Annotated in this window: 63 protein-coding genes (1 of these 63 cut by a window edge); 51 read left to right on the top strand and 12 right to left on the bottom strand. The window is 34.5% G+C overall.

Annotation, left to right across the window (positions count from 1 at the left end; translation table 11 throughout):
* Window positions 1-375 carry the final stretch of a S46 family peptidase gene (locus I5M07_RS14125; protein WP_200107094.1) on the top strand. The gene continues 1770 nt to the left of window position 1, outside the view, so 375 of the gene's 2145 nt are visible here — the last part of the coding sequence; its start codon lies off the left edge, out of view; it ends in the stop codon at window positions 373-375.
* A 54-nt stretch (window positions 376-429) separates the two neighbouring features.
* Here I5M07_RS14125 and I5M07_RS14120 read toward each other — a convergent pair whose 3' ends face one another.
* On the bottom strand, window positions 430-6933 hold the full coding sequence (locus tag I5M07_RS14120) for an alpha-2-macroglobulin family protein (RefSeq protein ID WP_200107093.1): 6504 nt from the start codon (window positions 6931-6933) through the stop codon (window positions 430-432).
* Window positions 6934-7098: 165 nt separating this feature from the next.
* Between I5M07_RS14120 and I5M07_RS14115 the strand changes: the two genes are divergently transcribed.
* The 4 genes from I5M07_RS14115 to I5M07_RS14100 all read left to right on the top strand — a co-directional run bounded on the left by I5M07_RS14115 (window position 7099) and on the right by I5M07_RS14100 (window position 10751).
* Window positions 7099-8454 carry a UDP-N-acetylmuramate--L-alanine ligase gene (locus tag I5M07_RS14115; protein ID WP_200107092.1) on the top strand — a complete coding sequence of 452 codons (1356 nt, stop codon included), beginning with the start codon at window positions 7099-7101 and terminating at the stop codon, window positions 8452-8454.
* Window positions 8455-8576: 122 nt separating this feature from the next.
* Complete coding sequence (gene radC, locus I5M07_RS14110) at window positions 8577-9269, top strand: RadC family protein (RefSeq protein WP_200107091.1); 693 nt, start codon at window positions 8577-8579, stop codon at window positions 9267-9269.
* Between the two features lies 1 nt (window position 9270).
* Window positions 9271-9957 (top strand): YjjG family noncanonical pyrimidine nucleotidase, encoded by a 687-nt coding sequence (locus tag I5M07_RS14105; protein ID WP_200107090.1) that lies wholly within the window; start codon window positions 9271-9273, stop codon window positions 9955-9957.
* 2 nt (window positions 9958-9959) lie between these two features.
* A complete protein-coding gene (locus tag I5M07_RS14100) occupies window positions 9960-10751 on the top strand; it encodes a hypothetical protein (RefSeq protein WP_200107089.1) in 792 nt (263 codons plus the stop codon).
* A 9-nt stretch (window positions 10752-10760) separates the two neighbouring features.
* On the opposite strand, the gene I5M07_RS14095 is transcribed toward I5M07_RS14100, so the two are convergent.
* Complete coding sequence (locus tag I5M07_RS14095; protein ID WP_200107088.1) at window positions 10761-12038, bottom strand: replication-associated recombination protein A; 1278 nt, start codon at window positions 12036-12038, stop codon at window positions 10761-10763.
* A 156-nt stretch (window positions 12039-12194) separates the two neighbouring features.
* On the opposite strand from I5M07_RS14095, the gene I5M07_RS14090 reads away from it, so the two are divergent.
* Entirely contained in the window at window positions 12195-12959 is a 765-nt protein-coding gene (locus I5M07_RS14090; protein ID WP_200107087.1) for a rhomboid family intramembrane serine protease, read from the top strand.
* 34 nt (window positions 12960-12993) lie between these two features.
* Entirely contained in the window at window positions 12994-13536 is a 543-nt protein-coding gene (locus tag I5M07_RS14085; protein WP_200107086.1) for a hypothetical protein, read from the top strand.
* Here the strand turns inward: I5M07_RS14085 and I5M07_RS14080 are convergent, their stop codons facing one another.
* From I5M07_RS14080 to I5M07_RS14050, 7 genes are all read right to left on the bottom strand, one after another.
* Window positions 13537-14331, bottom strand: coding sequence for a DUF2490 domain-containing protein (locus I5M07_RS14080; RefSeq protein WP_200107085.1), 795 nt, complete (start codon window positions 14329-14331; stop codon window positions 13537-13539). It lies immediately after the preceding gene.
* A gap of 47 nt (window positions 14332-14378) precedes the next feature.
* Window positions 14379-15113, bottom strand: a complete 735-nt coding sequence (rlmB, locus tag I5M07_RS14075) for a 23S rRNA (guanosine(2251)-2'-O)-methyltransferase RlmB (protein WP_200107084.1) — start codon at window positions 15111-15113, stop codon at window positions 14379-14381.
* A gap of 65 nt (window positions 15114-15178) precedes the next feature.
* Window positions 15179-15670, bottom strand: a complete 492-nt coding sequence (locus I5M07_RS14070; RefSeq protein WP_200107083.1) for a lipid-binding protein — start codon at window positions 15668-15670, stop codon at window positions 15179-15181.
* An 11-nt stretch (window positions 15671-15681) separates the two neighbouring features.
* Entirely contained in the window at window positions 15682-16404 is a 723-nt protein-coding gene (locus I5M07_RS14065; protein WP_200107082.1) for a BT_2262 family domain-containing protein, read from the bottom strand.
* A gap of 12 nt (window positions 16405-16416) precedes the next feature.
* Window positions 16417-17853, bottom strand: a complete 1437-nt coding sequence (locus I5M07_RS14060) for a SusD/RagB family nutrient-binding outer membrane lipoprotein (protein ID WP_200107081.1) — start codon at window positions 17851-17853, stop codon at window positions 16417-16419.
* 11 nt (window positions 17854-17864) lie between these two features.
* Window positions 17865-21047 (bottom strand): SusC/RagA family TonB-linked outer membrane protein, encoded by a 3183-nt coding sequence (locus I5M07_RS14055; protein WP_200107080.1) that lies wholly within the window; start codon window positions 21045-21047, stop codon window positions 17865-17867.
* 84 nt (window positions 21048-21131) lie between these two features.
* Window positions 21132-22835 carry a BamA/TamA family outer membrane protein gene (locus I5M07_RS14050; RefSeq protein ID WP_200107079.1) on the bottom strand — a complete coding sequence of 568 codons (1704 nt, stop codon included), beginning with the start codon at window positions 22833-22835 and terminating at the stop codon, window positions 21132-21134.
* Window positions 22836-23016: 181 nt separating this feature from the next.
* On the opposite strand from I5M07_RS14050, the gene rpsL reads away from it, so the two are divergent.
* The 37 genes from rpsL (at window position 23017) to ctlX (ending at window position 46257) form a co-directional block, all read left to right on the top strand.
* Complete coding sequence (gene rpsL / locus I5M07_RS14045; RefSeq protein WP_007136570.1) at window positions 23017-23400, top strand: 30S ribosomal protein S12; 384 nt, start codon at window positions 23017-23019, stop codon at window positions 23398-23400.
* Between the two features lie 24 nt (window positions 23401-23424).
* Window positions 23425-23901, top strand: coding sequence for a 30S ribosomal protein S7 (gene rpsG, locus I5M07_RS14040; RefSeq protein WP_200107078.1), 477 nt, complete (start codon window positions 23425-23427; stop codon window positions 23899-23901).
* A gap of 10 nt (window positions 23902-23911) precedes the next feature.
* Window positions 23912-26068: an elongation factor G gene (fusA, locus tag I5M07_RS14035; protein ID WP_200107077.1), complete on the top strand. Its 2157-nt coding sequence runs from the start codon at window positions 23912-23914 to the stop codon at window positions 26066-26068.
* A 10-nt stretch (window positions 26069-26078) separates the two neighbouring features.
* Window positions 26079-26384, top strand: coding sequence for a 30S ribosomal protein S10 (gene rpsJ, locus I5M07_RS14030; RefSeq protein ID WP_007803605.1), 306 nt, complete (start codon window positions 26079-26081; stop codon window positions 26382-26384).
* 162 nt (window positions 26385-26546) lie between these two features.
* Window positions 26547-27164, top strand: a complete 618-nt coding sequence (rplC, locus tag I5M07_RS14025; protein WP_200107076.1) for a 50S ribosomal protein L3 — start codon at window positions 26547-26549, stop codon at window positions 27162-27164.
* Window positions 27164-27793, top strand: coding sequence for a 50S ribosomal protein L4 (gene rplD, locus I5M07_RS14020; RefSeq protein ID WP_200107075.1), 630 nt, complete (start codon window positions 27164-27166; stop codon window positions 27791-27793). Before rplC ends, rplD begins: the two co-directional genes overlap by 1 nt.
* A 7-nt stretch (window positions 27794-27800) precedes the next feature.
* Window positions 27801-28091 carry a 50S ribosomal protein L23 gene (gene rplW, locus I5M07_RS14015; RefSeq protein WP_200107074.1) on the top strand — a complete coding sequence of 97 codons (291 nt, stop codon included), beginning with the start codon at window positions 27801-27803 and terminating at the stop codon, window positions 28089-28091.
* 9 nt (window positions 28092-28100) lie between these two features.
* Complete coding sequence (gene rplB, locus I5M07_RS14010) at window positions 28101-28925, top strand: 50S ribosomal protein L2 (protein ID WP_200107073.1); 825 nt, start codon at window positions 28101-28103, stop codon at window positions 28923-28925.
* A gap of 6 nt (window positions 28926-28931) precedes the next feature.
* Window positions 28932-29210, top strand: coding sequence for a 30S ribosomal protein S19 (gene rpsS / locus I5M07_RS14005; RefSeq protein ID WP_007136562.1), 279 nt, complete (start codon window positions 28932-28934; stop codon window positions 29208-29210).
* Window positions 29211-29216: 6 nt separating this feature from the next.
* Entirely contained in the window at window positions 29217-29630 is a 414-nt protein-coding gene (rplV, locus tag I5M07_RS14000; RefSeq protein ID WP_200107072.1) for a 50S ribosomal protein L22, read from the top strand.
* 5 nt (window positions 29631-29635) lie between these two features.
* Window positions 29636-30388, top strand: a complete 753-nt coding sequence (gene rpsC, locus I5M07_RS13995) for a 30S ribosomal protein S3 (protein ID WP_200107071.1) — start codon at window positions 29636-29638, stop codon at window positions 30386-30388.
* Window positions 30389-30406: 18 nt separating this feature from the next.
* A complete protein-coding gene (gene rplP / locus I5M07_RS13990; RefSeq protein WP_200107070.1) occupies window positions 30407-30832 on the top strand; it encodes a 50S ribosomal protein L16 in 426 nt (141 codons plus the stop codon).
* A 13-nt stretch (window positions 30833-30845) separates the two neighbouring features.
* Window positions 30846-31037, top strand: a complete 192-nt coding sequence (rpmC, locus tag I5M07_RS13985; protein WP_200107069.1) for a 50S ribosomal protein L29 — start codon at window positions 30846-30848, stop codon at window positions 31035-31037.
* Window positions 31038-31054: 17 nt separating this feature from the next.
* The gene (rpsQ, locus tag I5M07_RS13980; RefSeq protein ID WP_200107068.1) at window positions 31055-31312 is read left to right on the top strand and encodes a 30S ribosomal protein S17; all 258 of its coding nucleotides are present in this window, start codon (window positions 31055-31057) and stop codon (window positions 31310-31312) included.
* Between the two features lie 2 nt (window positions 31313-31314).
* A complete protein-coding gene (gene rplN / locus I5M07_RS13975) occupies window positions 31315-31683 on the top strand; it encodes a 50S ribosomal protein L14 (RefSeq protein WP_007803649.1) in 369 nt (122 codons plus the stop codon).
* Between the two features lie 11 nt (window positions 31684-31694).
* Complete coding sequence (gene rplX, locus I5M07_RS13970) at window positions 31695-32009, top strand: 50S ribosomal protein L24 (protein WP_200107067.1); 315 nt, start codon at window positions 31695-31697, stop codon at window positions 32007-32009.
* A gap of 2 nt (window positions 32010-32011) precedes the next feature.
* The gene (rplE, locus tag I5M07_RS13965) at window positions 32012-32563 is read left to right on the top strand and encodes a 50S ribosomal protein L5 (RefSeq protein ID WP_200107066.1); all 552 of its coding nucleotides are present in this window, start codon (window positions 32012-32014) and stop codon (window positions 32561-32563) included.
* A gap of 3 nt (window positions 32564-32566) precedes the next feature.
* Complete coding sequence (gene rpsN / locus I5M07_RS13960; protein ID WP_031456037.1) at window positions 32567-32836, top strand: 30S ribosomal protein S14; 270 nt, start codon at window positions 32567-32569, stop codon at window positions 32834-32836.
* 74 nt (window positions 32837-32910) lie between these two features.
* A complete protein-coding gene (gene rpsH / locus I5M07_RS13955) occupies window positions 32911-33309 on the top strand; it encodes a 30S ribosomal protein S8 (RefSeq protein ID WP_200107065.1) in 399 nt (132 codons plus the stop codon).
* 18 nt (window positions 33310-33327) lie between these two features.
* A complete protein-coding gene (gene rplF / locus I5M07_RS13950; protein WP_200107064.1) occupies window positions 33328-33870 on the top strand; it encodes a 50S ribosomal protein L6 in 543 nt (180 codons plus the stop codon).
* Between the two features lie 11 nt (window positions 33871-33881).
* On the top strand, window positions 33882-34232 hold the full coding sequence (gene rplR / locus I5M07_RS13945; RefSeq protein WP_200107063.1) for a 50S ribosomal protein L18: 351 nt from the start codon (window positions 33882-33884) through the stop codon (window positions 34230-34232).
* Between the two features lie 3 nt (window positions 34233-34235).
* Window positions 34236-34760, top strand: coding sequence for a 30S ribosomal protein S5 (gene rpsE, locus I5M07_RS13940; RefSeq protein ID WP_200107157.1), 525 nt, complete (start codon window positions 34236-34238; stop codon window positions 34758-34760).
* A gap of 12 nt (window positions 34761-34772) precedes the next feature.
* A complete protein-coding gene (rpmD, locus tag I5M07_RS13935) occupies window positions 34773-34955 on the top strand; it encodes a 50S ribosomal protein L30 (RefSeq protein ID WP_008464315.1) in 183 nt (60 codons plus the stop codon).
* A 12-nt stretch (window positions 34956-34967) separates the two neighbouring features.
* Window positions 34968-35420, top strand: a complete 453-nt coding sequence (gene rplO, locus I5M07_RS13930; RefSeq protein ID WP_200107062.1) for a 50S ribosomal protein L15 — start codon at window positions 34968-34970, stop codon at window positions 35418-35420.
* 13 nt (window positions 35421-35433) lie between these two features.
* Window positions 35434-36780, top strand: a complete 1347-nt coding sequence (gene secY, locus I5M07_RS13925) for a preprotein translocase subunit SecY (RefSeq protein WP_200107061.1) — start codon at window positions 35434-35436, stop codon at window positions 36778-36780.
* A gap of 4 nt (window positions 36781-36784) precedes the next feature.
* Complete coding sequence (gene infA, locus I5M07_RS13920) at window positions 36785-37000, top strand: translation initiation factor IF-1 (protein ID WP_026714631.1); 216 nt, start codon at window positions 36785-36787, stop codon at window positions 36998-37000.
* Between the two features lie 12 nt (window positions 37001-37012).
* Window positions 37013-37129 (top strand): type B 50S ribosomal protein L36, encoded by a 117-nt coding sequence (gene ykgO / locus I5M07_RS13915; RefSeq protein ID WP_108736932.1) that lies wholly within the window; start codon window positions 37013-37015, stop codon window positions 37127-37129.
* 2 nt (window positions 37130-37131) lie between these two features.
* On the top strand, window positions 37132-37506 hold the full coding sequence (rpsM, locus tag I5M07_RS13910) for a 30S ribosomal protein S13 (RefSeq protein ID WP_200107060.1): 375 nt from the start codon (window positions 37132-37134) through the stop codon (window positions 37504-37506).
* Window positions 37507-37514: 8 nt separating this feature from the next.
* Complete coding sequence (gene rpsK, locus I5M07_RS13905) at window positions 37515-37898, top strand: 30S ribosomal protein S11 (protein WP_007803677.1); 384 nt, start codon at window positions 37515-37517, stop codon at window positions 37896-37898.
* Between the two features lie 91 nt (window positions 37899-37989).
* On the top strand, window positions 37990-38595 hold the full coding sequence (rpsD, locus tag I5M07_RS13900; protein ID WP_200107059.1) for a 30S ribosomal protein S4: 606 nt from the start codon (window positions 37990-37992) through the stop codon (window positions 38593-38595).
* Window positions 38596-38616: 21 nt separating this feature from the next.
* Window positions 38617-39609 (top strand): DNA-directed RNA polymerase subunit alpha, encoded by a 993-nt coding sequence (locus I5M07_RS13895; protein WP_200107058.1) that lies wholly within the window; start codon window positions 38617-38619, stop codon window positions 39607-39609.
* A 62-nt stretch (window positions 39610-39671) separates the two neighbouring features.
* A complete protein-coding gene (gene rplQ, locus I5M07_RS13890; protein ID WP_200107057.1) occupies window positions 39672-40166 on the top strand; it encodes a 50S ribosomal protein L17 in 495 nt (164 codons plus the stop codon).
* Between the two features lie 217 nt (window positions 40167-40383).
* A complete protein-coding gene (carA, locus tag I5M07_RS13885) occupies window positions 40384-41484 on the top strand; it encodes a glutamine-hydrolyzing carbamoyl-phosphate synthase small subunit (RefSeq protein WP_200107056.1) in 1101 nt (366 codons plus the stop codon).
* Between the two features lie 122 nt (window positions 41485-41606).
* The gene (gene eno, locus I5M07_RS13880; protein WP_200107055.1) at window positions 41607-42899 is read left to right on the top strand and encodes a phosphopyruvate hydratase; all 1293 of its coding nucleotides are present in this window, start codon (window positions 41607-41609) and stop codon (window positions 42897-42899) included.
* Between the two features lie 155 nt (window positions 42900-43054).
* On the top strand, window positions 43055-44332 hold the full coding sequence (locus I5M07_RS13875) for a citrate synthase (protein ID WP_200107054.1): 1278 nt from the start codon (window positions 43055-43057) through the stop codon (window positions 44330-44332).
* 69 nt (window positions 44333-44401) lie between these two features.
* Window positions 44402-45316: a dimethylarginine dimethylaminohydrolase family protein gene (locus I5M07_RS13870; protein WP_200107053.1), complete on the top strand. Its 915-nt coding sequence runs from the start codon at window positions 44402-44404 to the stop codon at window positions 45314-45316.
* A gap of 5 nt (window positions 45317-45321) precedes the next feature.
* Window positions 45322-46257 (top strand): citrulline utilization hydrolase CtlX, encoded by a 936-nt coding sequence (ctlX, locus tag I5M07_RS13865; protein ID WP_200107052.1) that lies wholly within the window; start codon window positions 45322-45324, stop codon window positions 46255-46257.
* A gap of 65 nt (window positions 46258-46322) precedes the next feature.
* On the opposite strand, the gene I5M07_RS13860 is transcribed toward ctlX, so the two are convergent.
* The gene (locus tag I5M07_RS13860) at window positions 46323-46952 is read right to left on the bottom strand and encodes a MarC family NAAT transporter (RefSeq protein ID WP_200107051.1); all 630 of its coding nucleotides are present in this window, start codon (window positions 46950-46952) and stop codon (window positions 46323-46325) included.
* Window positions 46953-47107: 155 nt separating this feature from the next.
* On the opposite strand from I5M07_RS13860, the gene I5M07_RS13855 reads away from it, so the two are divergent.
* The 7 genes from I5M07_RS13855 (at window position 47108) to I5M07_RS13825 (ending at window position 54818) form a co-directional block, all read left to right on the top strand.
* The gene (locus I5M07_RS13855; RefSeq protein ID WP_200107050.1) at window positions 47108-47473 is read left to right on the top strand and encodes a CoA-binding protein; all 366 of its coding nucleotides are present in this window, start codon (window positions 47108-47110) and stop codon (window positions 47471-47473) included.
* Between the two features lie 21 nt (window positions 47474-47494).
* Window positions 47495-48115 (top strand): recombination mediator RecR, encoded by a 621-nt coding sequence (gene recR, locus I5M07_RS13850; protein ID WP_200107049.1) that lies wholly within the window; start codon window positions 47495-47497, stop codon window positions 48113-48115.
* Window positions 48116-48188: 73 nt separating this feature from the next.
* A complete protein-coding gene (locus tag I5M07_RS13845) occupies window positions 48189-48989 on the top strand; it encodes a polysaccharide biosynthesis/export family protein (protein WP_200107048.1) in 801 nt (266 codons plus the stop codon).
* Between the two features lie 12 nt (window positions 48990-49001).
* Window positions 49002-51455 (top strand): polysaccharide biosynthesis tyrosine autokinase, encoded by a 2454-nt coding sequence (locus I5M07_RS13840; RefSeq protein ID WP_200107047.1) that lies wholly within the window; start codon window positions 49002-49004, stop codon window positions 51453-51455.
* A gap of 3 nt (window positions 51456-51458) precedes the next feature.
* Window positions 51459-52448 (top strand): SDR family oxidoreductase, encoded by a 990-nt coding sequence (locus I5M07_RS13835; protein ID WP_200107046.1) that lies wholly within the window; start codon window positions 51459-51461, stop codon window positions 52446-52448.
* Window positions 52449-52746: 298 nt separating this feature from the next.
* The gene (locus I5M07_RS13830; protein WP_200107045.1) at window positions 52747-54150 is read left to right on the top strand and encodes a UDP-glucose 6-dehydrogenase; all 1404 of its coding nucleotides are present in this window, start codon (window positions 52747-52749) and stop codon (window positions 54148-54150) included.
* A 206-nt stretch (window positions 54151-54356) separates the two neighbouring features.
* Window positions 54357-54818, top strand: coding sequence for a UpxY family transcription antiterminator (locus tag I5M07_RS13825; protein WP_200107044.1), 462 nt, complete (start codon window positions 54357-54359; stop codon window positions 54816-54818).
* A 757-nt stretch (window positions 54819-55575) separates the two neighbouring features.
* Here the strand turns inward: I5M07_RS13825 and I5M07_RS13820 are convergent.
* Both I5M07_RS13820 and I5M07_RS13815 read right to left on the bottom strand, forming a co-directional pair.
* Window positions 55576-56313 (bottom strand): zeta toxin family protein, encoded by a 738-nt coding sequence (locus tag I5M07_RS13820; protein ID WP_200107043.1) that lies wholly within the window; start codon window positions 56311-56313, stop codon window positions 55576-55578.
* Complete coding sequence (locus tag I5M07_RS13815; RefSeq protein ID WP_200107042.1) at window positions 56303-56548, bottom strand: hypothetical protein; 246 nt, start codon at window positions 56546-56548, stop codon at window positions 56303-56305. Before I5M07_RS13815 ends, I5M07_RS13820 begins: the two co-directional genes overlap by 11 nt.
* Window positions 56549-56962 lie beyond the last annotated feature (414 nt).

The following is a 56962-nucleotide window of genomic DNA, read 5'->3' as shown; positions in this document are numbered from 1 at the left end:
AACTATACCGACATGTCGAGTTTGGTCAAGAAATACAAAAAAGGCGATGCTGAATTTGATTTGCCAAGTCGTTTGTTAGATCTAAACAAAGCAAAAGATTTCGGGCAATATGCAGATAAAAACGGTTACATGCCAATTAACTTTTTAACAGATAATGATATTACCGGAGGAAACTCAGGTTCGCCCGTAATGAACGGAAAAGGAGAATTAATCGGAGTTGCTTTTGACGGGAACATTGAAGCAATGGCTGGAGATGTTATTTTTGATTCTAATTTACAACGTACCATCAATGTTGATATTCGTTATGTACTTTGGATTATCGATAAATATGCCGGTGCCAAAAATATTATTAACGAAATGACGATTGTGAAATAATTCTTTTTTACTATTTAATCTAAAACCCGATAAGCAGATTGTTTATCGGGTTTTTTATATAAGGTTAATTATTGCTTTTACCCTAATTCCTTTGGAGTGACTGCTATATTCAGGAGCATACATACTTTGAATTGTGGTAATTCCGTTAGAGAAATTACCAGTGCTGTTTACTCTTATGTCATATTCCAGAACATAAGTTCCTTTGTTGATGTTTTCAAAAAAGAAATGAGTAGCGACATCTTTGGTACTTTTATAAAAACCTAAACCGCCTTTGTATTCGTATCCAGAAAGTACATCTACGGGTTCAAAACAAGAAGCTCTCATGTCTTTTAGGTGTACAAATTCTATATTTTCTTTGGCTGAGATAACCAAACGAACGGTAACCAAATCACCAACTTTCAAACTATTTTTGGATGTTATTTTTTGCAGTTCGTTACCTTTTAAAGTGGTGTTTTTAATATACAGGTCTTTAGAAACGGATAAATTGGTGTTAGAGTTATTTTTGATTTTATCCAAATCTTCAAAATATTGCCAATACACACCTCCAAAAGCAGGAACTTTAGATTTATTTTCAACGGTTATTGAAGCCATTTCTTTGTTGATTTCATCGGCTTTCCAGTTGAGTTTTACATATCCCGTTTCGGCTTCTTTTTCGTTTTCGGATAGTTTTTTGGTCAGGATTTTTTCATCTCCAATTTTAATAACCGTATTGTCTTTTACCGAAAGCCAATCGGTTCCTTGCATCAATAATGCATAAACAGCTTCGGTGGTTGATTTGGTTGTTGGCCAGTTTTTGGTCTGTTTGTTTTTGAGCAACCAAACTTTCATGGCATCGACGGATTTGGTATCGTTATTCACTTCGGCGAAAGCCTCAATCAATAATGCTTGCGTTTCTATCGGAGCTTGATACCAAAACCAACCCGATTTATTGGCAATCCAGTACATGCCCCAATCTTCGTTGTTCGAAGCGGTTTCTTTCAGGCTTTCAATTATTTTTTTGGCAGCTTCTTTTTCGCCAAAACGATTTAGGGTCAATGAGGCTAATCCTTTTTCATACAAAGAATAATTCAGCCAATCTTTTTTGGCCGTTTCAAGATATAATTTAGTTGCCTTTTTCAAAGTGTCCGAAAGCGGATAATCTTTCAGATAAAAACTTCTGGTGTACAAATAATGCAAATCAGAATACGGATTTGGCCAGATTAATTTTTCGCTTGCTTTTAGCTTCTCAGTTCTTTGTTTATAATATTCCAAAAACTTTTGGTCCAAAAACGGAATTCCTTTTTCTGTTATTTCGTCAATTTTTTCAATGGTTTCATCATTTGGATTTAGTTTGGAAAGATGTCCCAAACCAGCCAAAATATGTCTGGTAATGTATTCGCTTTCGTCGCTTCCGTCAAACCAAGCAAATCCACCAGACGGTTTTTGTTTTTGTTTCAATTTTTGAAAAGTGGTTTCTTGAGAGGTTTTCATTTTTTCTAAATCGAATAAAAGAGCCAAGTTTTTCTTTTTTTCATCTTCGCTTTGAGCGTCATTTAGCCAAGGTGTTTCGGCTAAAATAATTGATTTCAACTCTTCGTTTTCTTCCAGTTTTGAATTGAGTTTTCCGTTTTTCCTCCAATCTTCAAAAACAGTAGCGATTTTTGGATTACTCGAAATAATCTCAGTAGCCAAAGCATTAGCATAAAAGCGCGCAAAAGTCTGCTCCGCACATTCGTGTTCGTATTCCATCAAATAAGGCAAAGACTGAATTGCGAGCCAAGTTGGATTCGAAGTGTATTCTAAGGTGAATTGGTGGTTTTTTAAAGTAGCCGAATTGTTATTTTTTAGATTATTAAAAGTGTATTCTTTCTTTGAATTTTCGCGAACCCAAATCGGAATACTCTCGGTCACAAGCATATTATTGGTTAGAACTGGAAGTATGTTTTCTTCTCCATCTGAGTAATTTCCAGCTTTGGCTACAATTTTGTATTGAACGCCTTGCAATCCTTCCGGGATGGTAATGGTCCAAGTTGCAGTAGTGTTTCCTAAAGCTTTTGCGGTGAAGTTTTTAATGTTTTTAGCATTGAGCATTTTGGCATCTATGGGTTGCATAGTAGTAGCATCAAAAAATTGTAATGACGCAATTCCAGTTTTGGTTTCATTGGTTAGATTCGAAATTTTTGCACTAATCACAATGGTATCTTTTTCTCTGAAAAAACGAGGAAAATTAGGAACAATCATCAGTTCTTTTTGCGTTAGGACTGTTTTTTCCAAATAGCCCGTAACCGCTTCTTTATTGTGTGCCAATAATCGAAGTTTCCAAGCCGTTAAAGCTTCGGGAGAGGTGAAATTAAAACTCACTTTTCCTTTAGCATCTGTTTTTAGATTTGGGAAAAAGAAAGCGGTTTCTGAGAGATTTTTTCTTGCTTTGACTTGGGTTAATGCTTCCAATGCTTTTTTGGTTGTGATGATGATAACACCGTTTACACCTCTGCTTCCGTAAGTAGCTTGTACATCTTTATTTTTTAGAACTGCTATGTCAACAATGTCTGATGGATTTAATCTTTTAAAGGCTTCTTCAGATGCAATCTCTCCATCAATAATATACAAAGGTGTAGCTCCGTTTATAGACGAACTTCCTCTGATTTTCATGTCTTTCGCTTCATCTACTCTCGGAGGAGGAGGAAGTGTAATAGCTGCAACCGCTCCAGTAAGATCTGATTTTTTTTGAGAACCATAGCCAACAACAACAACTTCATTTAAAGTATTTTCGTCTTCTTTTAAAATAACATCTAAATTTTTATCGTCTTCAACAATTTGTGTTTGACTTTCAAATCCAAGATAAGAGAAGACTAATTCTTCATTTTTAGCGACATCAATTTCGTAATAACCATCAAAATCGGTTTGAGTATTTCTTGTGGTGCCTTTTACTGTTATTTGAACTCCGGGTAATGGATATGATTTAGAATCTAAAACATAACCATACACAGTTTTTGCATTTTGTGGTTTTTTTGCTTTTCTGTTAAGTTGATTTTTATATTCTAATGCAATTAATCTTGGATTTGCTTCGTTAAAATCAAAACCAAACCACATCAGCTTGGTATCTTCGTTGTTTAAATGTATTCGAGTTTTTTTTGAGTTTAAACTACGAATGTAAGTATGGGTTTTATCAAATCCTAAACTTGTTCTGTAATTCACACCATTATAATTGTAGTCATAAAAATCAAGTGAACTCCATTCTTTTTGGGTAAATTGGTCTAAAGAACTGTCATACATCGAAACCAGAATTTCAGCTTCTGATTTGGTGTTGGAAGCATTTAATTTGAAAGACCAATTTTCATTGCTTCCAGGTTGGATTTTATTTCTGAAACTTTCTACCGAAAAATCCATTTTAGGCTCTTCAAATTTTAATGCTACTTCTAACTGATTATTGAAAGGTTGGTTTTCAAAAATACTTTCAAAACCAAATTTCAGCAACTTCTCAAAGTCTTTTTGAATTGGAATCGTAAGTCTCGCCTGATGGTTTTCTAAAACTATATTTTTTTCATAGAAAGTACTGTTTTTGTAATTTCCTGTAGTATGAATGTGTAAAGTGTCAATCACTGAATGGATTTGAATCGTAATAAAACCATCTTTCTTCGGGTCTTTATTGATTTGTTCGACAGTGAATAACGTATTCGGGTTGAATTTGTTTTTGCTTTGAATAATACTAAAATTGGAAACATTCTCAATAGGATTGTCAAAACTGTCTTTTGCAGAGAATATAATTTTATAATTCCCAGATTGATAATTTGAAATAAAATCGAGTGCTATTTTTTTATCTTTTTCGGTGTCAATAGTTTTAGAGAAAACTAACTTTTCTGTTTTTTTTTCTAGCTTTTCGGAGCTGTTAATTTCATAAGGAAATAATTTTTCGAATTCGGTATCAGAAATGGTTTTGATTTCAGGTTGAGGAAAAACTCTGGATTTGAATTTATTTGGAAAAGAGCTTACGAAATACATTTTGATTTCGCCTTTTGTTGCTTTAAACTCTCCGTTCAAATTGGTGCTATTCAGCGTAATTTCATTTTTATTTTTGGTTTCAATTCTGTTTGGAATAGTAGTTGTAAGCATCAAATCGTGATAGCCGACTTTAATAGTTGTCACAGCCGAATGGGTTTCTCCATTGATGTCAGTAACGGTTGCATCAACTCGGTAATTGAAAACAGGTAGTTGGTTTTTATCTGCATTGGCAGAAGGTTTGGCAATAAAATCGATGACAAATTTTCCAGTCGCATCTGTTTTGGTTTCACTTGTAGCTATAATTTCGCTTTGCTCATTGCCATAATAATTTCTGTAAAAATTAGTAAATCGGGTAATGGTATAACTTACTTTGGCATCCGAAATAGAGCTTCCAGCAAAAGCTTTGGCAATTCCTTTTACAGAAACGGATTGATTCACCTGAAAGCTTTCTTTTTTAGGTTCAAAAGTCACTTCAAACTTTGGGCGTTTGTATTCTTCGACTTTAAAATAAGCATTGGTGTTTTCAAAATGTACATTATCCCAAAACGGATGTTCGTCTTTTTCTTTGTTATACGAATTGTCTTTTTTATAATCATCAGGTTCTTCTGCTTCAATTCTAAAATCTCCAGTTAAACCAGTTTTAGGTAAAACAAATTCACCAGAGAATGAGCCGATCTCATTAGTAGTTACTTCAAATTCTTTAAAATTGGTATAATTAGGATCTTGAATGGTTATTTTGAAAGTAGTATTCGGAACAACGCTTGATTGGTTTTTCTTTTTTTGAATAGCAATTCCTTTGTAATAAACGGTTTGTCCTGGGCGATAAATCGCTCGGTCTAAGTAGAATTCTACTTTGCCTTTGATGTTTTCATCTTCCTCTTTTTCTGAATAATCTGAAGCATAAGCAAGGTAGTTTTTATTGATTATAATGGTGTCGTTTGCAGTGGTTAACTGTATCGGGAAATTATTGTAATAATGATTTTTGTTTTCTTGGGCTTTATAGCTTGCTAAACCTTCGGCATTTGTTTTTATTTCAAATTCTTTTGATTTTAAAGAAACATTCTCCATTGGTTTTCCTGTTTTTCTATCAAGAACAGTGTAGTATTCTGTGTCATCTTTTCTATTTGCCAAAACCGAAATATTAGAAACTGTGATGGTTTCATAACCAAAACCTTTTTTGTCTTTGGAGTCGATTTCGCTTTCAAAATAGACTAAGTAATTTCCTTTTTCTAATTGAGGTAAAAGCACTTCTGTAGTATATTCGAAATAGTCTTTTTTATCAACTAGCTGATAGTTTTTTGAAGTGATTGGTTTTTTTTCTTTTACAATTTGAGCAACTAAACTATCCTTTTTTTTGTTGTTATTTTGGAATTCCGTTTGAATTGCATTGTTGATTTTGTAAAATGAAATTGTCAAATTATTCGTGTTTTTATATCGAATAAAAGCTCGGCTATTTTCTTTGTTGTAAATGTATTTTTGAAGTTCAACCTGAATGTTTTTACTTAAAATTTCTTCTTTTTTCTGAATTGCGATTTTGTAAGCGTTTGAATTATTATTGGTTGCTAAAACTCTTTCTAATTCAGAAATTGCTTTGCTATTGTAATCAGGATGTGTTTCTTTGGAAGCCAATTTAGCATAAACAGTTGCTTTCTCTAATTGAATATTTTGCAGTTGAGTTGCTTCTTTTGCCTCTTTTTCTAACACATTCAAGGTATTCAATAACTCATCATCTGATTTTATTAGGTATTGAGAACAGAACAAAATACGTTCCAATTGGTTTTCAAAAGTTGGTGAATCAATTTCTAATTTTTGATAAAGAGAAAGGACTTTTTTTAGATTTTCATCTTTCACAAAATCAAGGTTTAATTTTGTAAAGGCATCAGAATTATTTAAAAAAGTATCTTTGTGAGGTTCAAATTCTTGAGAATTGATATTCCAACTATATATTTTTTGCTTAAAAAAAGCAATATTTTCCTTTAATAAATAATCGTATAAATTTTCTTTTTTAAATTTTTCTAAAGTAAAAAAATCAAAAATGGCTTCGTAATTGGTTAAAGATGTAGCTTTTAAAGCAGCTTCGTTTTCTAGTGTTTTATCGAATATTTTGACAATTTCTTCTCCTTTATTAAAAGTAGCCACTTCAACGGAATCAACTGCAGATTCGACGCCATTTTCCTCTGCAGCTACACTGACAAATGCAATAGCAGTGTCAACAATAGCAAAAACTTCTGAATAATCTTCGTTGTAATCATGCAGACCTTTAGCATAAACCAAGTTCAATATTGCTTTGGATGGAATTGAAACCTGATTAATTTGAGTTTTTAAATCAATTAAAATTAATTTTTTGGCATTTTCGTCTAAAACTTGTTTGTATTTCGATCTGTAAAAAAAAGTTTTAATAATTTGCGGTTCATTCTTTTTATTGTAGGCCTTTTTATAAATTTTTTCAACTTCTTGGTTAGCCGATTTTATTTTGCCAAGATTTTCGTAATCAATCACTTTTTGCCAATTTTTATCAAAGTTTTGTCCAAATATTACGGAAGTGATTAATAAAAAAAAGCAAAGTAGTTTTTTCATTGTTTGTATGTTTTATAAAAATTAATTTAAAAAGATTTTTTTTACATTTTACTAAAGTAGAAATAATTTCAGATGCAGCCTTTTTTTTTGTTTATTTTTGAAAAACAAAGCACTTCTATTTTGTTAATTATAGGGTGTTGAAAATCAAAAAAATACAATCAAAGTATGAAAACACATTTTATTGCCATTGGTGGAAGTGCCATGCACAATTTGGCTTTGGCTTTGCATAATAAAGGATATCAAGTTACCGGTAGCGATGATGCTATTTTTGAACCTTCCAAAACACGTTTAGAAAAAAAAGGACTTTTGCCTGCTGAAATGGGTTGGTTTCCCGAAAAAATAACAACAGATATTGACGCCGTTATTTTAGGAATGCATGCCAAAGCGGATAATCCGGAGTTGTTAAAGGCTCAGGAGCTTGGATTGAAAATTTATTCGTATCCTGAATATTTATACGAACAATCTAAAAATAAAACTCGCGTAGTAATTGGAGGTTCGCACGGAAAGACAACCATTACCTCGATGATTTTGCACGTCATGCATTACCACAATATCGAAGTAGATTATATGGTTGGTGCACAATTGGAAGGTTTTGATACCATGGTGCATCTTACCGAAGAAAATGATTTTATGGTTTTAGAAGGCGATGAATATTTGTCATCTCCAATTGATCGTAGACCAAAATTTCATTTGTACCAACCCAATATTGCGTTGATTTCTGGAATTGCTTGGGATCATATCAATGTTTTTCCAACGTATGAAAACTATGTAAATCAGTTTGAAATTTTTATCGAAAAAATAACAAACGGAGGCATCTTGGTTTATAATGAAAACGATCCTGAAGTAAAACGAGTTTCAGAAGCGGCTACCAATCCAATTCGTAAATTGGCGTATTCAACTCCAAATTATAAAGTTGAAGAGGGTAAAACTTTGCTAGAAACTCCAGAAGGGGATATGCCAATTGAAGTTTTTGGTGCTCATAATTTAAATAATTTAGCCGGGGCCAAATGGATTTGTCAAAATATGGGCGTTGATGAAGCCGATTTTTACGAAGCCATTGCTAGTTTTAAAGGTGCCTCTAAACGTTTGGAAAAAATTGCAGAAGGCAAAGGTAAAGTGGCCTATAAAGATTTTGCACATTCGCCCAGTAAAGTAGCAGCTACTACCAAAGCTGTAAAAGAGCAATATCCAGACCGTACTTTGGTTGCTTGTTTAGAATTGCATACCTACAGTAGTTTGAATGCCGAATTTTTAAAAGAATATGAAGGCGCTCTAGATTCGGCCGATGTTGCTGTTGTTTTTTATTCGCCCGATGCCGTAAAAATCAAACAATTGGAAGAAGTAACGTATGACCAAATTGCAAAAGCTTTCAATAGAAAAGATTTAATTATTTATACCAATCCAGCTGAATTTAAAGAGTTTTTATTTAGTCGTAATTTAGAAAATTCCGCATTGTTGTTGATGAGTTCTGGTAATTACGGTGGTTTGAATTTTGACGATCTAAAACAACTATTTCAATAAATAGTAAAATATAAGACAATAAATTTTAAAGCCAATTCTGATGAGTTGGCTTTTTTTGTTTGAATGAAAATTCTTTCTTTTTTAATAAATGTTTCTATATTAGTACGTTTAAAAATACTTTTATGGAATTTTCAAATTTTCCCATTACACATTGGTCCGAAGACGATAGACCTCGTGAAAAATTAATGCTAAAAGGAAAAGCAGCCTTAAGCGATGCCGAATTAATAGCCATTTTAATTGGTTCTGGAAATCGAAACGAATCGGCTGTGGATCTTAGTAAGCGCATTTTGAGCAGTGTAAATAATAATTTGAATGCACTGGGTAAATTAAACATTCAGCAATTAATGAATTTTAAAGGAATCGGCGAAGCCAAAGCTATTTCCATCATTGCAGCAACAGAATTAGGGAGACGACGAAGGGCAGAGGATTCAGAAGAATTAACCAAAATCACCTCGAGTAAAGCGGTTTTTGAAATAATGCAACCCATAATTGGCGAATTGCCTCACGAGGAATTTTGGATTTTATTTCTGAACAATTCCAATAAAGTTTTAAGCAAATCGCAACAAAGTAAAGGTGGCATTACCGGTACAATGGTGGATGTGAGGTTGGTTTTTAAACAAGCTTTAGAAATTGGCGCAACAGCCATCATTTTATGCCACAATCATCCATCGGGGACTTTGATTGCGAGCGATGCAGATAGACAAATTACCAAAAAAATTAAAACCGCCGGAGAAAGTTTAGATGTTAAAGTTTTGGATCATTTGATCATTACTGAAACAAAATATTTTAGTTTTGTAGATGAAGGTATATTTTAGCATGAAAAACTACATAACGGATATTTTTTTTGATTTGGATCATACGCTCTGGGATTTTGATAAAAATTCAGAAATGGCGTTTGACACACTTTTTAAAAGAGATTTTCCTGAAATTCAAACCGCGCATTTTATCGAAAAGTACATTCCGATTAATCAATCTTGCTGGCAGTTGTATCAAAATGATCAAATTACGCATCACGAATTGCGCTACAATAGGTTGAAGTTTTCCTTTGATGCTTTGTCGTATTCTATTAACGATACGCAAATTGACAAGTTAGCGCAAGATTATATTGATTTTTTGCCTTTGCACAATCATCTTTTTGATGGTACAATCGAAATTTTAAACTACCTTCAAACCAAATACAAATTGCACATTATTACCAATGGTTTTGCTGAGGTGCAACATAAAAAAATGACCAATTCAGCACTAAGCAATTATTTTGTTACCGTTACCAATTCAGAAATGGCGGGGGTTAAAAAGCCCAATCCAATTATTTTTGATTATGCTCTGTCCGAAGCAAAAGCCCAAAAAGAAACCTCTATAATGATTGGAGATTCTTTAGAAGCCGATGTTTTAGGTGCTCTAAATGCCGGTATCGATGCTATTTTTTTTAATGAAAAGAAAGTAAAAGTCGATTCCAATATCAAACAAATTACTCATTTATTAGAACTTAAAAATTATTTATAAATATGAAAACGAAGTTCCTTTTAGTCCTTTTGTTAATCTCTAGTTTTTCATTTGCGCAATCCATTAATGATTATAAAGCAGTGATTGTACCTTTAAAATTCGATTTTTTAAAATCGGAAAATCAATACCGCTTGGCTACTTTAACCAAATATTATTTGCAACAAGCAGGTTTTACAGTTTATTATTCGAATGAAGAATTGCCTCAAGAATATTACGGACATCGTTGTTCATTGTTAAATGCAGATGTGGTAAAAGACAATGCTTTTTTAACAACCAAATTATTTGTGGTTTTTAAAGATTGTTACGGGAAAACGGTTTATACATCTGAAACTGGGAAAAGTAAAATTAAAGAATACGAACCAGCCTACAAAGAAGCTTTAGAAGGTGCTTTTGTTTCGATAAAAGAATTGAATTACCAATACAACGGAAAAGTTACTAAAGATGAAGTGGTGGCCAACGGAATGCCTCCAAAAGCAGCAGCCAATGGAAATCAATCTGTCGTAACTACAGCTCCTGTAGCTGCTCCTGCAGTAGCAGTAGCCAGAGTTCCTATGATTTCTTCAAATAGTAATTCGGCAAATATGCTCTATGCACAACCTACCGAAACAGGGTATCAATTGATTGATAAAACGCCTAAAGTTGTTATGAAATTAATGAAAACCTCACAACCCAATTCATTTATTGCCGTTAAAGATGGCGTGCAAGGTTCGTTGAATTTAAAAGATAATAAATGGATTTTTGAATATTACAAAGACGATAAATTAATTTCTGAAACAATAGACGTGAAATTCTAATTTTCGGAATTAATAATTGTATTTATCTTTCCAACGGTTTTTTAGAAATTCGCGGGTGCTATTCTCTCTAGAATTGTTCCCCGGATTATAAAAAACCGTTTGTTTTATAGCATCTGGTAAGAATTCTTGTTCTGCAAAATTGTTCGGATAATCATGTGAATATTTATATTCATCACCATAACCCAATTCTTTCATTAATTTAGTTGGCGCATTACGCAAATGAAGCGGAACAGGTAAATCGCCTGTTTGTTTCACCATTTGTTGGGCAGCACCAATTGCCATATAGGAGGCATTGCTTTTAGGAGATGTTGCCAAATAAACGGCACATTGACTCAAGATAATGCGGCTCTCGGGATATCCAATTGTCGTTACTGCCTGGAAAGTATTATTGGCCATAATCAAAGCAGTTGGATTAGCGTTTCCAATATCTTCACTGGCTAAAATTAACATTCTGCGGGCTATAAATTTTACGTCTTCACCGCCTTCAATCATTCGGGCCAACCAATAAACGGCTCCGTTAGGATCGCTTCCTCTAATGGACTTAATAAAAGCCGAAATAATATCATAATGTTGCTCACCCGTTTTATCATAAAGTACGGTGTTTTGCTGTACCAGTTCAAGTACCCGTTGGTTCGTGATTACAATGTTTTCTTCGGATGATGCATTAACTACGAGTTCAAAAATATTTAATAATTTTCGTCCATCTCCTCCCGACAGCCGCAATAAAGCTTCGGTTTCTTGTAGCTGAATATTTTTAGTATTTAATTTAGTATCCATTTTCATGGCTCTTTGTAAAAGTGCTTCTAAATCGGCTTTCGAAAAAGCATTCAAAACATATACTTGGCAGCGAGACAAAAGTGCAGGAATGACCTCAAAACTTGGGTTTTCGGTTGTGGCTCCAATTAAGGTAATCCAACCTTTTTCGACAGCAGCTAATAACGAATCTTGCTGCGATTTGCTAAAACGATGAATCTCATCAATAAACAAAATTGGGTTTTTGGCTGTAAATAAGCCGCCAGACTGTTTGGCTTTGTCAATGACCTCGCGAATGTCTTTTACACCCGAATTAATGGCGCTCAATTCATAAAAAGGACGTTTTGACTCTTGGGCAATGATTTGTGCCAAAGTAGTCTTTCCGGTTCCAGGAGGCCCCCAAAATAGGAGTGAAGGTACGATGCCTTTTACAATTTGTTGCGTTAAGGAGCCGTTTGGGCCAACCAAATGCAACTGACTGATGTAATCTTCTAATTTTTGTGGGCGTATACGTTCGGCTAAAGGAGCATCCATGGTACAAATTCTAAAATTTTGAGAAAGTAAAATTAAGCAATCTATTTGTATTTTAAATTGGTGGTTTTTTTAATGTTTTAGTTGAACAAAAACTGCCAAATCGTCTTAAATATTTTTTGGAGTTGTTTTTGTTATTTTTAAAATAAATTAAAATGCATGAATGATTCTCAGTTTAGATATTCCAATTCAGTTTTAGGGTTTCCTTTTCTGTTTGTATTACTACTATGGATTATTTATTGGGTTCAAATTCGTTTTGACTATAATTTTTATGACAACGGAATTTTTCCACGTACTTTTTCGGGTTTACAAGGTATTTTTTTAAGTGCTTTTATTCATGCCGATTTAAGTCATTTGTATCATAACACTATTCCGCTATTTGTTTTATTGGCTGCGCTACGGTATTTTTACCCCAAACAAACAGCTGGAGTGCTATTTTTTGGGATTGTTTTTTCGGGAATTTTTACTTGGGTTATTGCGCGTGCGAATTACCACATTGGGGCAAGTGGTTTAATTTACGTGCTTTTTAGTTTCATTTTTTTCAAAGGTTTGCAATCGCATTATTATAGGTTGGTAGCGCTTTCTTTGGCTACTATAGTGGTATATGGTGGAATGGTTTGGTTTATGTTTCCAGAGGGGGATCAGACAATTTCTTGGGAAGGACATTTGTCTGGATTTATTACAGGTTTATTTTTATCTGTTTTTTATAAATTGCCCGAATATAAAAAAGTCTATCATTACGATTGGCAAAGACCCGATTTTAAACCAGAAAATGATGCTTTCTTGCGGCAATTTGACGCTAATGGTAATTTTATAAATCCACCTTTATTAGAGGATGCAGAAGAGGAGGATATGTCCGATAATCCCTATTTCACTTCTAATTTTGATGTGAAGTATATACTAAAGCGAGAATCAAATAATTAAATTTTAGCATTAAAATTTTGTATATTTACATATTATGAAAAGATTTTTTTTCAAAATAGTAGTATCCGTTTTTATTTTTGGTTGTGTTTTACCCATGAAGGCGCAATGCGAAATAAAAAATAAAGTGTTAGCTGATGGATCAATGATGTATTTTTTTGATCCCAGTGCTTTTTATACCACAAAGTCAAAATCATTGAAAATCAATATTATGACCGATGATGAAAACTTTTTCATTGCCTTACGTCCAAAACCGTTTCCTAAGAAAGAAGATGGAATAAAACTAAAAAACGATTTAAAAATTAAATTAGGAAACAAATCCTGGTATAATCTTAAGCATTATGATACCCAATATGTAAAACACGATTCTGTTTTGCAAGTCATGTATTTGATTAAGAAATCGGATTTGGAAGATTTTAAATTATACGAGGCAGAAATAGCTTCAATTAATATGGAAGGAACCGAATTTGTTCGTAATTATGCTTTTAAGTTGCATAAAAAAGCCATTATGCAACAGTTAAATTGCTATGAAGAATCTAAAAAGAAAACCATGAAAGTAAAGAATGAAGACCAAAAATAATTAATCGTCTGTTTGTTCGTTACTATTTGCTGTTTCTTCGGAATTTATTTTGGAAATTATTTTTTTAATTAAATTGTTGTAAATAATCCGTATTGAAAAAATATTGGTATTTAAATTCTCATCATCTAAAGGTTGGTATTCATTGATATATGATAATTCTACATGTAAATCATCAGTAAATAGATAACCTGCACCTATCTTAAATCGATTTCTATTTAAAAATTTTAATTTACTTTGATTAGAAGATTGAAAAAATAATTCTTCTGAAGCAAATCCGTAAAATACACCTTTACGTAAAAATTTACTGTTAAATGGTTTTAGTAATTTAAATTGTTGCCGATATCGAACGGTATGATTGTTATCGCCAGAATCTTTATAAATATTTCTAAATTCAAAACGCATTCTTGTGCTGAAGGTATATCCAATTTTGTGAAAAAAGTAAGTCCCCTGTGGTGTAAAGCGCCATTCGTGCGTGTTTGGAAAGCTAAATTCTTCAATATGTTCGTTTTCGAAATACCCAGCGCCAAATGAAGCCTTCCATCTTGGAGAGGCGTAATAATGAACCCATCCCATGTAGGAATTTTGCAAAGTTTCTTTAAACGGATTGGTTAGATTGCTATTGTCACCCGATTTTAAACGATAATCAAATTCAGTAGCCCATCTTTCGTTTAAAGTACCATTAAAACGAGCTTCCGTCCAAAATTCATTTGAAGAAGTTGTTTGTGAATACAAAAAGTGTGTGGCAAGAATAAGCCAGATCCAAACAAAAATATTTTTATTTATTACAAACGACATACTGTATAAAATTACAATTTTTTATACGTATTTTCTCATTTAGAGAATTATTTTCTTTGTCGAACAGCTTCGTATAAAAATGCACCGCAAGCTACAGAAACATTCAATGATCCAATGCTGCCAAACATGGGTAACTTGGCTTTTTCATCAACAATTTTAAGAACTGATGGATTGATACCTCTTTCCTCCGAACCCATAATAATCGCAATGGGTTCATTTAAATCCAAATCATAAAGTGTATCGTCAGTTTTTTCTGTTGCGGCAATAGTTTTAATACCGGAACTCTGTAGGTAAAAAATAGCGTCCTTAATATGCTCTACTTTACAAATAGGAACGTTAAAAACAGCACCCGCAGATGTTTTAACTGTGTCGCCGTTTACTGGAGCCGAACCCGATTTTTGAATAATGATGCCATTAACACCAGTACATTCTGCCGTACGAATTATAGCCCCAAAATTTCGGGCATCAGAAATTTGATCTAATAATAAAAATAAAGGTTTAGAACTGGAATCCATTGTTGACTCTACCAAATGTTCTAAATCAATAAATCCAATAGGCGAAATGGTAGCTACCGCACCTTGATGGTTATTTGGAGTTAATCGATTCAACTTTTCTACAGGAACATACGAAAAATTAATGCCCGAGCGTTTCATGACTTTCTGAAGTTCTTTCATTAATTCACCCGTAAGCTCTTTTTGAATAAACACTTTGTCTACTTCCTGACCTGCTTGTATTGCTTCTATAATGGCACGTATGCCAAATATTAATTGTTCTTTTTCCATGGCGCAAAGATATAAAAAAACCACCAGCTTGCGCTGATGGTTTTTCTATACTAAACGATTTAGTTTTAGTATTCATCTTCGTAGAAACCAGTTCTTCTATGTCCTTCGTAATAGTAAATTACACCTGGCTCATCACTAAATTCTGCATTAAAAGAAATTTTATCTACAGTATGTCCACCTTTTGATGTTGCTGCATTTTGCTCAACTTTACCTTCAGTAATAGTAACTGTTCTAGCGTTATATTCATTAATAGCAGAATTTGCTGAAAAAGTTCCGTCCTTTTCAGTTGTGGCTTTAATTTTAAATTTACCAAGATAATTATGATCATCTAACCACATTGTACCATCGTTTGCAGCCGTGTTGTATGTATCAAATAAATCATGTTCAGAAATTGCTGCACCAGTTGGATCATAAAGGCTTATGTACCATTCTCCAGCAAATTTTTCTACTGAAGTTCCTCCTGGATCTGTACTTCCTGTTTCATCGCATGAGCTAAAAACGGTTAATACAAAAAGAACCATTATTGCTTTTGTAATATTTTGTTTTAAATTTTTCATTTCGTGATATTTTAAATTTGAACTTTTTTGAGTAATACATCAAAAGTATAACCAGAGTCCCATACTGTTGTGAATTTTACTGTTTGCGAAGCTGGATCAGCAACTAGACCACTCATGTCACATTTTCCACCAAAAGTACCTACCGTAAATTGGTAATAGGTATAATTGTTAGATGAGATGCTGTTTGCTTTAACTTTTGCAGGTGCATAATAAGCAGGACCATAAGCTCTACCAACAGCATAATACAAACCAATACCATCGGAAATTTGATACGTTCCATCAGCATTTTTGTAAATCATAACATATTTCATGTCTTGATATACAGGAGTAATAGTTCCATTTCTTGTACATGAAGAAGTGTATAGACCTGAAATGTTATCAACTAAATTTCCATTGTCAACAACATATACTTTTCTAGTAGTAGTTCCTTTAAAGCCATCTTTGTTAACTGCTGTGTAAGTTACAGTGTAGATATCAGGAACATTGGTGTCAAGAGTTTTTCCACCTCTTAAATCACCCGAAACACTTGTGGTGTATTCTATAACAGCTCCATCTTCAGTTGCAACTACTCCAGGATCATCAAAACTTTCACCTACATTTAAATAAACTTCGGAGTCACCATTCATTTCAAAATTTGGGTAAAATGTTACCTTAGAAACATTTGATGAATCTGAATCGCATGATGTGAACAAAATCGTGCACATTGCTATAATTGGTAATAATAATTTTTTCATCGTATTTTTTTTTTAGTTTACATCCCACCAAACTGGCGCAGTAATCGCTTGAAGTGCTGGCGCGTTTGAGTTTCTGGATTTAACATTATTTGGTAAAATAATTCTTCTAGGTAGTTTTCCTCCAGTAGTGTTTTCAATTGAAATACTTAACTGACCCGGTACGTAAGCATCATCATCTTGAGCAACTGCAGATTGTTTTGGGTAACCAGTTCTGTTTTGTTCTAAGAAAGATTCATATCCGTTTCCAGGGAAACTTGCAATCCATTTTTGAGTTATAATTGCTTCAATTTTAGAAGCTAAAGTTCCAGTTGTTGGGTAAGCATAAACACCACCAGTAGCAATAAAAGTAGCGGCGCTTAAACTGTATTTGCTCATAGCTTGTTGTACTCCTAAATCGTATTTAGCTTTTGCTCCATTACCACCAAAATATCTTTCAAGTGCTTCAGCTTGTAAAAACGAACTTTCTTCTGCACTGATAAAGTAAACAGCTGTTGTCGGATTTAAAGTTACTAAAGATGGATTTGCAACACTTGTGTTTTCAAAATCTCCTTGTATTAGTCCAACTCCTGCTCCGTAGTATTTACCTAAACGAGGATCAGCATTGGTTGATAGATAAGAATGCAAAGTAAGACTGGCTCTCAAATTTAACGTAGTGTTTAATTGTCTTCTGTCAGACTCATATAAAGGATTACTTCTGTCTGGAGCATCTTCAAATTGAGTCATTGCTGCATCTACATCTAAAAATTGTACACCTGAGTTGATTAAAGTTTTTATACCTGATTCTGCTAATGCAGGATTAACTTCTGTCAATCTCATGTGTAATTTAAGCAATAGGGTATTGGCATATTTCGTCCAATTGCTCATGTTTCCACCAAATATAAAATCGTCATTTGCTGGTGCTTCTCCCACTGAAGCATTCAAGTCTTTTGATAGTGCAGTTTGTAAATCGGCTATCATTAAATTGTATACTTCTTCTTGAGTATTAAACTTAGGCTGTAAAATGTTAGTATTGTTGGCCTCAGTATAAGGAATATCTCCGTATAAGTCAGTCATAATTTGTGACGCTTGTACTTCAAGTGTAGTTGCAATTAAATAATAATTCCAGTTGCCTTCAGCAAGTGCATTAGCTTTTACTTTTCTAATATCATTTAAAGCATCATACATGGCGGTCCAGGCACCCATATAATCATTGGTACTTATTGAGTAAGCATCGATTGTTTTGTATTGGCTTGAAGTTGGATTTTGTGTCCAAAATTGTGACCAAAAACCACCTATTATAGCATAATATGACCCTTGTGCCCCTGCTAGTCCTGCAATACCTGCAGGAAGAATTACGTTGTTCGTTGCTTGTTCTGGTGATAACGAATCCGGATCTCTATTGATATCAAATGAATCTTCACATGATGTCAATAAAAGAAACGCTGTTAATATTGATATGATTTTTTTCATTTTCTTAGTTTTTAGAATGATAATTTTAATACACCTCCGTAGGCTCTTTGTGAAGGGTTGGTACCAAATTCACCAAAGTCTGAGCTAACGCCAGTTCCGTATGTAGTCGTTTCTGGATCAGTATATGGGTTTTCACCTGGAGTCCACATAAATAGATTTCTACCATACACACCAAAAGTGATTTTAGTAAGACCTAAATTTTCGGTTAATTTTGATGGGAAATCATAGTATAAACTCAATTCTCTCAAACGCACAAACGTTTTATCTATAATTTGTGTTTTTTCAATCGCTGGATTGTTTGAAGTATTATAGAATGTGTAAATATCTTCAAATCCTACTGGAGTTGTATTTTCTGTATAACTTACTGCACCAGTTGTTGCATCTACTACTTCATTAACCGAGTTAGGTACGATAAATGGATTTCTATCGTTGTAAGTAGTTTCGATACCATTACCTACGAAATGCGATAAACGTTTAGTGTAAGAATAGAAATCACCACCTTGTTTCCAGTCCATAGACATTGCCAATCGGAAATTTTTATATTTGAAACTATTTTGAAGACCCATTACAAAGTCACGTTGTGAGTTTCCAGCATATTGTAAATCATTTGTTTGTTGATAAAGACCCGTATCTGCATTAACAATGTATTGTCCTGCATCATTAGTTCGAGGACCTAATACAAAATATGAACCGATTGGTTTTCCTTTAACTGCTGAGTAAGTTACACCGTATGCTGAATTGATATCAACTCTATCGTAACCATCCATCAAATCGGTAACTTCGTTCATATTTTTAGTAAACGTATACGTGATATCCCATTTGAAGTTTTCATTTTTGACTGGTGATCCAGATAACGATAATTCAATACCTTTATTTACTACTTCTGCAGCATTAATGTTTTTGAAAGAGTAGCCCGTAGATGGGTCTAAAGGTAAGCTAACAATCAAATCTGAAGTTGTTTTATGGTATAAAGCTAAGTCATAGCTAATTCTGTTTCTGAAGAAAGATCCTTCTGCACCCACCTCAAATTCAACAGTTGTTTCTGGTTTTAAATCTGGATTTCCTAATGTTGAACCAGCTTCATAAAAACTAATTCCTCCAAGTGGTGAAGCTAAAATTCCAAAGTATGCATTAGCAGAACCAGGGATATAAGAATCAGCAGTTGCATAAGGGTTGGTGTCATTTGCAATCTTAGATGCTGCTCCTCTTAATTTTAAGAAAGTTTCTCCGTTGTCAATAACAATTGCACCTAAAGATAATGCAGGGTAAAAATAGGAATTGTTATTTGTTGGTAATGTAGAGGTCATGTCTTGTCTTCCTGTTACCGTAGCAAAATACCTGTTTTTAAATGAAAACTCTGCCGATCCATAAACTGCAGCAGTTCTTCTTAAAGTGTTTGATTGAGTTATAACTGGTCTTTGCGCGGTATTTGATAACTCATAATAACCAGGTATTCCTAAATTTGTGATTGAATTTATTAAGACGTCAGACTCTCTTTTGTTGTAGTTAAAACCTCCAATTAAGGTCATAGCCCAATTTTCACTTAAATCTGTAGTATAGTTTAAATTAAAGAAAGTGTCAAATTCATTGTACTCTCTTCTTGATTCTGTAACTCCACCTACAACTTTATTTGCTCCTGCTACATCTTGAGGACTTCCAGGCTCATAATCAACTATCGCACCATAGCTTTTTAATCTTTCATTTCTAGTGTTTCCACCAATTTGCCATGTTGCGCTTAATTTATCGTTGAATTGATAGTTTAAGTTTACATTACCAAAAACATTGTTACCATATACTTTAGTGCTATTTTCGTTAATACTGAAATATGGATTTGCAGCATAAGGAGTAAAGTAATAATCTGGTGTGTTGAAGATGTTATTTTTATAATCAGCTAAATCAACAACGCTAATATCAACAGGAATTTGTAGTAAATCTTGTTGCAAAGTAGATCCTTGTCCTGCATCATCACCTTGACCTGTATTTACAGCGCTTTGGTCTTTATATACATAATTAAGGGATGTTCTTAATGTGAATTTTTTTGATTTTAAACCTCCGTTAAAGCCGATAGATTGTTTTTTATAACTGTCTGCATCGGTAGGAATTACTCCGTCACTATTCACATTAGTGAAATTTAACGAGAAGTCAGAGTTTTCTCCTCCACCTCTAAGGTTAATGTTTTGAGTTGATAAATATCCTGTATCATAAAAATCCTTAACATTGTCTGGTAGAGCAACATAAGGTTTAATTTGTTGGCTGTTGTTGTAAACAGTTCCCCATGGTCTAACCTCACCGTTAAAAGCAGGTCCCCATGAACCGTTTTCGTTACTGTAAGAATTTTGTCCTGAGTAACCAACTCCGCTCCATCCTTGACCAAATTGTGATTGTAAATGAGGCACACGAGCCACTTGACTAAAATCGGTAGATGCTAAAATATCAACACTCACACCTGAGTTAGCTTTTCCTTTTTTTGTAGTAATTATAATAACACCACCACCAGCTCTTGAACCATATAACGCTGACGCCGCTGCACCTTTAAGGACGGTCATGCTCTCAATGTTGTTTGGGTCAATGTCATTAATACCATTTCCTGAATCGAAACTTCTAGTTGCAGTACTGGTTCCAGTTGCAGTATTGTTAATTGGCGTTCCATCAACAATATAAAGTGGTCCTTGGTTTCCTGTTATCGTATTAGTACCACGAATCTGTATTTTAGTAGAAGCTCCAGGTTGAGAAGGTGCTGAAATATCTACACCGGCAATTTTACCTGATAGGGTTTCAAATGCATTGGTGTTTACAACTTTTGTTAAATCGTCTGATTTTAAAGTTGTTGTGGCATATCCAAGCGATTTTTTTTCTCTTTTAATACCGAATGCAGTTACAACAACGCTTTCTAGTTCTTCAGCCCCCGATGCTAGTGTTATATTCACTGTAGTGTTAGCAGCGGAAGTCTCTTTGGTGTCCATTCCAATGTAGGAGAAAACCAATACATCTGTAGATTTGGCATTGATAGAGTACTTTCCATCAAAATCCGATTGAGTTGAAGTTTGTGTTCCTTTCACCAACACATTTGCGCCTGGTACCGGCATTCCTGTGTCGTCTGAAACGATCCCTGAAACAACTCTTTCTTGCGCAAACGTAATTTGCGCCATTAGTGCCAGTAAAAGCACTAATAGTCCATTGAACTTTAGTTTCATTTTTAAATATTTTGAATTAGTTCGACAAAAATCTTAATAATCTGTTAACTTTCCTAATAAATAAAATCCTTTTTTTCTAGCAGATTAAAATTTAACATTATAACATATGGTTAAGATTGTGTTATATAAATTTGTCTTTTCGTCCTCAATAGTACCATTTACAAGGGATAATAGCAGGTTGTTGTTGCCTGTTTCTAGGTTAAATTCGATACCGAAACTTTTTATGGTGTTTAGCTTATTTAGATTGGTTTTATTTGTTTTATCCTGAAATATACCGAAATCTATTACAGAATTCACAGCTATTTTTGGAGATAACTGATAAATGTATGACGTATTTAGGTAAGAAGTGTAGTTGGCTTGTAAGTTATTTTCGATAAATCCTCTTATTGAATTCATACCGCCAAAACGAAAAAGTTCGTTTGTTAAATAGTGATTGCTTGTTAACAAAAAATTATAGTTACGAAGGTAAATATGGTTTTTTGTATTTAGTTCAAAAGTGTTGCGGTATTCGGTATTTATTTGAATTTGTTTTTGAGGTGTAAGTGTGGAAGCGTTTCTTGTGCCGTAACCTAAAATCAATTCTAGTAATTGGTTCTTTCTTGAAAAAAAGGTTTGAGTGGATTTTTTTTGAAATCTAAAACCCAAGCTTGCAAATTTGGTTTTAAAATCAGCTAAGTTGTTTATATCTGAAATGCCGTTTTGTGTGTTACTCGATTCGGTGTTGGTGTAGTAAAATGAAATTTTTGAATTTAAATTCAACAAATAACCGATTCCTATTTCTGTTTTGGTATTTTGAAAAATACTGTCCTGAGTAAAAATGTTTAATTCGCCTTTTAGTGAAATAGGAGTCTTAAATAAAAAAGGAATTTCAAGTGAGCTATTAAAACTTTTTTGTTGTCCTCCATTATTATTCCATAGTAATTTAAATTGTTCGCCATGGTATAAAATATTATCAAGTTTTAAATTTAAATAACCGCTAGGTTTTATTTTTTGATTTTCATCGTTGTTAAATCCGATGTAGCCATCAAATGTATTGGAATTGTTTTTACTTAAATAGGTGTAAACAATAGTAGAATCTTTTTTGAAAAGTACTTCAGGATATTTGTTTTGTTTGATAAAATCAATTTGATTGATCTCGTTTTTTATTTCTTCGATGGTTTTTTTGTTGTAATCTTTTCCTTTGTATTTTTTGAGTAAAAATTTTTGAAAACCTTCGGGTAGTTGGGTTGTTTTTTTTTCGTCTTCATAATTAAAAACAATAGCATCTATGGTTCTTTTGTTTTCGATATAAAAATCGAGTTCAGCTATCAAGATATTTTGTTTTTGTTGTAGGTTGATTAGTCGAAGTTTTGAAAATGGTTTTCCAGATGTTTCTAAGATTTCGTATTTTTTATTTAGAAAGTTTTCTATTTCGGTAAATGGTATAATTAAAGTATCGTTTTTTAATTCTTTCAAAAAAGGACTGGTATTGATTTTATTCTTATCAATATACAGATGTGCTTCTTGTATTTTTTGATTAAGTTCTACATGAAATAGTAAAGTGTCTTGTTTTTTTGTTGTTAAAAATGAAGAATTTAAATTTAGATAACCGCTTTTGGAGAGGGTTTTTATGATTTTTCTAGATTCGATTTTCGCTGCTTCAGGAGAATCGTGTTTTTTTATATATGAAATAGAATCAATTATTTGCGTCTCCTGTTTGTTTTTTCCAGTAATTATTAAAGTGGTATTTTGGGCTGTAAGAGATAGCGACAAAAGGAGTAATAGTATGGAGTAGAGGAAGGTTTTCAAAAGAGATTTTAAATTTTATTAAAAGTACAGATTTTTTATTTCTACAAAAGAATTTTTAGAAGTGAAATAATTGTATTGAAAATTAATGATTTAACGTTTGGTTACTGAAAAATATTTTATACATTTGCAACCCCGTAAAAAGCGGGAATTTAATATACATAATAAATTTTTAGTATTAATTATGCCAACAATTCAACAATTAGTAAGAACAGGAAGAACTCAGATCACTAAGAAGAGTAAATCGGTTGCTTTAGATTCTTGTCCTCAAAGAAGAGGGGTTTGTACGCGTGTTTACACTACTACACCAAAAAAACCAAACTCTGCAATGCGTAAAGTTGCGCGTGTACGTTTGACAAATGGTAATGAAGTGAATGCTTACATCCCAGGTGAAGGACATAATCTACAAGAGCACTCGATAGTATTAGTGCGAGGTGGAAGGGTAAAAGATTTACCAGGTGTTAGATATCATATCGTTCGTGGAGCGCTTGACACGTCAGGGGTTGCAGGAAGAACGCAAAGAAGATCTAAGTACGGTGCTAAACGCCCAAAAGAAGCAAAAAAGTAATTTAAAAACTTTTAAGAAAAAGACATGAGAAAAAGAGCGGCAAAGAAAAGACCACTTTTACCGGATCCAAGATTTAATGATCAGTTGGTAACACGTTTTGTGAACAACTTGATGTGGGATGGTAAGAAATCTACAGCTTTTAAAGTATTTTATGATGCAATTGATATCATTGAAGCGAAAAAGCAAAACGATGAGAAAACTTCATTAGAAATCTGGAAAGATGCTTTAACAAACGTTATGCCTCACGTAGAAGTGCGTAGTCGTAGAGTGGGTGGAGCTACATTCCAAATTCCAATGCAAATCCGTCCTGATAGAAAAATTTCTATGGCAATGAAATGGTTAATCCTTTATGCTAGAAGAAGAAATGAAAAATCTATGGCACAACGTTTAGCGTCAGAATGTTTAGCTGCTGCTAAAGAAGAAGGTGCTGCGGTTAAGAAAAGAATGGATACTCACAAAATGGCAGAAGCTAATAAAGCATTCTCTCACTTTAGATTTTAATTCGTAAGAAATGGCTAGAGATTTAAAATATACAAGAAATATAGGAATTGCTGCTCATATTGATGCTGGTAAAACAACAACTACTGAGCGTATTCTTTTTTATACTGGAAAGTCACACAAAATTGGTGAGGTGCACGATGGTGCTGCAACAATGGACTGGATGGCACAAGAGCAAGAGAGAGGTATTACAATTACTTCTGCTGCTACAACTTGTACTTGGAATTTTCCAACTGAGCAAGGTAAGGTTCTTCCAGAATCATTGCCATATCACTTTAATATTATTGATACTCCTGGACACGTTGATTTTACTGTAGAGGTAAATCGTTCTTTGCGTGTTTTGGATGGGTTGGTTTTCTTATTTAGTGCTGTTGATGGAGTTGAGCCTCAATCAGAAACTAACTGGAGACTTGCTGATCAATATAGGGTTCCTCGTATGGGATTCGTAAACAAAATGGACCGTCAAGGAGCTAACTTTTTAGCTGTATGCGGACAGGTTAAAGATATGTTGAAATCGAATGCGGTTGCAATTACTTTACCTATTGGTGATGAAGCAGATTTTAAAGGTATTGTTGACTTAGTGAAAAATCAAGCTATTGTATGGCATGATGAAACGCAAGGAGCTACTTTTGATATCGTAGATATTCCAGCTGATATGGTTGATGATGTAAAACACTACCGTTCTATACTTATCGAAGAGATTGCAACTTATGACGAAAATCTTTTGGATAAATACATGGAAGATGAAAACTCTATTACAGAGGAAGAAATCAACAATGCATTAAGAGCTGCAACTATCGACATGGCAATCATTCCTATGCTTGCTGGTTCTTCTTTCAAGAATAAAGGAGTTCAATTCATGTTAGATGCAGTTTGCAAATATTTACCATCTCCTTTGGATAAAGAAGGTATTGAGGGTATTCATCCTGATGATGCTGAATTATTAGAGGAAGATCAAACTAAAATTTTACGTCGCCCAGATGTAAAAGAGCCGTTTGCTGCTTTGGCATTTAAAATTGCTACTGACCCATTCGTTGGTCGTTTGGCTTTCTTCCGTGCTTATTCTGGACGTTTAGATGCTGGGTCTTATGTATTGAATACGCGTTCTGGTAACAAAGAAAGAATTTCTCGTATCTACCAAATGCACGCTAATAAACAAAATCCAATCGAATACATTGAGGCTGGAGATATTGGTGCTGCTGTTGGATTTAAAGATATTAAAACAGGAGATACGCTTTGTGATGAAAAGAATCCGATTGTTTTGGAATCTATGAAATTCCCAGATCCTGTAATTGGTATCGCTATCGAACCAAAAACTAAAGCTGACGTAGATAAAATGGGTATGGCTTTGGCAAAATTAGCTGAAGAAGATCCAACGTTTACAGTTAGAACAGATGAGGCTTCAGGTCAAACGATCATATCAGGTATGGGTGAGCTTCACTTGGATATCTTGGTTGATCGTATGAAACGTGAGTTTAAAGTAGAGGTAAATCAAGGTGAGCCTCAAGTTGAATATAAAGAAGCGTTTACAAGATCTGCTCAACATAGAGAAACTTACAAAAAACAATCTGGTGGTCGTGGTAAATTCGGTGATATCGTGTTTAGAATCGAACCGGCTGACGAAGTGGATGGTAAAGTTCCTGTTGGATTACAGTTTGTGAATGAAGTAAAAGGAGGTAACGTTCCTAAAGAGTATATTCCTGCAGTTGAAAAAGGTTTCCGTGAAGCTATGAAAACTGGGCCATTGGCTGGATATGCTGTGGATAGTTTGAAAGTTACTTTATTAGATGGATCTTTCCACCCTGTGGATTCGGATGCGCTTTCTTTTGAATTAGCAGCTAGAATGGGTTATAAAGAGTCTGGTAAAGCTGCTGGAGCTGTTATCTTGGAACCTATCATGAAAATCGAGGTTATTACTCCAGAAGAAAATATGGGTGATATCGTAGGTGACTTGAACCGTCGTAGAGGTCAAGTGAATGATATGGGAGATAGAAATGGTGCTAAAACAATTAAAGCTGATGTGCCTTTGTCAGAAATGTTCGGATACGTAACTACGTTAAGAACTTTGTCTTCTGGTAGAGCTACTTCAACTATGGAGTTTTCTCACTATGCAGAAACACCTTCTAATGTTTCAGAAGAGGTAATCAAAAAAGCAAAAGGTAACGCTTAATTTTAAGAAAATGAGTCAAAAAATCAGAATAAAACTAAAATCTTACGATCACATGTTGGTGGATAAATCTGCTGAAAAGATCGTGAAAACAGTAAAAACTACTGGAGCAGTAGTAACGGGTCCTATTCCGTTGCCAACTCACAAAAAACTTTTCACTGTATTGCGTTCTCCGCACGTAAACAAAAAAGCTAGAGAGCAATTCGAAGTAATGTCATACAAGCGATTAATTGACATTTATTCTTCTTCATCTAAAACTATTGATGCTCTAATGAAACTTGAATTACCAAGTGGAGTTGAGGTTGAAATCAAAGTTTAAGTAGATTTTTGAGAAATAAGAACGCTGTTTTTATCTGAAAAATATTTTTTTTGGATTGTGTATAAATAAGTTATACTTTTGCACCTCTAAAAAAGATAGGATTTGGCTAAAAGCTGTGTTCTATATTTATATTTAATAATTAATAATTAATAATTAATATTTATGTCTGGGTTAATTGGTAAAAAAATCGGCATGACTAGTATTTTTGATGAAAACGGGAAAAATATTCCTTGTACAGTAATTGAAGCTGGTCCGTGTGTCGTTACCCAAGTCAGAACCGAAAGTGTTGACGGGTATGAAGCGTTGCAACTTGGTTTCGATGACAAAAACGAGAAACATTCCTCTAAAGCGGCTTTAGGTCACTTTAAAAAAGCAGGAACTGTTGCTAAGAAAAAAGTCGTTGAATTTCAAAATTTTGCAACTGAACAAAAATTAGGGGATCTTATTGATGTTTCTATTTTTGAAGAAGGAGAATTTGTAGATGTACAAGGTGTGTCTAAAGGTAAAGGTTTTCAGGGTGTTGTAAAACGTCACGGTTTTGGTGGTGTTGGACAAGCAACTCATGGTCAACATAACCGTTTAAGAGCGCCAGGATCTGTAGGAGCATCTTCTTATCCATCTAGAGTATTCAAAGGAATGCGTATGGCTGGAAGAACAGGTGGTGTAAATGTAAATGTTCAAAACCTTAGAGTTTTAAAAGTAGTGGCTGATAAGAACCTACTTCTTGTAAAAGGATGTGTTCCTGGACATAATAACTCTTATGTAATCATTCACAAGTAATGGAAGTAAAAGTATTAGATTTCAACGGAAAAGATACTGGTCGTAAAGTGGAACTTTCTGATTCAGTATTCGCAATTGAGCCAAATAATCACGCTGTATATCTTGATGTTAAACAATATTTAGCAAATCAAAGACAAGGTACTCATAAAGCTAAAGAAAGAGCTGAAGTTACTGGTAGTACACGTAAGATTAAAAAACAAAAAGGTACTGGTACTGCTCGTGCAGGAAGTATCAAAAACCCTTTGTTTAAAGGTGGGGGTACTGTTTTTGGACCAAGACCAAGAAGTTATTCATTCAAATTGAATAAAAACTTGAAGAGATTGGCTAGAAAATCAGCATTCTCTATTAAAGCAAAAGAAGCAAATATAATTGTTTTGGAAGACTTTAATTTTGAAACTCCAAACACTAAAAATTTCATTAATGTTTTGAAAGCTTTAGGGTTAGATAATAAAAAATCGCTATTTGTGTTGGGTGAGTCAAATAAAAACGTATATTTGTCATCACGCAATTTAAAGGCTTCTAATGTTGTAACTAGCTCAGAATTAAGTACTTATGCAATATTAAATGCTAATAATTTAGTGCTTTTAGAGGGTTCTTTAGAAGGAATTGAGGAAAATTTAAGCAAATAATAGGAGTATGAGTATCATAATTAGACCTATAGTAACGGAAAAAATGACCAAACAAAGTGAGATTTTGAATCGTTTTGGTTTTGAAGTTAATAGAAAAGCGAACAAAGTTGAAATTAAGAAAGCTGTTGAAGCTGCTTATGGAGTAAATGTAGTGAGTGTGAATACTATTAATGTTAGACCTGATCGTTCTACTAAATACACTAAAAGTGGTTTGATAAGTGGAAAGACTAACGCTATTAAAAAAGCGATTGTTCAAGTACAAGAAGGAGAAACAATTGATTTTTACAACAATATCTAAGATAGAAAAATGTCAGTAAGAAAATTAAAACCTATTACCCCGGGTCAGCGATTTAGAGTTGTGAATGGTTATGACGCTATTACAACTGATAAGCCGGAACGCTCTTTGATAGCGCCGATAAAAAACTCAGGAGGTAGAAATAGTCAAGGAAAGATGACCATGCGTTATACGGGTGGTGGTCACAAGCAGAGATATCGTATTATTGATTTTAAAAGAACTAAAGATGGAATTCCAGCTACAGTAAAATCAATCGAATACGATCCAAATCGTACTGCGTTTATTGCTTTGTTAGTGTATGCTGACGGAGAGAAAACTTATGTAATTGCTCAAAACGGGTTGAAAGTGGGTCAGAAATTAGTTTCTGGTGCTGAAGCTCAGCCTGAAATTGGAAATACATTGCCATTAAGTAAAATTCCATTAGGAACTGTTATTTCTTGTATCGAGTTACGTCCAGGGCAAGGAGCTGTTATTGCTCGTTCTGCTGGAACTTTTGCTCAATTAATGGCTAGAGATGGAAAATATGCTACAATTAAAATGCCATCTGGGGAGACAAGATTGATTTTGTTGACTTGTTCGGCTACTATTGGAGCGGTTTCTAATTCGGACCATCAATTGGTTGTGTCTGGTAAAGCAGGTAGAACAAGATGGTTAGGAAGAAGACCAAGAACTAGACCAGTAGCGATGAACCCTGTTGATCACCCTATGGGAGGTGGTGAAGGTCGTTCTTCTGGAGGACATCCGCGTTCAAGAAAAGGAATACCTGCTAAAGGGTATAGAACTCGTTCTCCTAAAAACCCGAGTAGTAAGTATATCGTAGAACGTAGAAAGAAATAATAAGATATGGCACGTTCATTAAAAAAAGGACCTTTTGTTCATTATAAATTAGATAAAAAAGTTCAAGAAAATATTGCAGGTGGTAATAAAGGAGTGGTTAAGACTTGGTCTAGAGCTTCTATGATTACTCCTGATTTTGTTGGGCAAACTATCGCAGTTCATAACGGTCGTCAATTTGTTCCTGTTTATGTTACAGAAAACATGGTAGGACATAAGTTAGGAGAATTTTCGCCAACTAGATCTTTTAGAGGTCATGCTGGAGCAAAAAATAAAGGTAAAAAATAAGAAGCAATGGGAGTTCGTAAAAGAGAAACAGCAGAAGCGAGAAAAGAGGCTAATAAGTCTATTGCTTTCGCAAAATTGAATAACTGCCCTACTTCACCTAGAAAAATGCGCTTAGTAGCGGACTTGGTAAGAGGTCAGAAGGTAGAAAGAGCACTTAACATTTTAAGATTCAGTTCTAAAGAAGCTTCAAGAAAATTAGAAAAACTATTATTATCTGCCATCAACAACTGGGAGCAAAAAAATAGTGAAGGTAATTTAGAAGAGGCTGGATTATTTGTTAAAGAGATCAGAGTAGATGGTGGTATGATGTTGAAAAGACTTCGTCCAGCTCCACAAGGTCGTGCACACAGAATAAGAAAACGTTCTAATCACGTAACAATCGTGCTTGGAGCTATCAATAACACACAAAGCAATTCTTAAGCAGCATGGGACAAAAGACAAATCCAATTGGAAATAGACTTGGTATCATCAGAGGGTGGGACTCAAACTGGTATGGTGGAAATGATTACGGCGATAAATTGGCTGAAGATCACAAAATCAGAAAGTACATCCATGCTCGTTTATCAAAAGCTAGTGTATCTAAAGTAATTATTGAAAGAACTTTAAAGCTTGTAACCGTTACTATCACTACTGCTAGACCTGGTATTATTATCGGAAAAGGTGGTCAAGAGGTAGACAAGTTAAAAGAAGAACTTAAGAAAATTACTGACAAAGAGGTTCAAATCAATATTTTTGAAATCAAAAGACCTGAGTTAGATGCTTTTTTAGTTGCAAATAGTATCGCTCGTCAAATTGAAAGCCGTATTTCTTACAGACGTGCAATCAAAATGGCTATTGCTGCTTCAATGCGTATGAATGCTGAGGGTATTAAGGTTTTGATTTCGGGTCGTTTGAATGGTGCTGAAATGGCACGTTCTGAAGGCTTTAAAGAAGGTAGAATTCCTTTGTCAACTTTCAGAGCTGATATTGATTATGCACTTGCTGAAGCACATACTACTTATGGTAGAATGGGTATCAAAGTGTGGATCATGAAAGGTGAAGTTTACGGTAAAAGAGATCTTTCTCCATTAGTAGGAATGGATAAGAAACAATCTGGTGCTGGTGGTAAAGGTGGAGATGCTAGAGGTAAATCTAACTTTAACAAAGGTGGAAAACCTGATGCTCGTAAACGAAAGTAATTTTTAAACTAAAGAAAAATGTTACAGCCTAAAAGAACAAAATACCGTAAGGTACAAAAAGGTAAAATGAAAGGTAACTCTCAAAGAGGGCATGAACTTTCTAATGGAATGTTTGGGATTAAATCGGTACACGAAGATGGGGCTTTCCTAACTTCTCGTCAAATCGAAGCTGCACGTATTGCTGCAACTCGTTATATGAAAAGAGAAGGTCAATTGTGGATCAAGATTTTTCCAGATAAACCGATCACTAAGAAGCCTCTTGAAGTACGTATGGGTAAAGGTAAAGGTGCAGTTGAATATTGGGCTGCCGTTGTTAAACCCGGAAGAATCATGTTTGAAGTTGGTGGGGTTCCTTTGTCAGTAGCTAAAGAGGCATTGCGTCTTGCTGCACAAAAACTGCCAGTTAAAACTAAGTTCGTAGTTGCTAGAGATTTCGAAGCATAATTTATATTATATTATGAAACAATCAGAAATAAAAGATCTTTCTGCAGCGGAGTTGCAAGAAAAACTTAGTCAAACTAAGAAAATATATGCTGACCTAAAAATGGCTCATGCTATATCTCCAATCGAAAATCCACTTCAAATCAGAAATGTAAGAAGAACAGTTGCGAGATTGGCTACAGAGCTAACTAAAAGAGAGTTACAATAATTGTATTCTGCTGAAAGATGGAAAAAAGAAATTTAAGAAAAGAAAGAATTGGTGTGGTTACTTCTAACAAAATGGATAAGTCTATTGTTGTTTCACAAGTAACAAGAGTTAAACACCCATTATATGGTAAGTTCGTGTTAAAAACAAAGAAATTTGTTGCCCACGACGAAACAAACAACTGCAATATTGGTGATACGGTAAGAATTAGCGAAACGCGTCCTTTAAGTAAAACTAAATGTTGGAGATTAGTTGAAATCCTAGAAAGAGCTAAATAATTATGGTACAACAAGAATCAAGACTAAAAGTAGCAGATAACACGGGAGCTAAAGAAGTGTTAACTATCCGTGTTTTAGGAGGTACCAAAAGAAGGTATGCCTCTGTTGGTGATAAGATTGTAGTTTCTATCAAAGATGCAACTCCAAACGGAAACGTAAAAAAAGGAGCTGTTTCAACTGCAGTGGTTGTACGTACCAAAAAAGAAGTGAGAAGAGCTGATGGTTCTTACATTCGTTTCGATGATAATGCTTGTGTTTTATTAAATGCAGCAGGAGAAATGAGAGGAACTCGTGTTTTTGGTCCGGTAGCAAGAGAACTTCGTGAAAAACAATTCATGAAAATTGTATCATTAGCACCAGAAGTGCTTTAATTCGTTTTAAGATGATAAAGCTAAAAATAAAATCAGGTGACATTGTAAGAGTAATTGCTGGAGACCATAAAGGTGCTGAAGGTAAAGTTTTACGTGTTTACCGTGAGAAAAACAAAGCGATAGTTGAAGGTGTAAACTTGGTTTCAAAACATACAAAACCAAGTGCTAAAAACCCTCAAGGTGGTATCGTTAAGAAAGAAGCTTCTATTCAAATTTCTAATATCGCTCTTATTGATCCTAAAACAAAGGAAACTACAAGAGTTGGAGTTAGAGTAGAAGGAGATAAGAAAGTAAGATTTTCAAAAAAATCTAATCAAGTACTATAGTGATGGCATATACACCTAGACTAAAAGAAGAATATAAGAGTAGAGTAATCTCTGCTCTTAAAGAAGAATTCGGATATACAAACGTAATGCAAGTTCCTAAATTGGAAAAAATCGTTTTGAGCCGTGGAGTTGGTGCAGCTGTATCTGATAAAAAACTAATTGACTATGCGGTTGATGAGTTAACTAAGATCACTGGACAAAAAGCAATAGCTACCATTTCTAAGAAAGACGTTGCGTCTTTTAAATTAAGAAAAGGAATGCCAATTGGAGCAAAAGTTACTTTACGTGGAGAAAGAATGTATGAGTTTTTAGATAGACTTATTACATCAGCTTTACCACGTGTAAGAGATTTTGGTGGTATTAAAGCTACTGGATTCGATGGTAGAGGTAATTATAACCTTGGAGTTTTAGAGCAAATCATTTTCCCTGAAATTGATATTGACAAAGTAAACAAAATTTCAGGAATGGATATTACTTTTGTTACTACTGCTAAAACAGATAAAGAAGCAAAGTCATTATTGGCTGAATTAGGTTTACCTTTTAAAAAGAATTAAGACATGGCTAAAGAATCAATGAAAGCCCGTGAGGTTAAAAGAGAAAAAACGGTAGCTAAGTATGCTGAGAAAAGAAAAGCTTTATTAGAAGCTGGAGATTACGAAGGTTTACAAAAATTACCAAAAAACGCTTCTCCTGTACGTTTGCACAACCGTTGTAAATTAACAGGAAGACCTAGAGGGTATATCCGTCAATTCGGAATTTCACGTGTAACTTTCCGTGAAATGGCTAACAATGGTTTAATACCAGGTGTTAAAAAAGCCAGCTGGTAAAAGTAAGAATTATAAATTGGTCTAAGGTTCGGTAAAAGAGTTTTACCGAAAACCAAGACCGTAAATTAATACAAATGTATACAGATCCAATTGCAGATTATCTAACAAGAGTTCGTAACGCTGTGGCAGCAAACCACAAAGTTGTTGAAATTCCTGCTTCTAATCTAAAAAAAGAAATAACTAAGATTTTATTTGATCAAGGTTATATTTTAAGTTACAAATTTGAGAACAACACCGTTCAGGGTTCAATCAAAATTGCTTTGAAGTATGATAAAGATACTAAAGAGCCAGTAATTAAAGATATCCAAAGAATTAGTAAACCAGGTTTACGTAAGTATGCAGGTGCTGATAAACTTCCTCGAATCCTTAACGGATTAGGTATTGCTATTGTTTCTACATCAAAAGGTTTGATGACAGGAAAACAAGCTAAGCAATTACATATTGGTGGTGAGGTAATTTGCTACGTATACTAATCATAAAGACTATATAAGATGTCAAGAATAGGTAAAAATCCAATTGTAATCCCTGCCGGAGTAACTGTTGAAGTTAAAGATGGTATTATTACAGTAAAAGGAAAAATGGGTCAACTATCACAGGAGTTTTCAGACGTAACTGTTGAAGTTGAAGGTGATCAAGTGCAAGTAAGCAGATCATCTGATCATAAAGACCAAAGAGCAAAACATGGACTTTACAGATCTTTAATCAACAATATGATTGTAGGTGTAAGTGAAGGTTTTACTAAATCATTAGAATTGGTTGGGGTTGGTTACAGAGCTTCAAACCAAGGTCAAAAGTTAGATTTAGCTCTTGGATATTCTCACAATATTATTTTAGAGATTGCTCCAGAAGTTTCTCTAGAAACAATATCTGAAAAAGGAAAAAATCCTATCGTAAAATTAACTTCTTACGATAAACAACTTTTAGGTCAAGTTGCGGCCAAAATTAGAGGTTTCCGCAAACCTGAACCATATAAAGGAAAAGGAGTTAAATTTGTGGGTGAAGTATTAAGAAGAAAAGCAGGTAAATCAGCTTAAAAAATAAGATTATGTCATTAACAAAATCTGAAAGAAGACAGAGAATTAAATACAGAATTAGAAAAACGATTAGTGGTTCTGCTACTAAACCAAGGTTATCTGTATTTAGAAGTAATAAAGAAATTTACGCACAACTTATTGATGATGTAAATGGAATTACTATATTAGCTGCCTCTTCGAGAGAAAAAGAAATAGGAAAAGGTACCAACGTTGAAATTGCTGCTGCTGTTGGAAAATTAGTTGCAGAAAAAGCGTTGAAAGCTGGGGTAGAAACAGTAACTTTTGATAGAGGAGGTTATTTATACCATGGTCGTATTAAATCATTAGCCGAAGGCGCAAGAGCGGCTGGACTTAAATTCTAATATATTATGTCTAAATACAAAAATGTAGAATTGGTAAAACCTAGTGGTCTTGAACTTAAAGATCGTTTGGTAAGTGTGAATCGTGTTACTAAAGTTACAAAAGGAGGTAGAGCTTTTGGTTTTTCTGCTATTGTAGTGGTAGGTGATGAAAACGGTGTTGTTGGACACGGATTAGGAAAATCGAAAGATGTTTCTGAAGCAATTGCGAAAGCAGTAGAAGATGCTAAGAAAAATTTAGTTCGTATTCCTTTGAATGGTCAATCAGTACCTCACGAACAAAAAGGTAAATTTGGTGGTGCTCGTGTTTTTTTAATTCCTGCTTCTCATGGTACAGGAGTTATTGCTGGTGGAGCTGTTCGTTCGGTTCTTGAATCAGTAGGTATTCATGATGTATTATCAAAATCTCAAGGATCATCTAACCCTCATAACGTAGTAAAAGCAACTTTTGATGCTTTGTTACAAATGAGAAGCGCTTATACAGTAGCTAAACAAAGAGGTGTTTCTTTAGAAAAAGTTTTTAAAGGTTAATTCAAGGAAATTATGGCTAAATTATTAGTAAAACAAGTTAGAAGTAAAATCAACTGTCCTCTTTCACAAAAGAGAGGTTTGGAGGCTTTAGGTCTACGTAAAATAGGTCAAGTTGTAGAGCATGAGTCAAATCCTGCTATCCTTGGGATGATAAACAAAGTTAAACACTTAGTTTCTGTTGAAGAAGCTAAATAACAAAAAATTGTTATGAATTTAAGTAACTTACAACCAGCTGAGGGATCTACACATAACCAAAATAAAAGATTAGGCCGCGGAGAAGGTTCAGGCAAAGGTGGTACTGCCGCTAGAGGTCATAAAGGAGCTAAATCTCGTTCGGGTTATTCTAAAAAGATTGGTTTTGAAGGAGGGCAAATGCCACTTCAAAGACGTGTACCTAAGTTTGGTTTCAAAAACATCAACCGTAAAGATTACGAAGGTGTTAATTTAGATACTCTACAATTATTAGTGGATAACGGTCTTATAAAAGATTCTGTTGATATGACAGATTTTGTTGCAAACCGTTTGGCTACTAAAAATGAAATCGTTAAGATTTTGGGTAGAGGAGAATTGAAGGCAAAATTAAAAGTAACTGCTCATAAATTTACTGCAACTGCAAAAGCGGCTATTGAAGCTGCTGGTGGAGAAGCTGTAACATTATAATTTTTCTATTAGGATGAAGAAATTTATTGAATCAATTAGTAATGTTTGGAAAATCGAAGAGCTAAAAAACAGAATCTTAATTACTTTAGGTCTGCTTTTAGTATATCGTTTTGGTGCACACGTTACGCTTCCTGGAATTGACGCAACGCAATTGACCGGATTAGCGGGACAAACAAAAAATGGTTTAGGATCTATTCTAGACATGTTTACCGGAGGTGCCTTTTCTAAAGCTTCAGTTTTCGCTTTAGGAATTATGCCTTATATTTCTGCGTCGATCGTGGTTCAGTTAATGGGGATTGCGATTCCATATTTACAAAAACTTCAAAGTGATGGAGAAAGTGGTAGAAAAAAAATCAACCAAATTACGCGTTGGTTAACAATAGGTATTACATTGGTTCAAGGACCTACTTACATCTATAACTTATACAGAACATTACCTAGTAGTGCATTTCTTCTAGGTTTTGATTCTTTTGAATTCTTGTTTTCTTCGGTTGTTATTTTAGTAACAGGAACCATTTTTGCAATGTGGTTAGGAGAGAAAATTACCGATAAAGGTATTGGTAACGGTATTTCGTTATTAATCATGGTTGGTATTTTAGCTCGTTTTCCTCAAGCATTTATCCAAGAATTTACAACTAGAGTTACCAATAATAACGGAGGTCCAATGTTATTGGTTATAGAAATTATTGTTTGGTTATTGGTAATCATTTCTTGTGTCTTATTAATTATGGCAACTCGTAAAATTCCTGTACAATACGCTCGTCGTACTACATCAGGAAGTTACGAACAAGATGTGATGGGAGGAAATAGACAATGGATACCATTGAAGTTGAATGCTTCTGGGGTTATGCCAATCATTTTTGCTCAAGCAATTATGTTTATTCCTGCTGCTGTAGCTGGATTGTCAAAATCAGATGCATCTCAGTCTGTTGTTGGTGCATTTAGTGATATGTTTGGATTTTGGTATAATTTGGTATTTGCAACACTTATTATTGTATTTACTTTCTTTTATACTGCAATAACTGTTCCTACGAATAAAATGTCCGATGATTTGAAGAGAAGTGGTGGATTTATACCAGGCGTTCGTCCAGGTGTAGAGACTTCTGATTTCTTAGATAAAATAATGTCATTAATAACTTTTCCAGGTTCCTTATTTCTTGCTTTGATAGCTGTTTTTCCAGCAATTGTTGTGAGCTTTATGGATGTTCAACAATCTTGGGCAATGTTTTTTGGAGGAACTTCATTGATTATTATGGTGGGGGTTGCAATAGATACAATGCAACAAATTAATTCATACTTATTGAATAAACACTATGATGGATTAATGAAAACTGGTAAAAACAGAAAGGCGGTAGCTTAATTTTATGGCAAAACAATCAGCAATAGAACAAGACGGATCAATTATTGAAGCATTGTCAAATGCGATGTTCCGTGTAGAATTAGAAAATGGACATGTTGTAATTGCTCATATATCTGGTAAAATGCGTATGCATTACATCAAATTATTACCTGGTGATAAAGTGAAACTAGAAATGAGTCCTTACGATTTGTCAAAAGCAAGAATTACTTATAGATATTAAAGGATATTCAAAATGAAAGTTAGAGCATCAGTAAAAAAGAGAAGTCCCGAGTGCGTTATCGTGCGAAGAAAAGGGAGATTGTACGTAATAAACAAAAAGAATCCTAGATTTAAACAAAGACAAGGATAATTATGGCAAGAATAGCAGGGGTAGATATCCCAAAAAACAAGAGAGGTGTTATTGCACTTACCTATATCTTCGGATTAGGAAAAAGTAGAGCTATTGAGATTTTAGAGAAAGCTCAAGTTAGCCAAGATAAAAAAGTTCAAGATTGGAATGATGATGAAATTGGAGCAATTCGTGAGGCTGTTTCTTCTTTTAAAATTGAAGGAGAATTGCGTTCTGAAATTTCTTTAAACATCAAACGTCTAATGGATATTGGATGTTACAGAGGAATTCGTCATAGATCTGGTCTTCCATTAAGAGGACAAAGAACTAAAAATAACTCTAGAACAAGAAAAGGTAAAAGAAAAACTGTTGCTAACAAGAAAAAAGCAACTAAATAATAAGTAATATGGCTAAAGCAACTGCAAAAAAACGTAAAGTTATCGTTGAATCAACGGGTGAGGCTCATATTTCTGCCACTTTCAATAATATTATCATTTCTTTGACAAATAAGAAAGGTGAAGTTATTTCTTGGTCTTCAGCTGGTAAAATGGGCTTTAGAGGTTCTAAAAAGAACACTCCTTATGCAGCTCAAATGGCAGCAGAAGATTGTAGTAAAGTAGCGCTTGAAGCAGGACTTAAAAAAGTTAAAGTTTATGTAAAAGGACCAGGTAACGGACGTGAGTCTGCTATCCGTTCTATTCATAACGGTGGAATTGAAGTTACCGAAATTATTGATGTAACACCAATGCCACACAACGGTTGTCGTCCTCCTAAAAGACGTAGAGTATAATATTATAAATTTTTAAGTATAACCAAGGTAGAAAACGGTTATCGAAGGATTTGACCTGAATTCATAATCTCTACCTTAATAATTTTTTGAAATGGCAAGATATACTGGTCCTAAAACTAGAATTGCTCGTAAATTTGGCGAAGCAATCTTCGGAGATGATAAATCTTTCGAAAAAAGAAATTACCCTCCTGGACAACACGGGATGGCTAAAAAAAGGGGTAAAAAATCTGAATATGCTATCCAATTAATGGAAAAGCAAAAAGCTAAATATTCTTATGGAATTTTAGAAAAACAATTCAGAGGTTTATTCAAAAAAGCATCGGCTACAAAAGGTGTTACTGGTGAGGTATTGTTACAATTGTGCGAAGCAAGACTAGATAATGTTGTTTTTAGAATGGGAATCGCTCCTTCAAGAAGAGGTGCTAGACAATTGGTTTCTCATAGACACATTACTGTAAATGGAGAGGTTGTTAACATTCCGTCTTACCACCTTAAACCTGGTGATAAAGTAGCGGTTCGTGAAAAATCTAAATCATTAGATGCTATCGATCGTTCTTTGTCTAATTCAAGTCATGTTTATGAATGGATTACTTGGAATAATGAGTTGAAAGAAGGTACGTTTGTTACTGTACCAGCTAGACTTCAAATTCCAGAAAACATTAAAGAACAATTAATCGTAGAGTTGTACAACAAATAATAATTGACTTAGTCGAAATTTATGGCAATATTTAATTTTCAAAAGCCCGATAAAGTTATCATGATCGATTCGACTGATTTTGAAGGAAAGTTTGAATTCAGACCTTTAGAACCAGGATACGGATTGACTGTTGGTAATGCACTTAGAAGAGTTTTACTTTCAGCATTAGAAGGTTATGCAATTACATCTGTTCGTATAGAAGGTGTAGATCATGAGTTTTCTACTATTTCAGGTGTTGTTGAAGATGTTACCGAAATTATTCTTAACCTTAAACAAGTACGTTTCAAACGTCAAATTGAGGACATAGATAATGAAGCAGTTACTATTTCTGTTTCTGGTAAAGATCAATTAACAGCAGGAGATTTTCAAAAATTTATTTCAGGTTTCCAAGTTTTGAATCCAGAATTGGTAATCTGTAATTTAGATAGCAAAATTAAACTGAATTTCGATTTAACTATCGAAAAAGGTAGAGGATATGTTCCTGCTGAGGAGAACAAAAAACAAAATGCACCAATTGGTACTATTTTTACAGATTCTATTTTTACACCTGTAAAAAATGTTAAGTATGCCATTGAAAACTTCCGTGTAGAGCAAAAAACAGATTATGAAAAATTAGTTTTTGAAATTAAAACTGACGGTTCTATCAATCCAAAAGATGCTCTTACCGAAGCTGCAAAAGTTTTAATTCACCATTTCATGTTATTTTCTGATGAAAGAATTACACTCGAGGCCGACGAAATTGCACAAACAGAATCATACGATGAGGAATCATTGCATATGAGACAACTGCTTAAAACTAAGCTTGTTGATATGGATTTATCTGTTAGAGCATTAAATTGCTTGAAAGCGGCTGAAGTTGATACACTTGGTGATTTAGTATCGTTCAATAAAAATGACTTAATGAAATTCCGTAATTTCGGTAAAAAATCTTTAACGGAACTAGATGAATTAGTTGCAGTTAAGAATTTAACTTTTGGAATGGATTTAGCTAAATACAAATTAGATAAAGAATAAATTACTTCATATTTTGCTCTCCAAAGCGGATAGTAGCAAGATGAAGTTATAAAAAAGACGTCATGAGACACGGAAAAAAATTCAATCACTTAAGCAGACAGACTGGACATAGAAAAGCTATGTTAGCTAATATGGCTTGTTCTCTTATTGAACACAAACGTATTAACACTACTGTTGCTAAAGCTAAAGCGCTTAAACAATTTGTTGAGCCTTTAATTACAAAATCTAAGGAAGATACGACTCATAATCGTCGTATTGTTTTTTCATATTTACGTAGCAAATATGCTGTGACAGATTTGTTCAGAGATGTTGCTGCAAAAGTAGGAGATCGTCCAGGTGGATACACTCGTATTATTAAAGTTGGAAATCGTTTAGGAGATAACGCTGATATGGCGATGATCGAATTAGTTGATTTTAATGAACTTTATAACGGAGGTAAAAAAGAAGTTAAGAAAGCGAAAAGTCGTCGTGGTGGTAAAGCTAAAAAAGCTGAAGCTACTACAGAAGAGGCTCCAGCTGCTGAAACTGAAGAAAAATCTACCGACGCTACTGAATAATTATGAGAATAAATATTCAATAAAATTTAAGGATAAGCTATTTATAGTTTATCCTTTTTTTTTGATTTTTTTGGAGTGTTTTTTTAACAAATCAATTCTAATTTTTATAATTGAATTTGCATCAAATGTTTGCACTCCCTTTTTTTATAAATTAACTTTGCATAAAATTAATTGATTGAACTTAGAGTTTAATAATTAGAACAACAACAATTTTAAAATGAAATACAATACAAGAGAAAAGGCAATCTTACTATTGAGCGACGGTACAATTTTTCATGGTAAATCTATTGGTATCAGCGGAACTACTTTTGGGGAAGTATGTTTTAATACCGGAATGACTGGGTATCAGGAGATTTTTACAGATCCTTCCTATTTTGGTCAAATTATGGTAACCACCAACGCACATATTGGTAATTATGGTGTAAATGAAAATGAGGTAGAATCGGAAAGTGTTAAAATTGCAGGTTTGGTTTGTAAAAACTTCAGTTTTAATTATTCTCGTGTAGATGCTGCGGGTAGTTTAGAAGATTATTTCAAAAATCAAAACTTAATTTGCATTTCGGATGTTGATACACGTGCTTTAGTTAGTTATATACGTGATAATGGCGCAATGAATGCTGTAATTTGTACAGACGGAACTCCGGTTGAGGAATTGAAAGTCGCTTTAGCCAATGTTCCCAATATGGAAGGTTTAGAGTTGGCTTCAAAAGTGTCAACCAAAGAACCATATTTTTATGGAGATGAAAACGCAAAATATAAAATTTCAGCTTTAGATTTAGGAATCAAAACCAATATATTGCGAAATTTAGCCAAAAGAGATTGTTATATTAAAGTGTTCCCTTATAATTCAAGTTACGAAGAATTAGCTGCTTTCAATCCAAATGGTTATTTTTTATCAAATGGACCTGGTGATCCAGACCCGTTACATGGTGTAATTGAAGTAGCAAAACAAATTATTGCAGATAATAAACCCTTGTTTGGAATTTGTTTAGGACACCAAATTATTGCTTTGGCAAATGGAGTTCAAACCTATAAAATGTTTGGCGGACATAGAGGAATTAATCACCCCGTAAAAAACCTTTTAACTGGTAAAGGAGAGATTACTTCTCAGAATCATGGTTTTGCCGTAAAAAGAGAGGCTTTGGTAGGGCATCCAGAATTAGAACTTACTCATATTCATTTAAATGATGATACAGTAGCAGGTATGCGAATGAAAAATAAAAATTGTTTTTCGGTGCAATACCATCCTGAAGCAAGTCCTGGCCCACATGATTCTTCTTATTTGTTTGATCAATTTGTTGAAAATCTGAGCAAATAAAAAAAGGCTAAAACGATTTAGTTAATAAATAATAGGGTTTGTTAACGACAAGACAGTTTTAGTATTAAATATTTTTATAATTTCGAAAAAAAAATATAATTAATTAATATAAACCAAAAATAATGAGTATTATAATTAAAGTTCACGCAAGACAAATTCTTGATTCTAGAGGAAATCCTACTATTGAAGTTGATGTAGTTACTGAAAATGGAGTTTTAGGTAGAGCAGCTGTTCCATCTGGAGCATCAACTGGAGAGCACGAAGCTGTTGAATTACGTGATGGAGGTAAAGCTTATCTAGGTAAAGGAGTTTTAAATGCAGTGAATAATGTAAATACTGTTATTGCTGAAGAACTAGTTGGAACTTCTGTTTTTGAACAAAATACTATTGACCAATTGATGATTGATTTAGATGGGACTCCAAATAAATCAAAATTAGGTGCTAATGCAATTTTAGGGGTTTCTTTAGCTGCGGCAAAAGCGGCTGCAAACGAACTAGGTTTGCCTTTATATCGTTATGTTGGCGGGGTTTCTGCTAATACTTTGCCAGTTCCAATGATGAATATCATCAATGGTGGTTCGCACTCTGATGCTCCTATCGCATTTCAGGAATTTATGATTTTCCCTGTAAAAGCAACGTCTTTTACACATGCAATGCAAATGGGTACTGAGATTTTTCACAACTTGAAAAAAGTATTACATGACAGAGGTTTGAGTACTGCAGTTGGTGACGAAGGTGGATTTGCTCCTAACTTAGCTGGAGGTACTGAAGATGCTTTAGACACCATAAAATTAGCTGTTGAAAAAGCAGGTTATTCTTTTGGAGATGAAATTATGATCGCTCTTGATTGTGCTGCTTCTGAATTTTATGTAAACGGGAAATACGATTATACTAAATTTGAAGGTGAAACTGGGAAAATAAGAACCTCTGAGGAGCAAGCGGATTACTTGGCTGAACTTGCAGCGAAATATCCAATTATTTCTATCGAAGATGGTATGTACGAAGACGACTGGAACGGTTGGAAAGCTTTAACCGAAAAAATTGGAGATAAAGTACAATTAGTAGGAGATGATTTATTCGTTACAAATGTGGCACGTTTGTCAACTGGTATCGAAAAAGGAATTGCTAACTCTATTTTAGTAAAAGTGAACCAAATTGGTACTTTGACTGAAACAATTGCAGCAGTTAATATGGCAAAAAATGCGGGTTACACGTCGGTAATGTCACACCGTTCTGGAGAGACTGAAGATAACACAATCGCAGATTTAGCAGTAGCCTTAAATTGTGGACAAATTAAAACAGGATCGGCTTCTCGTTCCGATCGTATGGCAAAATACAATCAATTGCTACGAATCGAAGAAGAATTAGGAAACACTGCCTATTTTCCAGGGTTAAATGCTTTTAAAGTTAAATAAATTCATTTTAAAATAGAAAAAAAGCCATTCATAAAACTATGAGTGGCTTTTTTTATGACATTTAACAAATTCATATAATAATCCTCTTTTTAATTACCCGTTAATTCCTTAGATTTGATAAATTATTATTTAAAGAATTATTTCCAAATTATATTATGTCAAAAATAGCTACATTAGAATTAGATGGTAAGAAAATTGAGCTTCCAATCATCACAGGAAGCGAAAATGAAACTGCTATCGATATTAACAAATTAAGAGATTTAACAGGAGCAATTACAATCGATCCGGGGTATAAAAATTCAGGATCTTGCAAAAGTGAAATTACGTTCTTAGATGGAGAATTAGGAATTTTACGTTACAGAGGTTACTCAATTGAAGAATTGGCAGAGAGCGCTGATTTCTTAGAAGTTTCTTACCTTTTAATTTTTGGTGAGTTGCCGACTACAGAACAATTGGAAAAATTCGAAAATGATATTAAAAAACATTCATTAGTGAATGAAGAAATGAAAAGCATTATCGATGGTTTTCCAAAAACGGCTCATCCCATGGGCGTTTTGTCTTCGTTGACAAGTGCTTTGACTGCTTTTAACCCAAAATCGGTTAATGTTGATAATGAAAAAGAAATGTATGAGGCTATTTGCAAAACTATCGCAAAGTTCTTGGTTATAGCTACTTGGACATATAGAAAATCTATGGGTTATCCTTTAAATTATTACGATAATACACAAGGGTATGTAGAAAACTTCATGCAATTGATGTTTAAGCTACCAACTCAGCCATACAAAGCTAGTGAGGTGGTTATTAATGCACTTGATAAATTATTTATATTACATGCCGATCACGAACAAAACTGTTCTACATCAACTGTTAGAATGGTAGGATCGTCTCACGCAGGTTTGTTTGCTTCTATTTCAGCTGGGGTTTCTGCTTTGTGGGGGCCATTACATGGTGGTGCTAATCAAGCGGTACTTGAAATGTTAGAAGAAATAAACAAAGATGGTGGAGATACGGATAAATTCTTAGCTAAAGCTAAAGACAAAAATGATCCTTTCCGTTTGATGGGCTTCGGGCATAGAGTATACAAGAACTTTGATCCTAGAGCTAAAATCATTAAAAAAGCAGCAAATGAAGTTTTAGGAACTTTAGGTGTTGAAGATCCAGTTTTGGAAATTGCTAAAAAATTAGAAAAAGCAGCTTTAGAAGATGAATACTTCAAGGCTAGAAACTTATATCCAAATGTTGATTTTTATTCGGGTATTATCTACAGAGCGTTAGGAATTCCAACAGACATGTTTACCGTTATGTTTGCCATCGGTAGATTACCAGGTTGGATTGCGCAATGGAAAGAAATGCGTGAAAATAAAGAGCCAATTGGTCGACCAAGACAAGTTTATACAGGTCATCCTTTACGAGAATATAAATCAAAAAAATAAAATCATTTCAAAGAAGCTCCACTTAACTGTGGGGCTTTTTTTATATTTGCTTCACAAAAAGCGAATAAAATGTTACAATTAAATATTAAGAACGAAACATCACGATTAAGAGCGGTGGTTTTAGGAACAGCTATTAATAATGGACCAACGCCTACAATTGCCGAAGCCTATGACCCGAAGTCGTTAGAGCATATTAAAGCTGGGACTTATCCTCTTGAAGTTGATATGATTAGGGAAATGAATGCGTTGGATGCCGTTTTTAAAAAATACGATGTAAAAGTCTTTCGCCCGGAAATTATTGAAAAATGCAATCAAATTTTTACCCGAGATATTGGGTTTGTAATCGAAGATACCTTTATTAAAGCGAATATTTTACCCGAAAGAGAATTAGAGTTAGAGGCTATTCAGTATATTTTGGATAATATAAATCCTTTGAAAGTGTGTAGACCTCCAGAAGCCATTCATATTGAAGGAGGAGATGTGATGCTTTGGCAAGACTATATTTTTGTGGGTACTTATAAAGGAAGTGATTATAAAGATTATATTACCGCTAGAACCAATTTGGAAGGTGTGGCTTATTTAAAAGAAATGTTTCCGTATAAAAAAATAAAAGAATTTGATTTAATTAAGTCCAAAATCGAGGCTCGCGACAATGCTTTGCACTTGGATTGTTGTTTTCAGCCAGTTGGGAAAAACAAGGGAATTATTTATAAAAACGGATTCAGAGAAGAGTCAGATTATCAATTTTTAGTACAGCTTTTTGGAAAAGAAAATTTATTTCACATTACTCGTGAAGAAATGTATCACATGTTTTCCAATGTTTTTTCTATTGATGAAAATATAGTGGTTTCCGAAAGAAATTTTACCAGACTCAACAATTGGCTTCGAGATAATGACTTTATTGTCGAAGAAATTTCCTATGCAGAGATTGCCAAGCAAGAAGGCTTGCTTAGATGTTCTACGTTACCTTTAATAAGAGATTAAATGTTATGAAACAAGTTACCAATTCTATTTTAATGATTCGTCCAGTTGCCTTTCGAATGAATGAGCAAACACAAGTAAATAATTATTATCAAAAAGTTTTAGAAAATCTGTTGCCTGCAACTGTAAATGCCAAAGCACAAGCTGAATTTGATACTTTTGTAAGCAAATTACAAGAAGTTGGAGTGGATGTTACGGTTGTCGAAGATACTTCCGAAACGGATACACCCGATAGCATTTTTCCAAACAATTGGATTTCTTTTCATGAAAATGGAGATGTGGTTCTGTATCCTATGTTTGCCGAAAATAGGAGAAAAGAACGTCGCGAAGATATATTGGATCTCCTAGAAGAAAAAGGATTCCGTATTGCTAATATCATGGATTATACCGCTGCCGAAGACGATGGTTATTTTTTAGAAGGTACTGGGAGCTTACTTTTAGATCGAGCTAACGCAAAAGCGTATTGTGCTTTGTCTCCTCGTGCAGATGAAGAACTGTTTATTGAATTTTGCGAAGATTTTGATAATGCTCCAGTTATTTTTGAAGCTTTTCAAACAGTAGGAAAAACAAGAGAATTGATTTATCATACCAATGTGATGATGTGTTTAGGCGAAAAATTTGCGGTGATTTGTGTGGATTGTATTGATGATAAAAAAGAGCGTAAAATGGTTCTCGATAATTTAAAGGAAAATAATAAAGAAATCATTTTCATTACTGAGGAACAAGTGAATAATTTTGCCGGAAACATGCTTGAAGTAGAAGGGGCGAATGAAAAACGTTACATCGTTATGAGCGATTCAGCTCATCAAAGTTTAACCCCGAAACAAATAACACAATTGGAAAAATACGGAACCATTTTAAGTTCTAATTTAGACACTATAGAAGCTTGTGGCGGCGGAAGCGCTCGTTGCATGATGGCAGAAATTTTTCTACCGAAGGAGTAATAAAATTAATATCAATTATCAATTATCAATTATCAATTATCAATTATCAATTATCAATTATCAATTTACATTAAATTCCCTTTTATAATGTTGATGATGGAGCTCACTATGTATTGTATTCCGATGGCAATGACGATGAAACCAATTATTCGGGAGATGGCCACAATACCCGAAGCTCCTAAAAAACGAGATAGGTAATGTGCACTTTTTAAAATCACGAAAATCACTATCGAAGTACATAAAATAGCCAACACAGCAATAAAAATTTCTAACGGTTGGTGGTGTTCCTGGTAAAAAGCAATCAATAAAGAAATAGATCCTGGTCCCGCTAACATAGGTATAGCTAAGGGAGTTAGCGCGATATCGTTTCTTTTTTGTGCATCGTTTTCTACTTTTTTATTGATACCTCTTTTTTTACTAATTTTTCCAGATAGTAACGAAAAGCCAGAATTTAAAATAACAATTCCACCCGCAATTCGTAACGCATCAATGCTAATTCCGAAAAAGGAAAGTGCATATTGTCCCACAAAAAAGGAAATCGTTAAAATCAAAAAAACATTGATAGACGTCCATAACGAAATTCGGTTGCGTTCTATATTCGAATCATCTTGCGTCAATCCAACAAAAATAGGAACTGTTCCGATAGGGTTTAATACAGAAAATAAAGCAGCAAATAAGTAAATAAATAAATCCATGTGTATTGTTTGGTTGATCAAAAATAGTGTTTTAAATAAACATTTTGATCAATTTATGTTAGGAAATTGTTTTTTATGGTTTGGGTATTATTCAGTTCAATGATAAGCTTGCGGGTATTTTTACTTACATTTGCTGTTGCATATAAAATGAATAAATGAAAAATAAGAAAACCATGGTTTTAGGTGCTTCTTTAAAAGAAGAACGCTATTCTAACAAAGCCATTCAATTTTTAGTAGAAAAAGGACATTCGGTAATTGCCATAGGGCAAAAAGCGGGGGAAGTAGCAGGTGTGGCGATACAAACAAAGAAAGTACCTGTGAAAAATATTGATACCGTAACCTTGTATCTTAACCCTGTTAGGCAGCGTGACTACTATAATTACATCATTGAAGCGCAACCTAAACGCGTTATTTTTAATCCCGGAACCGAGAATCCAGAGTTTTATCAACTTTTAGAATTAAATGCTATTAAAGTTGAAGTAGCTTGTACCTTAGTTTTGCTGCGAACAAATCAGTTTTAATTTGGTGAATTTATTCGTACTATGGAATTTTCTTCAAAATTATTAGAAAAAGCAGTAAACGAAATGTCGCAATTACCCGGAATTGGTAAAAGAACGGCGCTTCGTTTGGTTTTGCATTTGCTCAAGCAGCCCCAGGAAAGAACGGGTTTTTTGACAGAGGCTTTGATGAACATGCGTCATCAAATTCGATTTTGTGAATCTTGTCATAATATTTCTGATGAAAAAATATGCGAAATATGTGCACAACCATCTCGTAACCATCAAACTATTTGTGTAGTTGAAGATGTTCGAGATGTAATGGCGATAGAAAATACAGGGCAATTTAAAGGGATTTATCATGTTCTAGGAGGTAAAATTTCGCCAATTGAAGGAGTTGGACCCAGTCAGCTAACAATAACAAGTTTAGTTGAAAAAGTAAAATCGGGTAAAGTTTCCGAGATTATTTTTGCTTTGAGCTCCACTATAGAAGGCGATACGACTAATTTTTACATCTACAAACAAATTGCCGACAGTTCGATTTTGGTTTCAACCATTGCCAGAGGAATTGCTGTGGGTGATGAATTAGAATATGCAGACGAAGTTACCTTAGGCCGCAGTATTTTACATCGAATTCCATTTGAGAATAATTACAAAAACAGTTAAATTTTTTTCTAAAAGTCAGGATATTTTTTAAATAAAATTCGAAAACCTATATTTGCGTTTTAATTTCCATAAAATGACTAACAAAAGTCTGTGCCTCTTTGTATTATTCAGCTTATTGCTCACTTCTTGTATACCGTTAAACGATTTGGTTTACCTACAAGATAAAGATAAAAATGGAGTAGAAAATGCTGTTTCGGCTGTAGAATCCAAACCTTATCGATTGCAAACGAATGATATTATATCGATAAATTTAAAAGCCATTGACCCTAAATTGGTTGCAATTTTTAAACCATCTACAAATACACAAGATAATACAGCTCAAAATCGTTCTGAAAATGGACTTTATTTTGATGGCTTCACAGTAGATGATCATGGTAATATTCGTGTTCCTATTTTAGGAGAAATAAACGTGCTCGGTTATACGTTGGAAGAAGTACGTGTTACCATCGAAAAAATGCTTTTAGAAAATTACTTTAAAACCGAAGCAAATCTTTTTGTTACCGTAAAATTGGCCGGTTTTCGATATACCATCAACGGCGAAGTAGGGAGTACCGGTACCAAAGTACTCTATAAAGATAATGTGAATATCATGGAAGCCATTGCCAATGCGGGTGATATTACAGTTACAGGAAATAGAAAAGAAGTCACGATTATAAGGCAGTCTCCAACCGGCATGCAAATGCATTCGATTGATTTAACCGATGTTGATGCAGTGAAATCACCTTATTATTATTTGCAGCCCAACGATTATATTTATGTTAAACCGGTGAAACAAAAAACATGGGGAACGGGTAAAACTGGAATTGAATCGATGAGTACCATTATTACTGTTTTGTCTTTAGCTACTACTGTTTTTGTGCTTTTAAAACTTTAATCACTTGCTTTTATGTTAGATATGAAAGATTTTTCGATTTTTGATAATCAACCCAGTTTTGATTTTAAGGGGTTGTTGTTAAAAATTGCGGGATATTGGAAGTGGTTTGTAGTGAGTATTTTGTTATGTCTTTTTGTGGCGTATCAAATTAACATCAGAAAAGAAAAAATTTACGGAATGCAAACTTTAATTTCGATTAAAGAAGAAAGCAATCCTTTTTTTACCTCCAATACCAGTTTGGTTTTCAATTGGGGAGGGACTTCCGATCAAGTGAGTAGTACTTCGACCATTCTGCAATCGCGTTCGCATAACGAATTGGTGGTCGAAAAGTTGCAATTTTACATAGATTATCTTACACAAGGCGAATACAACCTAGTGGATGCCTATGGCGCTGTGCCTTTTTATGTAGAAATTGACAAGGCAAAAGGACAATTAGCGAATCAATTAATTGGTATTACTTTTTTGAGCGCCAATGAGTATGAAATTCGCATTCCTTTCGAAAATAATTCTGTTTCTTTAGTCAATTATGCCAATGACAGTTATAGTACAACTGCAGTGGTGGCGGGTGACTTTGTAAAAAGATATAAAGTGGGAGAACATGTGGTTTTGCCTTTCTTAAATTGGAAATTGCAAATCAACAACCAACCCGGATTTTACAAAGGAAATGAATATTTTGTTCGGTTTAAGGATTTTGATGGCACAGTGGCCGGATGTAAAAATGTGAATGTAGAGGCAGGTGAAAAGGGTGGCTCGATCCTAACTTTGTCGATGCAGGGCACAAATAAGGCACGAATGGTTGATTATTTGAATGCAACCGTCAAAATGTTGATTAAAAATCAATTGGATAGTAAAAACCAATTTGCAACCAATACTATTAATTTCATCGACAGTACCTTGATTGCCATGGAAAAGCAACTGAAGGAAACGGGCAATGAGCTAAAATCGTTTCGAAAAGACAAGAATATTTTTGATATTGAAGAAGGAGGTGCCAAGTTTTCGGATAAAATGCTCGATTTTGATGTTCAAAAAGACGAAATTGTTCGTAAAATTACCTATTACAATTCGCTTAAAGCCTATTTAAAAAACAGTGTTGATTATGCTAAATTACCCGCTCCATCGGTAGCCGGAATTGAAGATCCTAATATTGTTGCCAATGTTTCCAAATTAATTGCACTCTCAACACAACGTTCCGAAATGGCGTATGCCGTCAAAAGTGACAAAATTTTTATGGATTTTGATAATCAAATGGAATCTGTAAAAAAAGTGCTGCAAGAAAATATCAATTCAGCTAAATCTTCCTTACAATTTGATTTAAATTTAATAAATGCAAAGATTGGTCAAGCAGAGAGCACCATCAAAAGACTACCGGACGAACAACAAGAGTTGTTTAAAATTAAAAGAAAATACAATCTAAGCGACAATATTTACAATACATTTTTACAGAAAAGAAGTGAGGCCGATATTGTAAAAGCATCCAATCTTTCGGATATTCATTTTATAGATCCGGCCAAGGATATTGGTGGTGGTTTAATTGGACCTAAAACATCGGTGAATTATATTTTGGCGCTCTTTTTCGGAACCTTGTTTCCATTAGCGGTGGTGTTGATTATTTTCTTTTTAAATAATGCTATTCAAAATACAGAGGATATTAACAAGTTAACCCAAATTCCTTTAATTGGGGTTATCGGAGTTCACCCAGAAAACTCAAGTTTAGCAGTTTTTGAAAAACCAAAATCGCCTTTATCAGAAGCATTTAGGGCTATTCGTTCGTCTTTGCAGTTTTTGTACAAAAAGCAACAGGTAGATGGAGCCAAAACCTTGATGATTACCTCTTCTATAAGTGGCGAGGGAAAAACTTTTTGCTCGATTAATATTGCTACCGTTTTTGCTTTAAGCGAAAAGAAAACCGTTATTGTCGGATTGGATCTTCGTAAACCGAGATTGGCTGAGGAATTGGATATTAAAAATGAAGCAGGGGTTGTGAATTATTTAATTCAGCAAAATAGTGTAGATGAAATTATTAACAAAACTCAAGTGCCTTATTTGGATGTTATTTTGTCGGGTCCTATTCCGCCCAATCCTTCCGAATTAGTTATTAGCAACCAAATGGCTGTTTTAATGGAAGAACTAAAGCAACGATATGATTATATCATTTTAGATACTCCTCCTGTTGGATTGGTTTCGGACGCGATTGAGTTGGTACAATTTGTTGACGTAACCATGTATGTGGTTCGACAAAATTATACGAAGAAAGACATGATTACGTTGCTTAATAACCGAGTAAAGCGCGATGAGCTTGATAACGTGAGTATCGTCTTGAATGGTTTCGAAAATAAGGCCAAATACGGTTCTGCTTATGGTTATGCTTACGGATATGGGTATCAGTCGTATGGGTATGGAGAGGAAGAAAAGAAAGGCTATAAAGGTGTTGCATCGAAATTGAGGGATAAATGGTTTAAAAAATAAAGGATGGAAGCGACTACAACATACACTGTTTTGATTACGGGAGGGGCTGGATTTATTGGATCGAACCTGTGTGAGTATTTTTTGAATTTGGGGAAAAAGGTGGTTTGTTTGGATAATTTTTCAACGGGGCACCGTCATAATTTGGTGTCTTTTTTAAATCATGAAAATTTCACTTTGATAGAAGGGGATATTCGGAATTTGGGAGATTGTCAGAAGGCAGTAGAAAATGTGGATTATGTATTGCATCAGGCGGCATTGGGTTCGGTACCGCGCTCGATTCAAGACCCGATTACGACGAACGAGGTAAATGTATCTGGTTTTTTAAATATGTTGGTTACCGCCCGTGATGCTAAAGTGAAACGGTTTGTGTATGCTGCTAGTTCTTCTACCTATGGCGATTCGGAAGGGTTACCGAAGGTGGAAGCCGTTATCGGGAAGCCCTTATCACCTTATGCCATTACCAAATACGTCAATGAATTGTATGCCGAAATATTCAGTAAAACCTATGGTATGGAAACGATAGGTTTGCGTTATTTCAATGTTTTTGGAAGGAGACAGGATCCCAACGGTGCTTATGCTGCGGTTATTCCGAAGTTTGTTAAACAACTCATGGATTTGGAAAGTCCCGTTATTAATGGCGATGGGCTGTACTCACGTGATTTTACCTATATTGATAATGTGATTCAGATGAATGTTTTGGCGCTGCAAGCTGCTAGCGCTGCGGTCAATACGGTGTATAATACGGCTTATGGGGAGCGAAATACCCTAAATGATTTAGTAGGTTATTTAAAAGAATATTTGGCAGCTTATAATCCAAAAATAGCGGATGTCGCCATTCGTTATCAGGAAAACCGCTTGGGTGATATTCCGCATTCGTTAGCCAGTATTGAAAAAGCACGAAAAAACTTGGGTTATGATCCTCAGTTTTCTTTGCAACAGGGTTTGCAAGAAGCGGTTTCTTGGTATTGGGAGCATTTGAAGGAGGATAGGTAGTTGATAGTTGATAGTTGACAGTTGGCGGTTGACGGTTGAGAGTTTACAGCTTATTGTTAAAGATGATGCAGGAGCCTTATAACTTAAGTCTTATTGCTTATAGCTAGAGTTCAAAATCGGAAATTGGCAGTTGATAGTTGATAGTTGATAGTTGATAACTGATAATTGACAGTTGACAGCTTATTGTTAAAGATGATGGAGGTGGCTTATAGCTTAATGCTTATTGCCTATGGCTCAAGGTCAAAATCGGAATGAAAGTTAAAAGATAAAAAAAAGAATAAAGTATAAATAAAGATACATGAACATTACTAAAATTTGTTGTATTGGTGCGGGGTATGTAGGGGGACCTACGATGGCGGTTATTGCGCAAAAGTGTCCACACATACAAGTTACGGTGGTAGATATGAATGTAGAGCGTATTCAGGCTTGGAATGATGCGGATGTACACAATATTCCGATTTACGAACCGGGATTGGCCGCCGTGGTGGCCGAAGCGCGTGGTCGAAATTTGTTTTTTTCTACCGATGTCGATCAGGCGATTGAGGAGGCTGATGCTATTTTTATTTCGGTTAATACGCCGACCAAAACCTACGGGAAAGGGAAAAATATGGCTGCCGATTTGAAGTACATCGAATTGTGTGCGCGTCAGATTGCACGTGTGGCTAAAAATGATAAAATTGTCATTGAAAAATCGACTTTACCGGTTCGTACTGCCGAAGCGATTAAAAGCATTTTGGACAGTACGGGTAATGGGGTGCAGTTTCAAATTTTATCCAATCCTGAATTTCTGGCGGAGGGAACGGCTGTCACCGATTTGTTGCAACCCGATCGTATTTTGATTGGAGGTGAAACTTCTGAGGCTGGCGAAAAAGCCATTGCGGCTTTGGTTGCGGTGTATGCCAATTGGGTGCCTCAGGATAAAATTTTAACTACGAATGTTTGGTCGTCGGAGTTATCGAAATTAACGGCGAATGCTTTTTTGGCACAACGTATTTCCTCTATAAATGCCTTGTCGGAATTGTGTGAGAAAACAGGTGCCGATGTTACCGAAGTGTCACGCGCCATCGGTATGGACAGTCGCATTGGGGCTAAGTTTTTAAAGGCTTCGGTTGGTTTTGGAGGTTCTTGTTTTCAAAAGGATATTCTGAATTTGGTTTATATTGCGAAATCATACGGTTTGACCGAAGTGGCCGATTATTGGGAGCAGGTCATTATCATGAACGACCATCAAAAGAGGCGTTTTGCTAACAAAATAGTGCAAACCTTATACAATACGGTTGCCGGAAAAAAAATTGCGTTTTTAGGTTGGGCTTTTAAAAAGGATACCAATGACACGCGCGAATCGGCGGCTATTTATGTGGCAGATGATTTGATTAACGAACAAGCTGAATTAGCGGTGTACGATCCTAAAGTTTCCGAAACCAAAGTACTGCAGGATTTGAATTACTTGCAATCGCGCACGGCTGATGAAAATCAGGCGGCTATTTCCTATTTTGATTCGGCTTACCAAGCTTGTCAAGGGGCGCATGCAGTGGCTATTTTAACCGAGTGGGATGAGTTTACCGACTACGATTGGCAAAAAATATACGATGGCATGCAAAAACCGGCTTTTTTGTTTGATGGCCGCAATATTTTGAATGCTGCTGCAATGGAGGCTATTGGGTTTGTTTATAGTGGGATTGGGGTTGTTAGTAGTGAGTAGTGAGTAGTGAGTAGTGAGTAGTGAGTAGTGAGTAGTGAAGGGTGAAGGGTGAAGAGTGAAGGGTGGCTCTCGGCTGCGCTCGAGGGTAGGAGTGAGTGGTGAATTGTGAATTGTGAATGGTTAGATCTAAATTTTTAATTCTTAATTCTTAATTCTTAAATCTTACTACTTATTTCTTAGAACTTACTAAATAATAAAAAACAGATATGAGTTGGTATGTGATTTATACAAAGCCGAAATGGGAAAAGAAGGTTGCGGAGCAGCTCAGCACCCTTGGGGTGGAGAGTTATTGTCCGGTGGTGATGCAGGTTCGGCAGTGGTCGGATCGGAAGAAGAAAGTGGAGATTCCGTTGTTTAATTCGTATGTTTTTGTGCGTCTGGATGAAAAGGAGCGGGATCTTGTTTTTCAGGTGCAGGGCGTGGTTCGGTATTTGTTTTGGTTGGGAAAACCGGCGGTTGTTCGGGATGTGGAAATTGAATCGATTCAAGAACGGTTGCGCGATTCGCTTCCTAAACAAATTGAAGTGTTGTCGCATCAAAAAGGAGATCGCATTGTGCTGAAAGAGGGTGTTTTTGCCAATCAAGAAGCGATTGTGAAATCGGTTTCGAAAAAAGAATATGTGTTGGAATTGGAAAGCTTGGGATGTGTGCTGCGGATTCGGTATTGAGTCTCAAAAGTCGTAAAGTCATAAAGTCATAAAGTCATAAGGTCTTAAAGTTTTAAAGTCGGGGGGGATAAGTTGATAGGTGAAAGATTTAAAGATTGAAAAATTGAAAAATTGAAAAATTTAATGATTTAAAGAATAATCCTCACAATTGATAATTGATAGTTGATAATTGACAATTCATAGAGTGTAAAGCATACAGCCTATTGCTTATTGCTTACAGCTAATAGTTGCTAGTTGAGAGTTGAGAGTTGATGGGTGAAAGATTTAAGTATTAAGTATTAAGTATTAAGTGTTAAGAGGGTTGCGTTTAGCTTAAAGCTTATTGGCTAAAGGTAAAATCAGAAATTTGAAGTTGCTAGGGGGAAATTTTCAAAAAACGATTCTCGATACTTTTTTTATTTCGCTATGCTGCATAAAAAACACTCGAATTGACGTTTTTTGAAAATTAAAGATTGAAAAATTTAATGATTTAAAGAGTAAGCCTCACAATTGATAATTGATATTTGACAGTGAATGGTGAGTAGTGAATGGTGAGTAGTGAATGGTGAGTAGTGAATGGTGAATTTACAGTTTACGGCTTAAGCTTACCATTCATCATGCACACGTTCTACAGTTCCCTCCTTGAGGAAGGCTAGGGAGGTGTTTTAAAGGCCTAGTTGAAAGTGAAGGGTGAGGAGTTTTCAGTTTAAAACTTAAAACTTACAGCCTAATGCTTATAGCTACATTACTAAATCTCTCTTTTCTACTTTTTAAATACCTATGAATAGTATGGTAAAACATAATTCATAAACCATTGAGGAGGAGTATCTGTCAAAAGCTTTAAAGCACCCTTATATAACTCGGCTATCATTACTTGTTTCTTTCCTGAGTTATCAAATAAATAAGCTCTGTGACACAAAGGTAACATCTCGTGCAACAGCCCTAAGGTTCTTACATAGCGCTGCACTATTTTGAGTTCGTCAACGGCATGCCCTCCTTTATCAACTCTATTGGCAACTCTTGCTACATTTACATCTGGATCATCAATACAAACAAAGTAGAGATATGGCAAATAGCCACTTTCTTTTAGTTCTTGAATTTCACTGATTTTAGAAGGATGACTCATCACCGTTTCAAAACTAAACGATTTGGATTGTTCAATAAGCATGTGTCTTATAAATGAGGCTACATAAGAAGCTTCATAGCTATGGGATTCTTTGGATTTATCCACAACACAATTCTCACTTATTTGAACATTTATAGGATGATTTTCTTTAAGTGCTTTTTCTATCAAGGAAACCGAACTAGGCCTCTTGGCAAACAAATCAAGATCTTTTTGAGTAACTTTTAAATCTAATTCTTGTAAATCAATCAACCCCTTAGTGGTCAACTTGATTTCAATTTTATCGGCATTTACAAAGAAACCCGTTGCGTAGTTTTTTGAAAATTCCTCAAACAATGAACTCTTACCAGATCCATTAGGGCCAGCAAAAATTCGGATTCTCTTATTTGGCATGAAGCACCATTCCTTTAGTTAATGAAATTGTAGGCTCCTTCTTTTCTAGTATCTTTATTGCCGTTTTAATTCCTTGAGCATTTTCTTCGTATACAAACCCATTTTCGATATAGGTAATTGTAAGATCTAAGGCTTTGGAATGGCGTACCGCTTTACTAGCTGCCTCTTTTCCTGCTGCTACTAAAGACTTGGTTTGCTTATGATCAGGGGAAAACTGTTCTTTTTTCAAATTCATCGGGTATAAATTCTAATAAGTTACGCTGAATACAAAGTTAACGAATTTATTAATTGGTTCTGCTAACCCTATTCCATATTTGAATCCTGTAAATCTTATCTGGCTATTTAAGGAGGCTTCGCATACAGTTTAATGTGGATGGTGGATTGTGAATGGTGGATTGATAGTTGCTAGTTGACAGTTTGCAGTGAAGAGTGAAGAGTGAGTTGTGGGTTGTGGGTCATATGAGGGGTTGATAGTTGATCGTTAGCATTTTACACCTTACTGCTTACTGCATATAGCTTACAATTAACAGCTCTCCCTCGCAAAGTACACGGTTCCCTCCTTGAGGAGGGCTCAATGTCATTAAGTTAAGCCGAAATTAAATGGTATCCTTTTGATTTTTAGTTATTTTAGGTTTCACTCTAGCCCTGT

This window comes from Flavobacterium agrisoli (assembly GCF_016522065.1).
GTDB classification, from domain to species: Bacteria; Bacteroidota; Bacteroidia; order Flavobacteriales; family Flavobacteriaceae; genus Flavobacterium; species Flavobacterium agrisoli.
This window is presented reverse-complemented; position numbering and strand designations above follow the sequence as displayed.

Excerpts from the sequence above, each read along its gene's own strand:
- I5M07_RS14120 (WP_200107093.1), bottom strand. The coding sequence starts at position 6,933 with ATGAAAAAACTACTTTGCTTTTTTTTATTAATCACTTCCGTAATATTT.
- I5M07_RS14115 (WP_200107092.1), top strand. The coding sequence starts at position 7,099 with ATGAAAACACATTTTATTGCCATTGGTGGAAGTGCCATGCACAATTTG.
- radC (WP_200107091.1), top strand. The coding sequence starts at position 8,577 with ATGGAATTTTCAAATTTTCCCATTACACATTGGTCCGAAGACGATAGA.
- I5M07_RS14105 (WP_200107090.1), top strand. The coding sequence starts at position 9,271 with ATGAAAAACTACATAACGGATATTTTTTTTGATTTGGATCATACGCTC.
- I5M07_RS14100 (WP_200107089.1), top strand. The coding sequence starts at position 9,960 with ATGAAAACGAAGTTCCTTTTAGTCCTTTTGTTAATCTCTAGTTTTTCA.
- I5M07_RS14095 (WP_200107088.1), bottom strand. The coding sequence starts at position 12,038 with ATGGATGCTCCTTTAGCCGAACGTATACGCCCACAAAAATTAGAAGAT.
- I5M07_RS14090 (WP_200107087.1), top strand. The coding sequence starts at position 12,195 with ATGAATGATTCTCAGTTTAGATATTCCAATTCAGTTTTAGGGTTTCCT.
- I5M07_RS14085 (WP_200107086.1), top strand. The coding sequence starts at position 12,994 with ATGAAAAGATTTTTTTTCAAAATAGTAGTATCCGTTTTTATTTTTGGT.
- I5M07_RS14080 (WP_200107085.1), bottom strand. The coding sequence starts at position 14,331 with ATGTCGTTTGTAATAAATAAAAATATTTTTGTTTGGATCTGGCTTATT.
- rlmB (WP_200107084.1), bottom strand. The coding sequence starts at position 15,113 with ATGGAAAAAGAACAATTAATATTTGGCATACGTGCCATTATAGAAGCA.
- I5M07_RS14070 (WP_200107083.1), bottom strand. The coding sequence starts at position 15,670 with ATGAAAAATTTAAAACAAAATATTACAAAAGCAATAATGGTTCTTTTT.
- I5M07_RS14065 (WP_200107082.1), bottom strand. The coding sequence starts at position 16,404 with ATGAAAAAATTATTATTACCAATTATAGCAATGTGCACGATTTTGTTC.
- I5M07_RS14060 (WP_200107081.1), bottom strand. The coding sequence starts at position 17,853 with ATGAAAAAAATCATATCAATATTAACAGCGTTTCTTTTATTGACATCA.
- I5M07_RS14055 (WP_200107080.1), bottom strand. The coding sequence starts at position 21,047 with ATGAAACTAAAGTTCAATGGACTATTAGTGCTTTTACTGGCACTAATG.
- rpsL (WP_007136570.1), top strand. The coding sequence starts at position 23,017 with ATGCCAACAATTCAACAATTAGTAAGAACAGGAAGAACTCAGATCACT.
- rpsG (WP_200107078.1), top strand. The coding sequence starts at position 23,425 with ATGAGAAAAAGAGCGGCAAAGAAAAGACCACTTTTACCGGATCCAAGA.
- fusA (WP_200107077.1), top strand. The coding sequence starts at position 23,912 with ATGGCTAGAGATTTAAAATATACAAGAAATATAGGAATTGCTGCTCAT.
- rpsJ (WP_007803605.1), top strand. The coding sequence starts at position 26,079 with ATGAGTCAAAAAATCAGAATAAAACTAAAATCTTACGATCACATGTTG.
- rplC (WP_200107076.1), top strand. The coding sequence starts at position 26,547 with ATGTCTGGGTTAATTGGTAAAAAAATCGGCATGACTAGTATTTTTGAT.
- rplD (WP_200107075.1), top strand. The coding sequence starts at position 27,164 with ATGGAAGTAAAAGTATTAGATTTCAACGGAAAAGATACTGGTCGTAAA.
- rplW (WP_200107074.1), top strand. The coding sequence starts at position 27,801 with ATGAGTATCATAATTAGACCTATAGTAACGGAAAAAATGACCAAACAA.
- rplB (WP_200107073.1), top strand. The coding sequence starts at position 28,101 with ATGTCAGTAAGAAAATTAAAACCTATTACCCCGGGTCAGCGATTTAGA.
- rpsS (WP_007136562.1), top strand. The coding sequence starts at position 28,932 with ATGGCACGTTCATTAAAAAAAGGACCTTTTGTTCATTATAAATTAGAT.
- rplV (WP_200107072.1), top strand. The coding sequence starts at position 29,217 with ATGGGAGTTCGTAAAAGAGAAACAGCAGAAGCGAGAAAAGAGGCTAAT.
- rpsC (WP_200107071.1), top strand. The coding sequence starts at position 29,636 with ATGGGACAAAAGACAAATCCAATTGGAAATAGACTTGGTATCATCAGA.
- rplP (WP_200107070.1), top strand. The coding sequence starts at position 30,407 with ATGTTACAGCCTAAAAGAACAAAATACCGTAAGGTACAAAAAGGTAAA.
- rpmC (WP_200107069.1), top strand. The coding sequence starts at position 30,846 with ATGAAACAATCAGAAATAAAAGATCTTTCTGCAGCGGAGTTGCAAGAA.
- rpsQ (WP_200107068.1), top strand. The coding sequence starts at position 31,055 with ATGGAAAAAAGAAATTTAAGAAAAGAAAGAATTGGTGTGGTTACTTCT.
- rplN (WP_007803649.1), top strand. The coding sequence starts at position 31,315 with ATGGTACAACAAGAATCAAGACTAAAAGTAGCAGATAACACGGGAGCT.
- rplX (WP_200107067.1), top strand. The coding sequence starts at position 31,695 with ATGATAAAGCTAAAAATAAAATCAGGTGACATTGTAAGAGTAATTGCT.
- rplE (WP_200107066.1), top strand. The coding sequence starts at position 32,012 with ATGGCATATACACCTAGACTAAAAGAAGAATATAAGAGTAGAGTAATC.
- rpsN (WP_031456037.1), top strand. The coding sequence starts at position 32,567 with ATGGCTAAAGAATCAATGAAAGCCCGTGAGGTTAAAAGAGAAAAAACG.
- rpsH (WP_200107065.1), top strand. The coding sequence starts at position 32,911 with ATGTATACAGATCCAATTGCAGATTATCTAACAAGAGTTCGTAACGCT.
- rplF (WP_200107064.1), top strand. The coding sequence starts at position 33,328 with ATGTCAAGAATAGGTAAAAATCCAATTGTAATCCCTGCCGGAGTAACT.
- rplR (WP_200107063.1), top strand. The coding sequence starts at position 33,882 with ATGTCATTAACAAAATCTGAAAGAAGACAGAGAATTAAATACAGAATT.
- rpmD (WP_008464315.1), top strand. The coding sequence starts at position 34,773 with ATGGCTAAATTATTAGTAAAACAAGTTAGAAGTAAAATCAACTGTCCT.
- rplO (WP_200107062.1), top strand. The coding sequence starts at position 34,968 with ATGAATTTAAGTAACTTACAACCAGCTGAGGGATCTACACATAACCAA.
- secY (WP_200107061.1), top strand. The coding sequence starts at position 35,434 with ATGAAGAAATTTATTGAATCAATTAGTAATGTTTGGAAAATCGAAGAG.
- infA (WP_026714631.1), top strand. The coding sequence starts at position 36,785 with ATGGCAAAACAATCAGCAATAGAACAAGACGGATCAATTATTGAAGCA.
- ykgO (WP_108736932.1), top strand. The coding sequence starts at position 37,013 with ATGAAAGTTAGAGCATCAGTAAAAAAGAGAAGTCCCGAGTGCGTTATC.
- rpsM (WP_200107060.1), top strand. The coding sequence starts at position 37,132 with ATGGCAAGAATAGCAGGGGTAGATATCCCAAAAAACAAGAGAGGTGTT.
- rpsK (WP_007803677.1), top strand. The coding sequence starts at position 37,515 with ATGGCTAAAGCAACTGCAAAAAAACGTAAAGTTATCGTTGAATCAACG.
- rpsD (WP_200107059.1), top strand. The coding sequence starts at position 37,990 with ATGGCAAGATATACTGGTCCTAAAACTAGAATTGCTCGTAAATTTGGC.
- I5M07_RS13895 (WP_200107058.1), top strand. The coding sequence starts at position 38,617 with ATGGCAATATTTAATTTTCAAAAGCCCGATAAAGTTATCATGATCGAT.
- rplQ (WP_200107057.1), top strand. The coding sequence starts at position 39,672 with ATGAGACACGGAAAAAAATTCAATCACTTAAGCAGACAGACTGGACAT.
- carA (WP_200107056.1), top strand. The coding sequence starts at position 40,384 with ATGAAATACAATACAAGAGAAAAGGCAATCTTACTATTGAGCGACGGT.
- eno (WP_200107055.1), top strand. The coding sequence starts at position 41,607 with ATGAGTATTATAATTAAAGTTCACGCAAGACAAATTCTTGATTCTAGA.
- I5M07_RS13875 (WP_200107054.1), top strand. The coding sequence starts at position 43,055 with ATGTCAAAAATAGCTACATTAGAATTAGATGGTAAGAAAATTGAGCTT.
- I5M07_RS13870 (WP_200107053.1), top strand. The coding sequence starts at position 44,402 with ATGTTACAATTAAATATTAAGAACGAAACATCACGATTAAGAGCGGTG.
- ctlX (WP_200107052.1), top strand. The coding sequence starts at position 45,322 with ATGAAACAAGTTACCAATTCTATTTTAATGATTCGTCCAGTTGCCTTT.
- I5M07_RS13860 (WP_200107051.1), bottom strand. The coding sequence starts at position 46,952 with ATGGATTTATTTATTTACTTATTTGCTGCTTTATTTTCTGTATTAAAC.
- I5M07_RS13855 (WP_200107050.1), top strand. The coding sequence starts at position 47,108 with ATGAAAAATAAGAAAACCATGGTTTTAGGTGCTTCTTTAAAAGAAGAA.
- recR (WP_200107049.1), top strand. The coding sequence starts at position 47,495 with ATGGAATTTTCTTCAAAATTATTAGAAAAAGCAGTAAACGAAATGTCG.
- I5M07_RS13845 (WP_200107048.1), top strand. The coding sequence starts at position 48,189 with ATGACTAACAAAAGTCTGTGCCTCTTTGTATTATTCAGCTTATTGCTC.
- I5M07_RS13840 (WP_200107047.1), top strand. The coding sequence starts at position 49,002 with ATGTTAGATATGAAAGATTTTTCGATTTTTGATAATCAACCCAGTTTT.
- I5M07_RS13835 (WP_200107046.1), top strand. The coding sequence starts at position 51,459 with ATGGAAGCGACTACAACATACACTGTTTTGATTACGGGAGGGGCTGGA.
- I5M07_RS13830 (WP_200107045.1), top strand. The coding sequence starts at position 52,747 with ATGAACATTACTAAAATTTGTTGTATTGGTGCGGGGTATGTAGGGGGA.
- I5M07_RS13825 (WP_200107044.1), top strand. The coding sequence starts at position 54,357 with ATGAGTTGGTATGTGATTTATACAAAGCCGAAATGGGAAAAGAAGGTT.
- I5M07_RS13820 (WP_200107043.1), bottom strand. The coding sequence starts at position 56,313 with ATGCCAAATAAGAGAATCCGAATTTTTGCTGGCCCTAATGGATCTGGT.
- I5M07_RS13815 (WP_200107042.1), bottom strand. The coding sequence starts at position 56,548 with ATGAATTTGAAAAAAGAACAGTTTTCCCCTGATCATAAGCAAACCAAG.